This window comes from Actinophytocola glycyrrhizae (genome assembly GCF_042653545.1).
Classification (GTDB): domain Bacteria; phylum Actinomycetota; class Actinomycetes; order Mycobacteriales; family Pseudonocardiaceae; genus Actinophytocola; species Actinophytocola glycyrrhizae.
On record NZ_JBHSIS010000002.1, the window covers coordinates 855,450 to 911,365 of the forward strand.

Here is a 55,916-nt window from a genome sequence, read left to right on the forward strand (position 1 = left end):
GGCCACGGTGATCGGCACGCTGCGCATCCCGCCGGACGAGCCGAGGTGAGCACCCACCACGAACCGCTGCCCCGGGGGCGGCACGGACTGACCCGCGACCAGGTCCGCGACTCCCAGCGCGCCAGGCTGCTGCTCGGCATGGCCGAGTCGGTCGCGGAGCACGGCTATCCGCGCGCCACGGTCGCGACCGTGCTCAACCGGGTCCACGTCTCCCGCGAGACCTTCTACCAGCACTTCTCCGACAAGGAGGACTGCTTCCTCGCCGTGCTCGACGAGTCCGCGAAGCTGCTGGCCAGCGCGCTCGCCGCCGGTGCGGGCACGGCGACCGGACCGGCGCTGCCCCGGCTCGAACGCGTGCTCACCACCTACTTCACGACGTTGTCCGAGCAGGTGCCGTTCGCGCGCGTGTTCTTCGTCGAGTCGTACGCGGCGGGGATCCCCGCGCAGCGCAAACGGGTCGAGGTCCAGGAGCGTTTCGTCGACCTGATGGTCACCGCCTTCGCGGACTCGCCGGAGTGGCGCACGCTGCCCGACCCCCGGTTCGCGTGCCGCCTCGTCGTCGGCGGGATCAGCTCCCTGGTGTCGGCCGCACTGATCAAGGGCGAGGCGGCCACGCTGCCCGGCACCGCGCCGAAGGTCGTCGAGCTGGTCCGCCACCTCGTCTCCCCCGGTGCGGAATCGTCCACACGGGTTTAGGTCCGGCGGTCCCGGTGGTAAACGCCCGGCATGCACAAACCGTCCGGTGGTGAGGAGCGTGGAACATGTCGATCCAACCGCAGGACGCCACGGACGACGAGCAGCCCGGTGTGCGCACGCACAGCTGCGACCTGGAGACCACCCCGATCAGACATGTCCGCCGCCTCGTCCGCGACCTGCTCGGCGACCACCCCGGCGTCCTGCTCGACGACGCGGTCCTCGTGACGGACGAACTGGTCAGCAACGCCATTCAGCACGGACGTGGACCGAGGAGCTGCCGGCTGACGCTGATCCGCGACGGGCGGGGGTTGCGTGCCGAGGTTACCGATTCGGGTCCCGGTGAACCGCGCCCGCGCACCCCGGACGACACCGGCGGCCGGGGACTGCTGCTCGTGGCCCGGCTGGCGAACGCCTGGGGCGTGCACTGGTTCGGCGACCACAAGACGGTGTGGGCCGAGCTGGTCCCCGACACCAGGGAACACAAACGGCGCGCATCGCACCTGTCCGTCGCACCGGATGGGTCGCGTTTGGTCTGAACTCCGGTACGGTTCCCGGCTGTGACCGACCAACCAGGGCTGCGAATCGACACCCGCCGCATCGACGACGCGGTGGTCGTCGACGTCGCCGGCGAGGTGGACCTCGACACCGCGCCGAGGCTGCGGGAGGCGATCGCCGTCGCCATCGACGAGGCCGGGAGTGGCACGTGCGTCGTCGACCTCACCGACGTGCCCTACCTCGGCTCCTCGGGGCTCAGCGCACTGCTCGACGCCAACCGCGAGGCGGCGGCACGGCAGGCGCCGCTGCGCATCGTCGTGGACGCCAACCGCCCGGTGATCCGGCCCATCGAGATCACCGGGCTGGACCAGGTGCTGCACCTGTACCACTCGGTCGAGGAAGCCCTGGACGCAGCGAAGTGACCACCCCGGCCACGATCCGGGGCTGACCGACGGGACAGGCCGCCAGCACCCGGAAGCAGCGCCGCGGGCGCGGGCATCACCAGCCACTGCGTGACAGTGGCGATGCCCGCGCCCGCGAACCGGGCCGTCAGGTGCGCGACGGCTTGCGCGGCGAGGAGGAAACGGCTCAACCGCAGTGCTCGTAAGGACTGGTGTACGACCGCGACCCGATCGAACCGCCCCACCGCACGCACTTCGACGGCGCGGCACGCGACACCGGGCCCGCGTAGTAGCCGTACCTGCCCGAGTCGGTCGCCTTCGTGCCGCCCTTCACCTGCAGGTGCGCCGAGACCGCGGTCTTCCTGCCCAGCGCCGTCGACTTCAGCGTCACCACGCAGTTGCGCTTGTTCCCGGCGTTGTACAGCAGGTACACCCTGCCCGCACTGCCGAACGCGTGGGAGTCGATCACCGAGTAGCCGGAGCCGCACACCTCCCTCGGGGTGTACGGGTTGCCGCCACCGCCGCAGTTGTTCCTGCTGGTGAAGCTGGTGTGCCCGTAGTACGGCACGGCCCTGCCGTTCAGCACGACCTTGCGCGCGACACCGTTGACGAGCTGCTCGTAGTGCAGGTGCGGCCCGGTGACTCCGCCGGTGGCACCCGCCCTGCCGATCTGCTTGCCCCGCGCCACCTTCTGGCCGACCGAGACCTGCTGGACCGACAGGTGGGCGTACCGCGTGCGGTAGCCGCCGCCGTGGTTGATCTCGATCCAGCGGCCGTAGCTGGTGGCACCTTCGTTGTCCACCCTGGACACGGTGCCCGCCGCGGAGGCGAGCACCGGCATCCCGGTGATGCCCGGCTTCTGGAAGTCGACGGAGTTGGCGGGCCGGTGACCGCTGAACGTCGCGGCGGTCACCGTGGTACCGCAGGTGAACGGCACCTGGAAGTTGGGCGCGGCCGCCGCGGTCGGCGCCGCGACCACCACCAGCGCCACGGCGGGCAGCACCGCCGCGACCAGCCCGGCGGCCGTGCGTAATCGCTGTCGCATGTGGATCCTCCCTGCAGGGTCGGGGTTTCCGGCACACTGTGACGACCGGTGGGCAATCTGTCACCTGGAACGGGCGCACTTCCGGGCGGTTCACGCCGCCTCGCCCATCGTCTGCCGCCATTCGGCCCACGCCACGATGACTCCGGACGCCGGACCGGCCATCCGGGATTGATCGACATCGTGATCGGGTATTCACCCGATAGTGTTGCGTGGTCCATCGATGCCGGGTAGAAATTTCCCCACCCCGCCACCGCCCTGCCGTTCTCGCCTATCCCGCATTCGTCCGCCACCGAGGGGAGCACCAGTTGAGCCTCGCCCGGAAGCTGGCGCTCCTGGTCGCGGTCCCGCTCGTCGCGGTCGTCGGTTTCGCCGCGCTCGCGCTGGTCACCAGCGTCGGCCAGGCGGTGGACAGCGGCAGGCTGGCCGACGAGGTGGCGCTTGCCAGGACCGCGGGTGTGCTCACGCGGGACCTGCACCGGGAACGGCTCGCCTCGCTCGCGATGCTGCAGAACCCGCCCACCGACGACCAGCGGGCGGAATTCCGCCGCCTGTCGGGGGAAACGGACGCGCACGCCGCCGGGTACCGCGTGCGGCGGGCGGAACTGTCCGCCGTGCCCGCGCACTTCGCGGAGGTGCTGGCGCGGATCGACACCGCACTCGAGGACCTGCCGGGACTGCGTGAGCAGGTGCTCTCCGGCGAGCACGCGAACCTGTCCGCCATCACCTTCCGGTACCGGATCATCGCCGCCGACCTCGCGACGTTCCGCGAGCGGGTGTCGGCAGGCGCGCCTGCGGAGCTGACCGGCGACCTGCGGGCCGCGGCACAGCTGTCGCGGATCACCGAGTACATCGGGCTCCAGCAGATCGCGGTGCTGCGCGCCGCGGCCGACCCGTACCTCACCCCCGCCATGAACGACGAGGTCCAGTCCGCCCGCGCCGGGGTGGTCGACGCCGCGTACGCGTTCAGCCAGGGCGCGCCGCCCGCGTGGCGCGGCTGGTACGACCGGGCGCGGGTCGGCGAGAACGGCACGGCGGTGCAGCTGATGGACGACAGTGTCGCCCGCACCCAGCCCGGCCAGAAGGTCACGCTCGACACCGCGGCGTGGACCACCGCCATGAACGCGCACCTCGACCGGCTCGGCGCGGTCGAGCAGCGGGTGGACGACGCGGTCGTCGCCTCCGTCGAGGACTACCGGGACGCACAGCTGCTGCGCACCGTGATCCAGGCTGGCGCGGTCGTCGCGACACTCGCCGCGGCGGTCGCCATCGCGATCTGGCTCGGCGCGCCCATGATCCGCGGCCTGCGGCAGCTGCGTGGTGCCGCGCACAGCGCGGCGTACGAGAGCCTCCCCGCCGCGGTTTTCGCGCTGCGCAAGCGCAACTCCCTCGGGAAGGCCACCCCCAAGGAGTACGCCGACGCGGCGGGCGACGCGGTGGTGGTGCGCGGCACCGACGAGATCGCCCAGGTCGGCAAGGCGGTCAACGAGCTGAACCACTCGGCGATCCACCTCGCCGCGCAGCAGGCCGCCATGCGCGACCAGGTGGACTCGATGTTCGTCGCGCTCGCCAGGCGGGCGGAGCGGCTGACCTCGGCGCTCATCTCGCAGGTCGACCTGACCGAGCGCGGCGAGCAGGACCCCGACCGGCTCGCGGCGCTGTTCACACTGGACCACCTCGCGACGCGGATGCGCCGCACCAACAACAGCCTGCTCATCCTCGGCGGCGAGGGCTCGGCCCGCGTGCGCAAGGAGCCGATGAGCTGCCACGACGTGCTCAAGGCGGCGGTCTCGCAGATCGCGCGGTACCAGCAGGTCGACGTGCACAGCGAGATCGACCAGCAGAACCTCGACCTGGTGGTCGCCGCGGAGATGACCGACCACCTCGCGCACCTGTTCGCCGAGCTGATCGACAACGCCACCGCGTTCTCGGCGCCGAACGCCAGAGTGGCCGTCGTGGCCGCGCCGTCCGGCAACGGCGCGGTCGTCACCGTGACGGACAAGGGCCTCGGGCTGACGCCGGAGAAGCTCGCCGCGGCACGGGCCCGCCTGGCCGACCCCGACCAGGACTTCGGTGCGGTGCGTGCGATGGGTCTCGCCGTCGTCGGCCGCATCGCGTCCTGGTACGGCATCGACATCGAGATCGGATCGGCGCCCCGGCAGGGCACGGTGGTCAAGGTCGGCCTGCCCGCGCGGGTGTTCACCCGCCGCACGGACTTCGACTGGTTCCACGGGCAGGCCAAGGCGGCCGCGCCGAGCACCATAGCCACCGCCCCGTCCCCGTCCTCGGCCCCCTCCGCCGGTGCCGACCAGCGGGACTCGGCGAAGATCTCCGGGGTGATGACCGCGTTCGCGAGGGGCATCGGCGCCCACCGCACTGCGAACGGCAAACCGGACCGGCCGACCCCAGATCTCGTGGAGAGAAGTTGACCAGGGAACTGTCCAACATCGACTGGCTGCTGAACGACTTCGCCGAGCGGGTCACCGGTGTCACCCACGCCGTCGGCGTCTCGGCCGACGGCCTGCTGGTCGCGTCGACCCGCTCACTGGCAGGCGGCGGCGCCGAACAGCTCGCGGCGATCGCGTCCGGGCTGGTGAGCCTGCTGTCGGGGGCGTCGCGGCTGCTGTCGGCACAACCGGTGGCCAGCAACCTCACGGAGATGAACGGCGCGTTCATGTTCTCCATGGCGGTCAGCGACGGCGCGTCGCTGCTCGTGGTCGCCGACCACACGTGTGACATCGGCCAGGTGTCCTACGAGATGGCGGAGCTCATCAACAAGGTGGGCCCGGCGCTGACGCCGGCGGCCCGCGCCCGCAACATCGGCCGCGCGCCCGCGACCGAGGGGACCGCCAGGTGAGGCACCCGGTGCGGCGCGCGGTCGCCGCGTGCGCCGCGGTGACGCTGCTGGCGGCCGGGTGCTCCGGCGAGGACGACCCGCCACCCATCCGCATCGGCCTGCTCACGGCACTGTCCGGCACCCAGCAGGCCCCGGGTTCCGACATCCGCCAGGGGTTCCTGCTCTACCTGGAGACGCACGACAACGTCCTCGGTGGCCGTGAGGTGGAGCTGGTCACCGCCGACGAGGGCGAGAACGCGCAGTCCTCCACGCCCGCCGCCGAGCGGCTGGTCGAACGCGACGACGTCGACGTGCTGGCGGGCACCATCTCCAGCGGCGCGTCCGGCGGGGTCGCCGCGGTCGCGACCCGCGAGAAGATCCCGTTCGTCGGCGCGAACGGCCGCCCGAAGATCGAGGACACGACCTGGGTGTGGCACACCAGCTTCCTCACCGAGGACTTCGGCGCGTCGCTCGGCCGGTACATGGCGGAGGAGATCGACGGACCGGTGTACGTGATGGGCCAGGACTTCGTCGGCGCGTACGAGGGCATGCGCGGCTTCCTGCGTGCCTTCCGCGAGTCCGGCGGGGTGCTCGCCAACCCCAGCGGCGAGCCGACGCTCACCCCGATGGCCACGGTGGACTACCGGACGTACCTGGACGGCATCCCGGCGACCGGCGCGAAGGCCGTGTACGGGTGGTACGTCGCCAAGCAGGGCGTCGACTTCCTCAAGCAGTACCCCACCTCCGCCGCGGCGTCCCTGCCGCTGTACGGCAGCGGCGCGACGGAGGGCACGAAGGCGCTGCCCGCGATCGGGGCGGCCGCCCTCGGGGTGCGCTCGGCGTTCCACTACGCGCCCAACCTGGACAACCCGGCGAACCGCGCGTTCGTGGCGGCGTGGGACGCGAAGTACCCGGGGGTCGTGCCGTCCGGCCTCGCGGTGTCGGCCTACGACGCGGGCGCCGTGCTCGACCGCGCCATCGCGGCGGCGGGCCCGGACGCCGGACCCGCGGAGATCAACAAGGCGATCGGGGAGCTCGGCAAGATCGACAGCCCGCGCGGTGAGTGGGAGTTCGGCCCGAGGACCCACACCCCGGTCCAGAAGTGGTACCTGCGCGAGGTCCGCCGCGACGGCCGCTCCCTGTCCAACGCGGTGATCCAGGACCTGGTCACGCTGGGCAGCTGAGGCCACCGGCGCGGCTCGCCAAAAAGTTCGGACGCGTGTCGATCCCTGCCGTCGGCCGTTCGACTCAGGGGTGAGAGGGTCCACGACGGACCCGGGCGAGCAGGGAGTACGAACCGTGAAGTACATGCTGATCTGGCGGGCGACCGACGAGGCCTTCGCACAGATGGGGAACGTCGACCACGACGAGATGATCGCGACCGTCGGCAGGTACAACCAGGAGATGATCCGCGCCGGCGTGCTGGTCGCCGCCGAGGGGCTGGACTCCGCGGCGGACGGCGTGGTCGTCGACTACTCGTCCGAGCCGCCGGTGGTCACCGACGGGCCCTACGGCGAGACGAAGGAACTGTTCGGCGGGTTCCTCATCCTCAACGTGGCCTCGAAGGAGGAGGCGGTCGAGTGGGCGAAGCGGTCGCCGATCACCGGCCCAGGGTTCAAGGCCGAGATCCGGCGGGTGACCGAGATCGACGAGTTCCCGCAGGACAACGAGTGGATCCGCAAGGAGCGGGAGTGGCGGGCGGCCACCGGGCAGCTCTGACCGGACAGGACGTCGACCGCCGGGAGGCTCGCGTGTCGGACCCCACGGGCCGCAAGGCCGTCGCCGCCGTGTGGCGGATCGAGTCCGCGCGGATCGTCGGTGCGCTTTCGCGCTACACCGGCGACTTCGCGCTGGCCGAGGACCTCGCGCAGGAGGCACTGGCGGAGGCACTCGTGACGTGGCCGAGGGACGGGGTGCCCCGCAACCCCGCCGGGTGGTTGCTGACCGTGGGCAGGCGGCGGGCGATCGACGCGTTCCGCAGGCGCTCCGCCCTCGACGAGAGGTACGCCGCGCTCGCCCACGACCTGGGCGAGGGCGGCGCCTTCGCCGGGAGCGCGCCCGCACGGCACGACGAGGACGTGCCGTGGGACCCGGACCAGATCGACGACGACATCCTCGCGCTGATGTTCGTCTCCTGCCACCCCGTCCTGTCGCGGGAGGCGCGGGTTGCGCTCACGCTGCGGGTCGTCGGCGGTCTGACCAGCGACGAGATCGCCAGGGCGTTCCTCGTCCCGACCGCCACCGTGCAGGCCCGCATCACCCGCGCGAAGAAGACGCTCGGCGCCGCCCGTGTGCCGTTCGCGGTGCCGACCGGGCAGGAGCGGGCGCAACGGCTCGGCTCGGTGCTCAGCGCCATCTACGTGATCTTCACCGAGGGATCGTCCGCCAGCTCCGGCGACGACCTGATCAGGTTCGACCTCGCGGGCGAGGCGCAGCGCCTCGCCCGCGTGCTCGCCCGGCTGGTGCCGGACGAGCCCGAGGTCCACGGCCTGCTGGCGCTGCTGGAGCTGACCGCGGCCCGGTTCCCCGCCCGCACGGGACCCGACGGTGAGCCGGTGCTGCTGGAACACCAGGACCGCGGTCGCTGGGACCGGGCCGCGATCCGCCGTGGCCGCGCCGCGCTGGCCCGCGCGGAGAAGGCGGGCCGCGGTCTTGGCGCCTACGGGCTGCAGGCGGCGATCGCCGAGTGCCACTCCGTCGCGCCGTCGGTCGGGGAGACGAACTGGGAACGGGTCGTGCTCCTGTACGAGGCGCTGGGCAGGCTCGCGCCCTCGCCGGTGGTCGAACTGAACCGGGCGGTGGCGGTCTCCATGGCGCAGGGCCCGGCCGCGGCGCTGACGATCGTGGACGAGCTGGCGGCCGCGGGCACGCTCGCGAACTCGCACCTGCTGCCGACCGTGCGCGGTGAGCTGCTCGCCCGCATGGGCCGCGCCGACGAGGCACGCGGGGAGTTCGAGGCCGCCGTGAGCTTGTGCGGCAACGAACGCGAACGTGCCGTACTCGCGGACAAGCTCGCGGACCTGGGCCGGTAGGCGCACCGGACCGGGACGGTTCAGCCGGGCCCGGCCATCGCCGCGACACGGGCGGCGAGCACCCGGGCCGCCGCCAGCAGTTCCGGGGGTGAGAGCACCTCCGCCTCGAATCCCAGCCTGGCCACGTGCATGGCGAGCAGGTCAAGGTCCACCCCGCCCGCGACGAGCACGCACCAGCCCTCGCGGTCGTCGTCCTCGACGCGCCCGACCTGGGGCGGCACCAGCCGCCGCACCTGGTCCGGCTCGGCGCGCAGCCGGAACCTGGCGAGGTACGGGTACGGCGCCTCGGTCACCGACCGCCGCACGTAGTCGACCGGGTCCGGGTGCTCCCTCGGCCGGAAACGCCACGTCGTCGCCGCCACGTCCCGCATCCGGTCCAACCGGAAGGTGCGCCAGTCGTCGCGGTCGACGTCCCACGCCATCAGGTACCAGCGGCGGCCGGTGGCGACCATCCGCACCGGCTCGACCGTGCGCTCCTGTCGCGCCGCGTCCCGGCCCGCGTAGGTGAACCGGACCCGCACGGCGTCCCGGCAGGCCCGCGCGAGCGTCACCAGCAGCTCCGCGTCGATCTCGATGCCGGGCCCGACGAGGGTATCCGTGGCGCCGTGCACCGCCCGCACCTCGGCACGCAGCCGGGGCGGCATCACCTGGTCGAGCTTCGCGAGCGCACGCAGCGCCGCCTCACCGGCGCCCGCGACCGTGCCACCGGACGCGAGTCGCAGCGACACCGCCGTCGCGATCGCCTCCTCGTCGTCGAGGAGCAGCGGCGGCAGCCGGGTGCCCGCCCCGAGCTGGTAGCCACCGCCCACCCCCGGCGTCGCGTGCACGGGGTAGCCGAGTGCACGCAGCCGCTCCACGTCGCGGCGCACCGAACGGTCGGTGACGCCCAGCTCGGCGGCCAGATCGGTGGCGGTCCACGACGGCCGCCGCTGCAACAGCGCCAACAGCCGCAGCACCCGCTCGGTCGTCCCCTCGACGGTCACGCGCCGATCCTCGCACGAATCACGGACGGCAGCTGTCCGCTATCTGCGGCAGGGTGGCCACATGACCGACCAGACCTGGAACCGCCTGCTCCGCGATCAGCTGGACTGGCACTGGACCCACCAGCTGCGCGCCCGCCTCGACGGGCTGACCGACGACGAGTACTTCTGGGAGCCGGTGCCCGGCTGCTGGAACGTGCGCCCCCGAGGCACCGGCACCGCACCGGTACAGGCGGGCTCCGGCGCGATGGCCATCGACTTCGCCGTGCCGGAGCCCGACCCGCCGCCGTTCACGACGATCGCGTGGCGGCTGGGGCACGTCATCGTCGGCGTGCTCGCGATGCGCAGCGCGGCGCACTTCGGCCGCGCGGCCACCGACTACGACTCGTTCCCCTACGCCGCGACCGCCGCCGAGGCACTGGCCCAGCTCGACACGGAGTACGCCACCTGGCTCGCGGGCGTCGAGTCCCTCGGCGAGACCGGCCTGGCCCGCCCGTGCGGCGAGGCGGAGGGACCGTACGCCGAGTACCCCCTTGCCGCGCTGGTGCTGCACATCAACCGCGAGATGATCCACCACCTGTCGGAGGTCTGCGTGCTCCGCGACCTCCACCTGCGCAGGGAGACGAGCTGACATGGCCAGGAACGTGCAGATCACGTTCGACTGCGCCGACCCGGCCGCACTGTCCGCGTTCTGGGCCGAGGTGCTCGGCTACCGGTTGCCGGACCCGCCAGGGGGCTTCGAGTCGTGGGACCGGGCCCTGGACGCGATGGGCGTGCCCCCGGAGCGCCGCAACGACGCGTCGGCGGTGGTCGACCCCGAAGGCGCCGGGCCGCGGTTGTTCTTCCAGAAAGTGCCGGAGGGCAAATCGGCCAAGAACCGCGTGCACCTGGACGTGCGGGCCGCTCCCGGCCTCGACGGCGTCGCCCGGATGTCGGCACTGGAGGCGGAAGCCGGACGCCTGGTCGCCCTCGGCGCCACCAGGGTCGCGCGCCACGAGCCCGCTCCCCCGCTCGGCGCGGGACACATCGTGCTGACCGACCCGGAGGACAACGAGTTCTGCCTCGACTGACGTCGACCGCGGCCGCCTGGCCGCTGCCGTTCCCGGTCACGGCTCCAGCCAGGCGGTGGAGGCGCCGCGGGCCTCCGCGCTGCCGGTCACCGCGAAACCCAGTGCGCGCAGGTGTTCCGCGGCCGTGCGATCGGTGCCATCGTCACCCTGGTGGTGGCTCACCAGCAGCGCTCCGCCGCCCGCTCCCGCACCGACTCCATGAGCAAACCCTTGGCACAGCCCACATCCAGAAAGGTGCCGGACCGGTGGACCCCGTCGACGATCATCTCGCGGCGCTCACGCCAGCGGGCCGCGGCGCCACCGCAGCCGGAGCCCGCCTGCGGAGTGGTGCCGCGCACACGACGTTCTCGTCGCGGTGCGACACCGTGGTCGACAACGAGTGGACCGTCCTGGACGCTGCGGTCAACGTCGACGTCGGCTGCGTCAGCCACTTCAACCTGGTGTCCGACCGGGCCGTGTTCGACCGGGTCCGGCAGGCGGTGACCGGATAGCGCTACCCGACCACCGGACCCGTCGGCCGCTGGGCCAGGCACTGGCGGTACTTCGCGGTGAACCTTTTGTCCACCCGCGCACGTGCACTGGACGTGAGACCACGCATCGACCCCGATGACGTCGGTGAGGCCGCGCTGGTGGTACGCACCGACTACTCCGACGACGCGGCCTGGCTGACCGTCGTCGCGCTGCTCGAGACCGAGCACCCGCTGGGTTTCCGGCCGGACAACCACTTCGTCGACGACCCCGCCTGGGCCGGGGCGAGCGCGGAGGAGGTGCTGGCCGCGGCGCCACGGGAGAACGGGGTCGTGTTCCTCGCGGACGTCGCCACCATGGCACCGCCGCACCCGCTGCTGGCCCTGAACACGGTGACCAGGGACGAGTGCGAGGACGACTACGAGTTCGCCTACGAGATGAGCCGTGGCCGGGAGTTCCGCGTGCTGCCCGCCGGCGTCTCCGACGTGGCCATCAACCTGCTGATCGCGAACACCGACTTCCCCGACTTCGCCGCGTCCGCGCAGGACGACCCCGACGGCTGGTACCGCGGCGTGGCCGCCCACCCGAGGGGCGCGGCGGCGATGGCGGAGCTGCGGGACTTCCTGCGCGGTATCTAGATTGGTCCCGGGAGAGTGGGAAGCGCCCGTCGGGTCCCCGTGGGTGAGCCTCCGCTTCGCGGAGCCGGCGCGCGGGGCGGAGCCCGGACGGAGCGAGCCCGGGCCTTGGTGCTGTGAAAGGCGCGTTGAGGACATGGCGGGATGCCGTCAACGCGCCTTCACGGCGGCCCGGCGGGCGGGATGCCTCGCTTCGTGAAGTCAGTCGGCACAGAATCACTCGCGGGATGTGGGCGTCCTGCCGGAGCCCGTCTCCACCCGCCAGACCCACTTCACAGCCAAGTGTTCAGCAGCCGAGCACGTCCACCCAGCCGCCAGAGCGCCAGTAGAGCCCGTGCTCGCGGCTGAGCATGCCCTCGTCGACGAGGTGGCGCCGCACCGTGACGTGGTCGGTCTCGCCGCCCGCGCACCACGCGCGGAGCACGACGTCGACCTCCTTCTCCGGGAACCGCCGCCCCGGCTCGAAGGACCGCACGACCTGTTCCAGCACGACCCGTCGCCGTGACTGCCTGGCGGGCAGGCGCACCAGCCTGCCGTCGGACACGAACCCACGCAAACCATCCACCCCGGAACCATGACCTCGGGCGGGCCTGCCACGCAACCGAAATCCGGTTCTCGGCCGATCGGCCAGTCACGACGCCGCGGAATCGGCCGTTCGGCCAGCCGGCAGGGCCTTCCGGACGACCCGTCGGCCCTGGTCACGTTCCTAGCATCGGGCAGCATGACGATCTTGCTGTCGGATCCCGCCGTCCACGCGATCCGCGTGCATGACAACGGCGACCCGCTGGTGCCCCTGTCCTTCGCGCCCGGTGTGCTGGTGCGGTCCGGTCTCGCAGGCCGGCTGGTCCGCGCGCGGGCGGCCCTGCCCGACGCGGTGGACCTGCTGGTCGTCGAGGGCCACCGCAGCGTCGCCGGCCAGCGGGCCATCATCGCGGAGTACTCGGCGCGGCTGCGGGTCCTGCACCCCGACGCCGACGAGGCCGAGCTGACCCGCCTGTACAGCCGGTTCGTCGCCCCGGTCGCGGTCGCGCCACACGTGGCTGGTGCCGCGGTCGACCTCACGCTGGTCGACTCCGATGGCGCGGAGCTGTGGCTCGGCACGCCGATCGACGCCACCCCGGAGCAGAGCGGCGGCGCGTGCTTCTTCGACGCGGACGTGGACCCCACCGCGCGGCGCAACCGGACGGTCCTCGCGGCCGCGCTCACCGGGGCCGGGCTGGTCAACTACCCCACCGAGTGGTGGCACTGGTCCTACGGCGACCGGTACTGGGCGCTGCTCTCCGGCGCCGACCACGCCGTCTACGGGCCGGTCGAGTCGACGGTGCCCGCGTGAACGCCGTCGCCACCCGCGTGCAGGCGCCGACGCTGACGGTCGACCTGTCGGCCGTCGCCGCCAACACCCGCCGGTTCGTCCGGACCACGTCCGCCGCGGTGATGGCGGTGGTGAAGGCCGACGGGTTCGGGCACGGGCTCGCCGACGTGGCCAGGACCGCCGTGGACAACGGCGCGACGTGGCTCGGGGTGACGTCGATCACCGAGGGGGTCGCGGTCCGCGAGTCCGGTGTGGACGCACCGGTGCTGAGCTGGCTGAACCCGGTGGACGCCGACGTGGCGACCGCCGCGGGCCACCGCATCGACCTCGCCGTGCCGAGCGTGCGCCACCTCGACGCGGTCGCCGCGGCAGGCGCCGGGGCGCGGGTGCACCTGCAGCTCGACACGGGCATGGCCCGCGACGGTGCCGCCGAGGCCGAGTGGCGGGCGCTGATGACGGCGGCCCGGCGGGCGGAGGCCGCCGGGAGCGTGGCGGTCGCGGGTGTGATGGGGCACCTGGCGATGGCCACCGAACCAGGGCACCCGGCGAACAAGCGCGGGCTGCTGTCCCTGCTGCACGGGGTGGAGTTGGCCGAGCAGGCCGGGCTGCGCCCGTCGGTGCGGCACCTGGCGGCCACCGCTGCCACGCTGACCGAGCCCGCCACGCACCTGGACATGGTGCGGGTCGGTGCCGGGCTGGTGGGCATCGACCCGTCCGGCACCACCCGGCTGTGTCCGGCGCTGCGGCTGACCGCGCCGGTGGTGCAGGTGCGGCGGGTGGCCGCCGGAGTCGGGATCGGGTACGGGCACACCCACGTGACCGACCGCGCGACCACGCTGGCGCTCCTGCCGGTCGGGTACGCCGACGGTCTGCCCCGCACCGCGTCCGGCCGCGCGCACGTGTCGGTCGCCGGGCTGCGGCGGCCGGTGGTCGGGGTGATCTCGATGGACCAGACGGTGGTGGACCTCGGTGACCACGCGGTCGAGCCGGGCGAGGAGGCGGTGGTGTTCGGACCGGGCGACGACGGTGAACCGACCGTCGGCGACTGGGCGAGGTGGGCGGGGACCATCCCGCACGAGATCGTGACCGGCATCGGTCACCGGGTGGAACGGAGTGTTCGGTGAGCGACCGGATCAGGGTGGCCGTGGTCGGTGGCGGGCAGAACGTCGAGCACGACGTCTCCCTCTCCTCCTCGGCGGCGGCGCGCGCGGCGCTCGACCCCGCGAGGTATGAGGCTGTGGGGTTCACCATCGGCCGCGACGGCACCTGGATGGGCCCCGACGACCGGCCGCTTGGCTCGTCGCCCGCCGACAGCCTCGCGGGCGCGCTCCGCGAGCTGGCCGCGTGCGACGTGGTCCTGCCGCTCGTGCACGGGCCACACGGCGAGGACGGCGCACTCGCCGCGCTGTGCGAACTGGCAGGCCTCCCCTACGTGGGGTCGCCGCCGAGGGCCGGCGCGCTGGCGATGGACAAGTGGGCGACAAAGCTGGTGGCCGAGGCGGTCGGGGTGCGCACCGCGCCGGGCAGGCTGGTCACCAGGACGGACACGGTGGTCTTCGACGGGCCGGTGGTGGTGAAACCGGTCGCGGCGGGTTCGAGCTTCGGCGTCCGCCTCGTCGAGACCGAGGCGGAGCTGGCACCCGCGCTGCGTGCGGCGCTGGAGTTGGACGACCGGGTGCTGGTGGAGCAGGTCGTGTCCGGCAGGGAGATCGACGTGGCCGTGCTCGACGACCCGGCGGGCGGGGTGCGGATCGGGCCGCCGCTGGAGATCGTCGTCGACGACGGCCTGTTCGACACCGCGACCAAGTACGACGGCTGCGCCACGTTCGTGGTCCCGGCCCGCCTGACCGACACCGAGACCAAGGCGCTGACCGACGCGGCGCTGCGGGTGTACGAGGCGCTCGGCTGCCGTGGCGTCGCGCGCGTCGACTTCTTCCTGACCGCCGGCGGGCCGGTGCTCAACGAGGTCAACACGATGCCGGGGATGACCGCGCAGTCGCAGGTGCCCAAGATGTTCGCCGTCGACGGACTCACCTACCCGGAGCTGCTGGACCAGCTGGTCCAGTCGGGTTGGACGTGTTCGCGGCGGCTGCCTGTGGCACTACCGTGACGTGCCGCCGGTCTGCTCGTGTATCCAGGCCGCCACCACGTCGACCCGCGCTACGATCTCCATACCGGGTTGCGGGCAGGGCGGCCCGGTGTTCACGACGGCGACCAGCCTGCCAGTGCGATCGTCCTCGGAGACGAAGAACGGGGCACCCGAATCCTCCGGGCAGGGCGTGTTCTCCACGGTCCGCTCCCCGACCGACGCGGCCTCCAGCGTGACCGGCCCGACGCCGGCGACCGTGAACCGCCCGCGTTTGAGGTGATCGGACGGCCCGAAGACGGTGGCCGACAGCGACCCCCAGCCCGCGAACTGCAGCGGCTCGCCGACCACGGGCGGCGCGTCGGCCACGGTCAGCGGCTCCACACCGGTGACGGGCGCACTGAGCCTGACCACCGCCAGGTCGTTGACCGGCGACTGCCGGACGTCCACGACCTGAGCGACGTGCCCACCGGGGTCGGTGTCCTTCAGCTTCCCGACCGTCACCGTCACGGTGTACGGCGGCGGCCCGTCGATCCGCCTGTCGGCCAGGTCGTGAAAGCAGTGCCCCGCCGTCGCCACCCATTCCGGCGCGATCAGCGCGCCACTGCAGGCGCCGCTGCGCACTCCGCCATCGGGCGTTGGCACGTCGTCCGTGGTCAGCTTCGCGTTGAAGGGCAGGACCGGCGGCGGCGCTGGTGGCGGTTGCGGCGACGGCGGCGGTTGCGGCGATGGTTGCGCCGCCCTGTCCTGCGCGGTGGTAGCCGCCCGGCCAGGCTCCGGCACCCCCGCCGCCCGCAGCTCACCCCCGCCGACGTAGGCGAAGGCGACCCCGGCGCCCACGACGACGCCGACCGCCAGTGCCGTCAGCCGGCCTCCCGATCTGGTGCTCACACACTGGATCACGGATGGGAGACCTGATCGGTTGCAGATCTGCACAGTTCGGTCACGAAGAAGTGACATCGCCGGTTGCGATATACGTACGTTGCGCGATGTCTCGCGGTCCCGTCCGGCGCACTCTGGGCTCGCATGCTCGGAGGTAAGACATGGACGAGAGATCGCTCCACGCGCTGGCGCAGGTGGCGTCCGGCGACGTGGAGTTCCACACCGGCGCCTGGGGAGGCCCGGCAGGCTACCGCTGGCGCGGCGTGGCAGGCGGCGGGCCGATCCCCTGGGACAGCGTGCTCGAACGACTGGAGGCCAAACACCTGATCGCGGTCGAGCCACGGCTCGGCCCACTGGAGCGGCGCGTCCGCGTGACAGCGGACGGCATCGCGTTGCTCGCCGCCGCGAGCTAGATAGTTGATTCCGTGAAGTCGGCGTGAGTGGGCGGCCGGTCGTCGTGTGCTGGTCGCGTCGGATCGGCCCGGGTGCGTTGCCTGGTTCCGGTTCGAGTTGTGGGTTGTCCTCACCGGACAGGCAGGTCTCCGGGGTGGCGGAGGGGGAGGTCGGCTGCGGTTGGGGCGGGTCTGCCTGCCAGGTCGACGGGATGGCAGGGAGCCCCTTCTGGGTGGGCTTGCGCCACCATCGGGGTTGCGCGGGCCCGGGCGCGGAGCGCCCTGGCACGGTGTGGCAATGCCCTGAAAGGCGCGTTCAGGGCGCTGAGCGCCCTGAACGCGCCTTTCAGGGCATCGGCCCAGCCCCGTCAGGCGACCGCAGGGGTGTGGGTGTCGCGCCTGATGACGGGTCCGTACGCCAAGCCACTTCACATGATCTTCACGGAATCAATCGCCTAGGGGGACGGGAACGCCGGTGCGCGACTCGGCACACCGGCGACGTCGTCGTGTGCACACCTCGAACGCGGCGCGGTAGGCGGCAGCCACAGCGCGGCACGCGGTAGGCGGCGCGGCAGGGCAGCGCGGCGTGGCAGCGACGGGCTCGGTGGACAGCCGGGCGAGCACGCGGCGCCGCTCCTCGGTCCGGACATCGTGCGAGCCGGGCTGTGCCCTGCCCGCGTCCTGCCCGCGACGCCGGTCGCGTCGCGGGCAGGAGGGTCGGTTCAGACGCAGGCGCAGCTGCCGTCGCCGGACTCGGTGCCGTAGCCGCCGGAGTCGGTGGAGCCGCTGTAGCCCGCGTTGCCTTCCGGACCGTCGCCGACGTCGGTGCTGGAGGGGTCGGTGTCGTTCTGGTTCGGGGTGGAGTCGGAACCACTCAATCCGTCGCCGTCAGCGTCGGCACCGTAGCCGCCGGAGTCGGTCCCGGCATCGGAGCCGGAGCCAGTCCCCGTGTCCGAGCCGGAGTAACCACCGGTGTCGGTCCCGGCGTCCGCGCCGGAGAAGCCACTCGTGTCGGACCCCGTGTCCGAGCCCGAGTAGCCGCTGGAATCAGTCCCCGTGTCCGAGTATCCGCCGGAACCGGCGGCCGAGTCAGAACCGGAGCCGGAACCCGCGTCCGAACCCGCGTCGCCGTAGCCGGAGCTGTCGCCGGAGCCGCCGTAGCCTTCGCCGCCCTCGGGGCCGTCGCCCTGGTCGGTGCTCGACGGGTCGGTGTCGTTCTGGTTCGGCGTCGCGTCCGCAGAACCCGTCAGGCCGTCGCCGTCCGCATCCGCACCGCCGTGGCCACCCTCCGAAGCGTCACCCAGGTCCGTGCCCGACGAACCGAGGTCGTTCTGGTTCGACGTGCCATCCACATCGCCGTAGCCCTCGCCACCTTCCGGGCCGTCACCCAGGTCGGTGCTCGACGGATCCGCGTCGTTCTGGTTCGGCGTCGCGTCCGCAGAACCCGTCAGGCCGTCGCCGTCGAGGTCGCCGCTGAACGAACCCTGGTCCGGGGTGGTGCCGTCGTAGCCCGCGCCGCTCTCCGGGCCGTCGCCCTGGTCGCTGCTCGACGGGTCGGTGTCGTTCTGGTTCCAGGTGGCGTCCTGCCGGTCCGGGATGCCGTCCTGGTCGTAGTCGGCGTCCGGGTCGTCGCTGTCCGGTGGGCTGGTCGGGGCCGGGCTCTCGACCCGGTCGCTCGGGTAGCCCGCGCCGCCCTCCGGGCCATCACCCTGGTCGCTGCTCGACGGGTCGGTGTCGTTCTGGTTCCAGGTGGCGTCCTCCTCGTCGGGGACACCGTCGTGATCGCGGTCCGGCAGGGCTGCGCGCCTGGCCGCCTCGGCCGCGTCGGCTTGCTCCTGTGCGCGTTCCAGCCCCTCGCGGTACTGGGCCTCCGGCCGGTTCTGCGCCCGCCACGCGTCCTGCTGCTCCTTCGCGGTGCGCTGCTGCTCGGCCCAGCTCTCCTTGGCCGCCTCGATCTCCTCGGTCGTCGGCGGCGGCTGCGGGGCGGGACGGATCTCCTTGTCGATGCTGACGCCGCCGCTCCAGTCGAACCAGTCCGACCAGCTGCCGCTGGGCTGCTGCTCCTCGGTTCTCGGTGCCGGGCCCTTGATCTCGGGCTGTTTGCGCTCCTCGGTGGGGTCGGCCGGGGTGGTGGTGTCGACGGTGCCGCCGCCAGGCAGCGGTGTGGACGTGGTGTAGCCGTCGGGCAGCTCGACGCTCACGGTGCCGTCGGCTTTGCGCTCGACCGTCACCTCCGTCTCGTAGCTGCGGCCCTCCGGCGTGGTGACCGTTCCCTTCGCCTTGTAGCCGCCGGTGACCTCACCCTCCGGTGACAGGTTGAGCGAAAGCGTCGACGAGAACTCGCCGTGCTTGCCGATGTCGAGTTTCACCGTGCCGTTCGCGTTGAGGCCGTCCGGTTTCGGTGCGATACCGGTGAACTGCGGACCGCTCGGTTTTCCCGCCCGCACGCCGCCGCTGACATACCAGCTTCCGGTGTAGGAGTCGTACGCGATCGTGCCGGTCACCGACACCCCCGGCCGGACCGGGACGGCACCGGAGACGCCGATCCCGTCCGGTGCGGGCGCCGCCTCCCAGAACTGGGCGCCACGGGCCTTCATCTCGGTGACGACCTCCTGCTCCCGCAGGGAGTCCTTTCCGGCCACCCGGCCGAGTTCGGTGCCCAGCTCCTGGTCGGTCATGGTGCGGACGTCGACCGGCGGCGCCGGCCGAGCATCCTCTGTGGCCTGTGTGGTGTCCGCCTGCTGGGGGTCGGCCACCGCGACGCCCGCGGACAGTCCCATACCGACGGTCGTGATGGCCGCGCCGAACAGCATTCTGCCGGTGACGCCGAGCGGATGCCCCGATTTCTTCGCCATGGATCCCTCTCCGTTTCCCCGAAAGACGTGAGGTGAAAGTGGCGACCACGCTAGCGGTGTGCCAGAGAAATAGCGCGTCGACCAAGACCGTTCGGCGTACTCCGTTGGCCCGAACGTCTCGCACCGATCGTCGGGAATTTCGCGGAATTCACGGAAGCACACACAGGCCGCCAATACTACGTCTTTTCGCGGGAACAGCGGCCGAACCGGAACACGTCCCGCCTTCGACCGCAAGGCCGGACGGGCAGGTCTCGGGGGGTTGTTTGGTTTGCGGTCCGCCTGCCATCCCGTCGGGGGTCATCACGGACTTGCCGGGTCCCTGCCCCCGGCCGCAGGACCGGCCCCGTGCGCGGATTAGTCCCTTCGGACGTGTACGAGAGCGCTCTCATGGGTCACGGTGGAATTTCCCTGCGATTGACGAGGTGTTCCGTGCGCGCATCCTCCTGGCTCATCCCTGTCCTGGTCACGACCACGTCGCTGCTCGGCAGCCCCGCGGCGGCCGAACCCGCGACCAGCCCACCGACCCCGGCCGCGGCACCCGTTGCCGCGGCCGTGATCTGCAACCTCCACTGCGACGCCCGCGACCCGTCGGCCGCCTCGGGTGACCGGATCGCGGTGACGGCCGGGGTGTCCGGCCGGACGCTCCGGCTCCACCTCAGCGACGGCGACGCGATGGGCTGGGCCGCCATCGACCAGGTGCGGCCTGGCGACGAGGTGTGGCTCGACCGCTCGTTCGACGGCGGCGGCTCCTGGGCGGGTGGCAGCCGTCTCGGCGTGACCACCGCACCAGGTGGCGTCGGCGGGTGGCGGACCCAGATGTACAACAACGACGACTGGGCCAACCGGGGGGTCGGCGCGTTGCGTGCCTGCGGCCGCGCGACCGACACCGGCGCGATCGCGTGCACCGCGTGGGCCAGGACGAAGTGGAACGCCGCCAACCGCACCGAGGCGGCGGCGACCGCGATGATGGCGCTGTACGACAACGGCGCCGGGACGTTCCGCGGCGCGGGCTGGTGGGGCAGCGCGGTCGCCCTGTCCTCGGTGATCCGCAACGCCGAGGTCACGCACATGCCCAGCTACCGCTACGCGATCGCGACGACCTACGACCGCAACGTCGACACGGGCCGCGGCCAGTTCCGCAACGAGTTCTCCGACGACACCGGCTGGTGGGCCATGGCGTGGCTGGACGCCTACGACCTCACCGGCGACCGGCGCTACCTGGACACCGCACGGATCGCGGCCGATCACATGCACACGTTCTGGAACGGCGCGTGCGGTGGCGGCATCCGCTGGCGCGAGGGTGGCACGTACAAGGCGGCGATCTCCAACAGCCTCTACATCCAGGTCAACGCCACTCTCGCGAACCGGACCGGCAACGGGACCTACCGCACCCGCGCGACGGCGGGCTGGTCCTGGTTCGCGGCAACCGGCCTCATCGGCGGCGACGGCCTGGTGCGCGACGGACTCGACGAGGCGAACTGTGCACCGGGCGGGACCGTGTTCTCCTACAACCAGGGTGTGCTGATGTCCGGCCTCACCGAGCTGTCCGCCCTCACCGGCGACCCGGCCCCGCGCGCCCGCGCCCGGCAGGTCGCCGACGCGACGACCCGGCCCGGCTCCGCGCTCACCGACAGCAGCGGCATCCTGCACGACCCACCCGAGGGCTGGGACGGCTGCGGCAATGACGGCGCATACTTCAAGGCCGGTCTCGCCCGCGGGCTCGCCGAACTGGACGCCGCGCTGCCGGACCACCCGTACGGGGGCTACCTCGACCGGCAGGGCAACTCCGCGTTCTCCCGTTCCCGCAACGCTTTCGACCAGTACTCGCTGTCCTGGTCGGCGTGGACGAAACCGACGGGACCGGGTTGCCAGGCAAGCGCGCTCGCATTGATGAACGCCACGCACTGACCGCGCCAGCCGGTGCCCCGAAAGACGCTTTCGGGACGTTGAACATCCCGAAAGCGTCTTCGGGGCAGGCATGCTCACCGCACCGTGATGTTCGAACTGCCGCTGCTCTGGTACCCCTCCGTCGCGAGCACCATGTAGTAGTTGAAGCTGCCGAGCCGCATGCCCGCCCGCGACCACGCGTCGAAGTGGTTGCCGGTGGTGATGTTGCCACCAGTGCGCTTCTGCTGCCGGACACTCCAGAACTGCGGGAAGGTCTTCGTGCCTTCGACGGACGGGGCGTTGTACCGCATCGTCTGGTAGATGTCGTACGTGCCGCCGTCGGTGGTGACGGTGCCCTTGTAGTCGCCGGTCGGCCGGTAGGTGCCCCAGTTGTCGACGACGTAGTACTCGACGAGCGGGTTGGACGTCCACCCGTACAGCGTCAGGTAGCCGTTGCCGGAGGGGTTGAAGCTGCCGGAGTAGCTCACCGTCCTGCGGGAGCCGTTGCTCCATCCCTTGCCACCGACGAAGTTCCCGGTGTTGCTCCACCGCATGCTGTAGTTGCCGCCGCTGCCCATCTCCATGCAGGCCGAGCCGCCGCCGTCGGTCCAGAACGTGTAGTAGTAACCGTTGTTGTTGCCGGTCTGGCTGGAGCACAGGGCGTTGACGCCGACCTCGGTGGCCGCGGTGGCGCCGGTCGTGCCTGGCAGGACGGTCATGGCCAGCGCGACGCACGCACTGCCCGCGAGCACCCTGATCCGCCCGCGCCTGCGACTCCCCGACTGAACGAAACGCATTCTTCCTCCTCGTCGTTGAGGGCTGTCCAGGGCAGGGCACGACACCACGCGCCGACGAAAGCACAACAGCGGGATTGACCGGCCGTTCACGACCGGAGAGCAGGTCTCCCGACCCCGGGTCGACAGCGGATGAGCCCTGTCGACACGAGCAGTGTTGGCCCGACTCCGCCGCGTTGTCAACAAGTTTCGTCAATGTTTCGGAACACCTCCGCGATCGACAGAACGGATTGGCCGGATTTCTCCAGTTCAGTGAGCTGGAGCTGTTCACACCCTGACAACGGGCGTCGAAAGTTGCGGGATCGACAGAAATGGGGCAATGCATCAGTGCCGAAACTTCCACAAAACTTTCGGTCCGAGCCGGGCGGCGCCGAACTTCATCGCGAGCCCAGCACGCGCCGGTACCGTTGCGCTGTGAACGCTCGGGAACGCATCCAGGAACTCGCCGACCAGATCACCTCGCTGCGGGACGCGTACTACCGCGGCTCGCCGTTGGTGGCGGACGCCGAGTACGACGCCATCGAGGACGAACTGCGGGGACTGATCGAGGCGAACCCGGAGCTGGCGCCCGACCCGAACCCCCTCGAACAGGTCGGTGCGCCGACGGTGCTGCACGCACCCGTCCGGCACTCGCGGCCGATGCTGTCGCTGGAGAAGGCCACCAGACCAGAACAGGTCGAGGCGTTCTTCGACCGCTTCCCCGGCCAGGCGGTGGTGGTCATGCCGAAGCTGGACGGGCTGTCGCTGGCACTCGTGTACGAGGACGGCAGGCTGGCGCGCGCGGTCACCCGGGGCGACGGGGCCACCGGTGACGACGTGACCTTCCTGGTGCGGGCACTGATCGACGGGGTGCCGGAGCGGGTGAGCGCGCTGGGCCGGGTCGAGGTGCGCGGCGAGGCGGTGATGCTGCGCTCCACGTTCGCCGCCTACAATGTCGCGCACCCGGACCGCCCTCTGATCAACCCCCGCGGGGCGGCGGCTGGCACGCTGCGGGCGAAGGACCCGGCCACGGTCGCCGAGCGGCGCCTGCGGTTCTTCGCGTTCGACCTGGACACCGACGCGCGGGCAGAGGAGTCCGCCGAGTCCGACGTGGAGTCGGGGCTGCGGACGTTCGGGTTCACCGTCGCCGACATGCGGCACTGCGCGGACCCGGCCGCTGCCCAGGAGGTCATCGCGGCCATCGAGGCGGGACGCAACGACCTCGACTACGACCTGGACGGCGCGGTGCTGCGGCTGGCCGACCGCGACGCGTTCGCGGCCGCGGGCACCCGGTCGAACTCGCCGCGTGGCGCGCTCGCGTACAAGTTCGCCGCCGAGGAGAAGACGACGGTGCTGGCGGACGTGGTCTGGGACGTCGGCAAGACCGGCAAGATCGCCCCGGTGGCGCACCTCGAGCCGGTGTTCGTCGGCGGGACGACGGTCACGAAGGCGACGCTCGCCAACCAGGAGGTGATCCGCGCCCGCGGCATCCGGATCGGTGACACGGTGCTGGTGCGCCGCGCGGGGGACGTGATCCCGTTCGTCGCGGGCGTGCTCGACGAGACCAGGCGCACCGGCGCGGAACGGGAGATCGTGCCGCCGTCGGTGTGCCCGTCGTGCGGGCAGGCGCTGGTCGAGCAGGGCAACAGCCGGGAGCTGTTCTGCACCAACGTCTCCTGTCCCGCGCAGACCGTGCGGCGGCTGTCGCACTGGGCGTCGCGCGCGGCGGCGGACATCGAGGCCGTCGGTCCGGTGTGGATCGAACGGCTCGCCGAGGCCGGGATCCTCGAGCAACCGTCGGACTTCTACGCGATGACCAAAGAACAGCTGCTGGAGTTCGACCGCATCGGCGAGGTCTCCGCGACCAGGATGATCGATTCGATCGACGCGAGCCGCCGGGTCGGACTGCGCAGGGCACTGATCGGGCTCGCGATCCCCATGGCGTCGGAGGGCACCGCCGCCCGCCTGTGCCGCGCGGGTTTCGGCTCGCTCGAGGAGGTCGCCGACGCGGGCGAGGAGCGGCTCGTCGCCGTCGAGGACATCGGCCCGCGGGTCGCCGCCTCCCTCGTCGAGCACCTCACCCGGCTGCGCCCGGAGCTGGCGCGCCTGCGCGAGCTCGGCGTGTCACTCGATGTCCGCGAAGAGGACCTCCCGCCGGTCGTGGCGTCCGACGCGCCGCTGGCGGGCAGGACCGTGGTCGTCACCGGCTCGATCAGCGACCCCCGCTCCGGCGAGAAGGTCCCCCGTCCCACGTTCCAGCGCCTGTGCGAGAAGGCGGGCGCGACACCGGCGTCGTCGGTCTCGGCGAGCACCGACTTCCTCATCACCGGCGCCGACGTCGGCGCGAGCAAGCTCACGAAGGCCGAGAAGCTCGGGGTCGAGGTCGTCGACCAGGGCGAGATCTGGCGCCTGCTCATCGCGGCGGGCCTCGCGTGACGCCCGGCACCGGGTTGTCCTGAGTGGACAATCGGAACGGCCCGTCATCCCTCGCCGGTGGCGGGCCGTTCCGCGTGCGGTGCGGTCACTTCGGCAGCGCGAACGCCACCGTCTCCACCCTGCCCGCGGTGCCGGGGCGGTGCGCCGCCCCGAAGACGACGAACAGGCCGTCCCGCCACAGCGCCTTGTGGTTGTCCCCGCCGAAGTTGAAGGCGTGGAGGCTCCTGCCGAGCCTCTCGTCCGCGTGGGCGTCCGGCCCGATCGGCAGCAGTGGTGCGAGCTTCCCGGTCGCCGGGTCGACGGAGAACAGGATCGCGTTGGTGCCGTTGGGGTTCGCGGGCTGGTAGGCCACCACCTCGCCCGCCGCGGGCACGAGGCTCAGCGCGCGGCCGGCCACCCTGCCGGTGCGCCAGGACTCCTCGCCGGTGTTCAGGTCGAACGCCACCAGCTCGTTGCGGAACTCGGTGTTCCGCATGCCGGGCGACGCCTCCGGATCGCTGGGATTGACCTGTGCGGGCGAGGTCATCAGGAGCACCTTGCCGTCCACGACGGTCGCCGAGTCGCAGCGGCCGAGCACGTACCCGTCGCACGCCGCCATGAACTCGCCCCGACCCCCTGCGTACTCCTTGACCTGCACGGCCTTGCCGGCCGGCACGTCCACCCGCAGCAGTTGGGCCGAATGTCCGGAGTGGCCAACCTCCACCACGAGCGGGTCGAGCGACAGCACCCCGAGCACAGGTGCCGGTTCCCCGTCCTCGCCGGGCGGCGGCGTCCACTCCCACAGGAGCCGCAGGCCCGCGTCGAACGCCCGCAGCCGGGTGACGTCCTTCGTCCTGCCGCGCTCCCCCACCGTGCACTCCGAGTCGGCGAGCAGCACCGCACCGAACAGCGCGGCCTTGCGCACCTCGCACTCGCCCTCGGCGAGCGGGGTCGTCAGGCCCGCGCCGGAGTTGATGTCGTAGACGCGTTCCGAGGAGACCACCACGCGTTCCCCGAACACCACGGGCACGACGGCGACATCCGACGCGCGGCTCTCGTCCGATGGCAGGTCGATGGTGAACACCTCCTTGCCCGCGGCGATGTCGATCACGGTGAGTCTGGTGCACGAGAACGAGTCGGTGCCATCGACGTCCCGCAGCAGCGCGACGCGGTTCGCCGAGTGCTCCTGTGAGGACTGGCAGCGGTCCACCGCCACCCCGTCGAGCGGCAGCTCCCACGCCGTCTCGCCGGTCTTCAGGTCGTACGCGACGACCCGGCCGGGCAGCCTGCGCACCAGGTGTTTCTCCGTAACCCAGTGATCCTCGACGGGGATCGCCTCCGGCGACGGGCCCTGCTCGACCTGCCACGCCACCTGCGCGGCCCCGACCGCACGCACCCCGGCGTCGTAGTCCCTCGCCGCCTCGGTGTCCGGCCCACCACCGGAACCGCCCCTGACGAAGAACCACCACGCCCCGCCCGCCGCTGCCACCAGCGCGACGACGAGCACCACGACGACGCCGCGCCGCCGTTTCCTCTGCGGGCCCTGCGGCGGCGGCCCCGGCCAGTGCCCGTGCTGCTGCCGCGGATGTCCCTGCGGTCCGTACCGCTGGGCCGGCTGGGCCGGTCGCGGCGGTTGACCGGCCCAGCCGGGCGGTGCGCCGCTCCCCTGCGGCGACCCGTGTGGCCCAACCGGACGCGGCGGTGGTGACGGTGGTGGCCCCGGCCGGTACGCACCGGCTCCGGGAAAGTGGTCGCCGGGTCCGCCGGTCATCGCGTCCACCCCGGTGCGGTGTAGGCGGTCGGACGAGGCGGCCCCTCCTGCTGCCCGCCGACCGCGGCCTTGAGCTTGCCGGTGCCGTAGAGCAGGTAGCCGACGGCGACCACCCCCGCCAGCAGCCCGCCGATCATGCCCGCGAACTCGTCGCGGTCCGGGTCGAGGAACGGGTAGAGGTACCGGTGGACCTCGGCGGACAGGAAGTACACGAGGTAGGCCAACGGGAACGCGATCCACGTCAGCGGGTGCCACCACCGGCACGCCCCCTGCGCGCGGCCGACGAACAGCCAGTCGGCGAGCACCAGCAGCGGCGTGTACACGTGCTCGAAGGGCAGGTAGTCGAAGTCGCCGCCCATGATGCCGAAGAACGTCCCCGCCACCAGCAGCAACAGGACGGTCGTCGCACCGCGCAGCCACGGCGAGGCGGGCTCGTGCCGGGTGCCGCCGGTGAACACCGGGTACAGCAGCAGTCCGGTGTAGACGATGGCGGTGACGAGGCTGGCCTGCTGGCTGAGCCCCTCGAAGTTCGCCGACCAGCCGGTGGCGTCGCTGAAGCCGTACAACGCGCAGGCCACGATGGCGAGCCGCCACAGGCTGACACCGGTCAGCACGGCGGCGCTCACCCTCGGCCTCGGGTACGGCGGATACCGGAAGTTCGGCGGATATGGCGCGTAGCCATCTGCGGTCATGTGGTTCCTCGGTTCGAACGTCGTGGCGGGACCGTGCTGACCCCTCGACAGCACGCGCACCGCCGGTCACGCCAGGCGCGCCGGGCACACCGCCATGTCAGGCGAACGCCTGACAACCCGGGCGGCATGCCGTCCGGGAGGCTGTGTCACGGGAGTCAGGATGACGGGCGTGGCTTTCAGAGGGCTTTCACGCCGGGGAAAGTGGGGGGTGCCGGGTGGAGTTCCGGGTGCTGGGGCCGGTCGCGGTCCGGCTCGGCGAGCAGGTCCAGGTGGTGACCGGGAGGCTGCAACGGACGTTGCTCGGTGTGCTGCTGTCGCGGGTGAACCAGCCGGTGCCGGTTGACGCGCTGACCGACGCGCTGTGGGGCGGCAACCCGGACCCGCGTGCCGCGCAGAAACTCCAGCTGCACGTCCACCGCGTGCGCGCGCTGCTCGACGACCCGGACCGCCTGTCGTTCGGCAACTCCGGTTACCGGCTGCGGGCCGCACCGGAGGAGATCGACGCGGAGCGGTTCCGCGTGCTCGCCGACGAGGCCGCGAACCTGGAGCCCCATCGGGCGGTCAAGGCGTTGCGGGCCGCGCTGGGGCTGTGGCAGGGCGTCCCGTTCGCGGGCGTCGACGTGCCCGCGCTGAACGACTGGGCGCGGCAGCTCACCGAGCGCCGCCTCACCGCCTGCGAGGCGCTGTACCAGGCCGAGCTGGCGTGCGGCCTGCACGAGGCGGTCATCGACGAGCTCACCGAGCTGACGGCGGAGCACCCGCTGCGGGAACGGCTGCACGGACTGCTGATGACCGCCCTGTACCGGGCGGGCCGCCAGTCCGACGCGCTGGCGGTCTACCGGCGGGCACGGGACATCATGGTCGCCGAGCTCGGCCTGGAACCGGGCCCGGAGCTGCGAGAGCTGCACCAGCGCGTCCTCGGCGGCGACCTCCGGGAGCCCGTCGCGGCGGTGCACGGGGACCTGCCCGCCCAGCTCCCCGCCGACGTGCGCGGGTTCACCGGCCGCGACGCCGAGCTGTCCGAACTGGACGGCATGCTGGCCACCGAGCCGCCGATGGTGATCGCGGCGGTCGCCGGCACCCCCGGGGTCGGCAAGACGGCGCTCGCCGTGCACTGGGCGCACCGGGTGCGCGACCGGTTCCCCGACGGGCAGCTGTACGTCGACCTGCGTGGCTACGGCCCGGACGAGCCGCTGTCGGCCGCCGACGCGCTGGCCGGGTTCCTGCGCGCGCTCGGGCTGGACGGCGCCGCGATCCCCGACGACCTCGCCGAGCGCGCGGCACGGTTCCGTTCACTGGTCGACCAGCGCCGGCTGCTGGTGCTGCTGGACAACGCCCGTTCCGTCGACCAGGTCCGGCCGCTGCTGCCGGGCAGCGCGACCGGTTTCACGCTCGTGACCAGCCGCGACTCGCTCGCCGGGCTGGTCGCGCGGGAGGGCGCGCACCGCATCGGGCTGAACCGGCTGCCCATCGCCGACGCGGTCCGCCTGCTGCACGGACTGCTCGGTGCGCGCGCGGAGGCCGAACCGGCGGCCGTCGGCACGCTGGTGGAGCGGTGCGCGCGGCTGCCGCTGACGTTGCGGATCGCGGCCGAGCTGGTCCGCTCCCGGCCGGGCCGCGCCATCGGCGAGCTGGCCGGTGAGCTCGCGAGCCAGCAGGACACGCTGGACCTGCTGGACATCGACGGCGATCCGTACACGGCGGTGCGTGCGGTGTTCTCCTGGTCCTACCGACGGCTCGACCCGGCCGCGGCACGGGTCTTCCGGCTGCTCGGCGTGCACCCCGGCCACGACGTGGACGTGACCGCGGTGGCCGCGATGACCGGCACCGGGCGGCAGGAGACCCGGCGGGCACTCGCCGCGCTGGTGCGTGCCCACCTCGTCGACCAGGCACCCGGCGGCCGGTACCGGCCGCACGACCTGCTGCGGGTCTACGCCGCGGAGCTGGCCGAGGCCGACGACACGGCCGCGCCGCTGACCCGCCTGCTCGACCACTACCTCGCCACCGCCTGCGCCGCGATGGACGTCATCGCCCCGCACGAGCGGGCCCGGCGGCCGGTGGTCACCGCGGCGGCCACCCGCACGTTCGACGACTACCAGGCGGCGTTCGGCTGGCTGGACACCGAACGCGCCAACCTGTTCGCCGCGACGCTGCACGCCGCACCCGCCTACGTCGTCGGGATGTCGGACGCCCTGTGGCGGTACCTCCACCTCGGCGGCTACGACGACGACGCACTCACGCTGCACACCCGCGCGCTGGTCGCCGCCGAGTCGCTCGGTGACGCGGCCATGGAGGCCAACGCGCGACGCACCCTCGCCAACGCGACGTTCCGGGCAGGTCACGTGCCACCGGCCCTCGCGCACCTCCAGCGGGCGCGGGAGCTGTACCAGCAGGTCGGCGACCGGTCGCTGGAGGCGGCGGCGTGGAACAACATCGGCATCATGCACTGGCGGCAGGGGGACCTCGCCAAGGCGATCGGCTGCTTCCGCCACACCGAGCGCCTCTACACCGAGATCGGCGGAACCGGCCTGCGGGCGCCCGCCATGAACAACCTCGCACGCCTGCTGTGCATGCTCGGCCAGTACGACGAGGCGTACGAGCAGTTCGAACGCGGCCTCGAGAACGCGCGGGCCAGCGGCAACCGGGCCAGCGTGACGAGCGCGTTGTGCGGTCTGGCCAGGGTCCACCTCGCGACGGCGAACCACAGCGAGGCGCTGGGCCGCGCCACCACCGCGCTGACCACCGCGCAGGACACCGGGTACCGCGTACTCGCGGGCACCGCCACGCGCCTGATCGGTGCCGCGCACCGAGGGCTCGGCGAGCACGAGACCGCCGTGCGCCACCTCGACGCGGCGATCCGGATCGCCCGCATGGTCGGCGAGCCCGACGACCTGATGGCGGCGCTGAACGAGCGGGCCGCGGCACACGTGGACGCGGGCGAATGGGACGCGGCGCTCGGTCTCCACCGCGAGGTGCTCGCCACCGAGGACGGCAACCGGGACGAGCTCGCGCACGCGCTCGCCGGCATCGGTGACGTGCACGCGGCGCTCGGCGACGACGACGCGGCCCGTGAGCGCTGGCGGCGCGCGGCGGCGATCTACCGGGAGATGGGCATGCCGCAGGCAGACGACATGGCGGTGCGGCTGCTCACGACGCGGCCTCGCCCAGCTCGGTCAGTGTGATGACACCGTCGTCGAGGGCCCTGGTGACGAGCTCGCTCTTGGTGCGGGCGGCACGGCCTGCGTTCGCGTACTTCACCCGCACCCTGGCGATGTGCGTGTCGACGGTCTTCACGGTGATGTGGAGCTTCGCCGCGACGAGTTCCTTGGACGACGCGGCGAACCAGGCCCGCAGCACCTCGGTCTCGCGCGGTGAGAGGCGGGGCCTGCCGGGGGTGTCGTCGGCGACGAGCGCGCCGGAGAGCGACGGCGCGGTGTACGCGAAGCCCGTCGCGGCCGCCCTGATGGCAGGCACGAGGTGCGTCTGCCCTTCGCGTTTGGTCAGGTACGCGAGCGCGCCGAGGTCGATGCACTTGATCGCGGTGGCGTTGTCGGTGTGCTGGGAGTACACGACTACGCGGCGGCCGCTGTCGACGAGCCGCCGCAGCTCGCCGAAGTCCGGGTTCCTCGGCACCAGCTCCAGGTCGAAGATCACCACGTCGGCGTCCGCGCCCGGCCCGGTCCACACGTCCGCGAGCCGGTCGCCCGCGTCGATGAGGCCGATCGGCGGATCGGCCTGCTCGCACCAGTACCGCACGCCTGCCGCGATCGCCGCGTGGTCGTCCACGATCACGGCGGTGATCAGCTCGCCACTGGCTGCCATTGGGCCTCCATCCAGACCGTCCCGTCACTGCCGAAGGTCTCGACCCGCACTTCCCGGGTCGCGGGCGGTGGCACGGTGAACTCGCCGCAGTCCGCGACCACGCTCACCGAGACCAGGTCGGTGCTGCCGACCACGGTGACCCGCGCCCACGACTTCGCCGTCGCGAGCGCGGTGAGCGCGGCGTCGGTGAGGTCGCGCCGCACCGCGACGGGCGGCACGGGCCAGTGACCGCGCGCGTCCAGCTCGACCTCCACGCCCTTGCGGTCGGCGACGTCCGCGCAGTGCCGCAATTCGTGCAACAGCGGGTTCGCCACGGTGTCCGTCTCCGCGAACAGCCGCCGCATCCTGGCCGCCTCGATGGCACACTCCAGCCGCACCGCCGGGTCGTCGGGGGTGAGCGAACCGTCGGCGAGCCCTTCCAGCAGGGGCACGGTCGTGCCCGTGAGCTCGGAGAACCGCCGTGCGCGGCGACGGTGCGCGGCGACCGCGACGGCCTCCTCGGTGCGCACCCGTTCCAGCTCCCTCGTGGCTCGCGCCGCCTCCGTGCCGATCCGCCCCAGGATCGCGGCGACCACGGCGACGCACAGCGGCAGCCCGAACACCGTCATCGAGCCGGTGGCGAACCGGGCCAGCGACGAGCGGGTGACGTCGTGGAACAGCAGCAGGTTCAGCAGCGCGATCAGCTCGTGGGTGACGAGGAACGCCATCAGTGTCCGGAAGGGACGGTCGAGGAGGACGACGACACCGACCCAGTTCGCGGCGCCGAACAGCCAGTCCACCGTGGTCGACGTCTTGCCTTCCGGCAGGGTCAGGTACGACAGCGCGGACGCGGCCAGCACCAGCGCGATCGCGGGCCCGCGCAGCGCACCCCACTGCCGCCGCCGCACGAACAACACCGCCTCGGTGACCAGCACCGCGGTCAGCGCTGCGTAGGCGCCGTACTGGGCGGCGGGAAAGTCGTAGGACCCGGTGTGCCGCACCAGGTTGATCAGCCCGAGCACGTCCACCGTCAGCGTGGCGAGGAGCAGCACGGCCAGCCGCAGACCGCGCTGCAGCTGCGCCCTGGTCTGCCGGTCCAGCTCGTCGTCGCTCATGACGCCGCCCGCCAGGTCAGCCGCACGACCGTGCCCGCGCCCTCGGCGGAGGTGATCGTGGCCGTGCCGCCGACCCGGGTCATCCTGCCGTGCACCGACTCCCGCAGCCCGCGCCCGGCGCCAACGGCGCTGCCCTCGGCGAATCCCCTTCCCTCGTCGGCGATCTCGACCCGCAGCGCCCGCTCGTCACCGTCCAGCCGGACCGCGGCCCGGTCCGTCCCGGCGTGGCGGCGCACGTTGTTGAGTGCCTCCCGCACCGCACCCGCTATCGCGCCGGCCACCCCGGAGGGCAGCGTCAGCCGCTGCGGCGCGTCGAGGTCGACGGTCAGGTGTCCGGCGTCGAGGTCGGCACGCAGCAGGTCGACCAGATCCGCCTGCGCGGCGGCCGGCGCGTCGTCGGACCGCAGCCGTGCCAGGTCGCGGCGGGCCTGCGGGGCCAGCCAGCCGGCGCCCGGCGGCACCTGCCCGGTGCCGACCATGAGCAGCGTCGTCGCCGCGGTGTCGTGCAGGGAGTTCGCGAGCTCCCGCTCCTCGGCCCGCTCGGCCGCGGCCACCGCCGCCGCCCGCCGTGCGCCCTCCGCGACGGCGGCCATCCGGTCGGCCCGCTGCGCGGCCCGCGTGACGAGCACCCACGCCGCCCGCGACATGGCTGCCATCACCAGCATCCACGCCTGCACCGGGGCAACGGGCAGCCCGGCCACGACGAAGATGGCGATCATGCCCGCACTGGCCACCACCGCCGCGACGGCGCCGGTCAGCAGCGTGGTGTGCCACTGCCACGTCACGCACGCGAAGGTCACCAGTAGCCGGAGCCACCCGGAGTTGGTCATCGCCACCGCGTCGGTCCAGAACACGCTCAGGCACAGTGCCAGCAGCACCGCCACGTCCAGGACGATCGGCACGGTGCGGCCGCGGTACCACCACCACCCCTGCCAGCAGGTCCAGACCACCGCGGCGACGACCACCAGTGCCGTGCTCACGAACCCCTCGGCCGACGACCTGAGCAGTGCGATCGCCGCGATGGGCGGCAGGATCGCCATCCGCACGGCGACCGCATAACGGCGACCGAAGCCGCCGAGCAGCCGAACGGCTTCCCCAGCCACCCGTCACCTCGCCGCCGTGAACCACCCAGACCTGGCTGCGATGACCGTACCGGTCACCGTGCCAGCGAGATCGGGCACGTGGCCATTGTCGCCCCGGCGGGGACCTCCGGCGTGCGCCCGGTCAGGGCTCCACGAGACCGGCCCGGATCGCGCAGCGGGCCAGTGCGAGGCGGTCGCGCATGCCGAGTGAGGCCAGGATGTCCTGCGGCCGCCGCGACGATGCCGCTGCCCCGAACGGGCGGCGGCCGAACGTCCGATGTGCGCGTTCCGTTGTCTGTATACGTTGGTGGCACACAACCTCGAACGCGGGAGTCGGGCCCATGGCGAGCGGCGGGATCAGCAGGCGGACGTTGTTGCACGGAACCGTGGCGACCGGTGTCGTGACCGCGGTCGGTGCCGGAGCGGGTCACGCGCACGCCGCCGTGCCGGGGTTCCACAACCCCTTCACCGGCTATCCGCTCACCGGGACGTGGCAGGACCACATCGACCGCGGCTCGCTCGGCGGCATCGACTACGGCATGGGCGTCGGCACGCGACTGCCCGCCGCCGGCGGCGGTGTGGTGACCAACATCCCCTACAACGGCACGGGCGGCCACACCGTCACCATCCAGCACGACAACGGTTACCGCACCCAGTACATGCACCTGTCGCAGTTCCTGCTGGCAAGCGGCACCAGGGTCGGCATGGGCGGTGTCGTCGGACTTTCCGGCGGCGCGGCGGGTGCGCCGGGCTCCGGCAACTCGACCGGCCCGCACCTGCACTGGCACATGATCAACCCGGGCGGCACCCGCATCAACCCGCTGACCTACCTCGGCGGGGGTGGCGGGCTGCCGAAGACCACCACGGCACAGGACGGCGTTCCCGGCCCGATCATGTGGAAGCGCGCGCAGAACTGGCTGCGCATCGAACACGGCTACACCGGACCCATCGACGGCGCGCCCGGCGTCAACACCTACGCCGCACTGCAGCGCGCCATGCGGGGCCACGGCTACACCGGACCCGTCGACGGCGTACCCGGCACCAACACCTGGGCGGCCGTGCAACGGCTCGCGGCACAGTGGGGCTACACCGGACCCGTCGACGGTGTCATGGGCCCGAACTCCTGGCGCGGCTTCGCCCGGTTCCTCAACCAGGACAGGTACGACTGAGCCGGCGCGAACGGTCAGGAACCGACCGACCAGCCCTACGGCATCCGCGACCGCGCCTTCCGCGTTCCGGCCGGCGACCTGCTGCGCATCCGGGAGGTGCGCTGAACCCTCGTTCCCACCGCGTACCGCCCGGTGCCCGTGACGCGCACCCGGTTGACCAGCACGACGACGACGGCGAGGTGACCTGCCGGTGGGGTTGGTCACAAGCTGCTGTCGGCGGTTCCCGGCCGGGTGCAGGGTGGTGGGGAACGCGTGTTCCGGGGTCGGTGGAACTCCGAGCCGGCGGTACAGCCCGCGACCCGTCCGCACCCGCGGCGGTTGACCCGGTGGGATTCCGGGGCCGACGGTCACAGTCCGGATGGGAGGGACACGCGGGCCGAGAGGTTTCTCATGCACGTGTTGCTGGACAACGGAATTCCGTTCCTGGGCCAGACCATGTCCTACGCCGAGGTCATCGGCCAGGTGTTCGCGATCGCGGTGGTGTTCCTCGCCAGCGCCCGCACGTTGTGGACGTGGCCGGTGCAGCTGGTGTCGGTGGCGCTGCTGTTCGGGGTCTACACGTCCGCGCAGCTCGGCGGGCTCGCCGTGCGGCAGGTGATCGTCGGCCTCATCGCGGTCTACGGGTGGTGGGCGTGGGCACGCAGGCGCGACCCGGTGCTCGGGGTGCCAGTGCGGACCGCCACCACCCGCGAGCGGATCGCCGCCGCGGCCGCGTTCGTGGTGGGCACCGCGGTGTTCGCGCTCACGCTGGACGCGTTCGACGCCTCGTGGGCGCCGTGGCCGGACGCCGCGATCTTCGTCGGCACCGCGCTCGCGTTCCTGCTGCAGAGCATGGGCCTCGTCGAGTTCTGGGTCGTGTGGCTGGTCGTGGACGCGATCGGCGTGCCGCTGCAGATCTCGTCGCACCTGTACTTCAGCGCACTGGTCTACCTGGTGTTCGGCGCGCTCGTGGTCAACGGGCTGTGGACCTGGCACCGGGCCGCCCGGCGCGAGCGGGCACCGGTCGCGGCGGCGACCTGACGGGGCTTCAGTCCGACGCCGGTGCCCTGGTGTGATCGGTGCACATCCCGGGTGGCAGCAGCTCGCGCAGGGCGGCCACCTGGGCGGGCGTCACCCGCAGTTCCTCCGGGTACTCGGTCGGCTTGCCCGTGCCCGGCCCGCGCACGGTGATCATCACCGAGGCCGGGTCCGCGGTGCCGAGCACCCGGATGAAGTGGACCTGTTCGAGCGCGTCCCACGGCAGGGCCTGGCTCACGGGGTGTTTGTCCGACGAGGTGCCGGACAGCCACAGGTACGGTTCGCGGCCGCCTGCCGCGAACACCACGCCGCTCGGGGTCGCCACGTCGTTCCCGGTGCGGGCGCGCGCGGCGAAGCCGGACAGGACCAGGGTGGTGACCGCGACGAACACCAGGTGCCCGACCGCGGTGCCCGACCGCCACGGCCCGGTCGCCGGAAGACCGTCCAGCACCATCAGCGCCACGACGATCACGAGGTCGGCCAGTCCGGCGAACGCCACCGCCTTCAGCACCGCCCGCGCGGGCCCACTGAGCTCCTGCTCGGCCGGTCCCGGCCTCGGCTTGCCGACCGCCACCTGACTTCCGGCGCGCGGCGGGTTCCCGGCCGGGGCGCGCCGCCTCGTCGACCTCATGACGAGGCACCCGAGCACGAACGCACCACCGGCGAACGCGAGCTGGAAGTGCGGCTCGGTGGCGAGGACCGACAGCGGACCGGGATCGGCCGCCCACGCGACGTCTCCCGTGAGGTGTGTGAAGCCGCGGACCAGGCCGACCGCCGCCAGGTACAACCCGGTGACGACGAGCCCGATCCCCACGATCCCGCCCACCACAGCGGCGGACCGCAGCGGGGTGGTGTCCCGGTGCCGCATCTGGAACCTGAGCCGGGTCCGCCACCACGCCAGCGCGGCCGCGGCGGCAGGCCACAGCAGCAGGTGGGCGATCTGTGTGCCGGACGGCTGGGCAGGGGCGGCGGTGGTGTCGATGTTCGGCTCGGTCTCGTTGTCCGGCTCGGTGCCGGGGTTCAGCTCCACCTTGCCTGGCACGTCGAGCCCGGCCGACCCGCCATCGGCCGGGTCGGTCAGCCCGAGGGCGCCGTCGGTCTGTGCCTGGGTCAGGTCCGCACCGGTGACGTCGGCGCCGCGCAGGTCGGCACCGGTCAGGTCGGCCTGCCCCAGGCGCATGCCGCGCAGGTCGGCGCCGCGCAGGTCGGCGCCGGCCAGGAACACCTGGATTCCCCTGGCCTCGGTGAGCACGGCGCCACGCAGGTCGGCGTTCGTGAGATCGGTCTGGGTGACCTCGGCACCCGTCAGGTTCGCGCCCTGGAGGTTCGCCCCGGCGAGGTCGGCCTGCCCAAGCAGCGCACCGGTCAGGTCGGCACCACGCAGGTCGGCACTGGTCAGGTCGGCCTGCCGGAGGGACACCCCCGCGAGGTTCGAGCCGTGCAGGTCGGCTCCCGGCAGCTGCTCCTGGAGCAGGTCGAGCCCGCGCAGGTCGGTGCAGGCCAGCTGACCGGGTGGGGGCAGCTCGCCAGCGACGGGCGGCGGCGTGACCACCGCGCAGTCGACCGCCGCCACCGCCGGGGACACCGGCACGAGGAGCCCGACACCCACCACGAGCGCACCGAGCACGCTACGAGTCGAGCGCACCGACCTCACCCCAGTCCACGACCTTGATCCCGTCCTGCGCCAGCAACTCGCCCAGCGTCACGGCCACGTCCGCCGCGAACGCGGTGCTCGACTCGATCCGCACCGAGCGCCCGCCGCTCAGGAGCACCTCCATGCCGTCCCGGTGCGGCGCGACCGAACGGCGGGCGCCGCCGCCGCAGTCGCACCAGACCTGCACGGCGACGACCTCGGACGCGTCGTGCAGGCGGGTGGCCCACGGTCCGCGCAGGTACAGCCCCCGGGCGGGGGCCACGGCCAGCCTCACCACACCGACCGACCGCAGGTCGTCGCGCAGGCCCGCGATGAACGCCGCCACCAGCACCGTCGAGCACAGGGCCGCCAGCCAGGGCCAGGTCATCCCCCACGGCATCAGCACGGCGGCGAACCCGCCGACCGCCGCGGTCCCGTACCCGGCGGTGAGCAACCGCTTGACGAGCCGAGCCCCACGGGCTCCCGCCGTACCGACGACGACCGGCACCTGGACCGACGGACTGAGCTCAGGTCTGGTCACGGCAGAGAACCCCACATCGCCACAGGCACCCCCAGCCAGGCGAGTCTAACGAAGAAGATCACCAGGCCGGTACGTCCGCGCCGAGCTCAGGCGCCTGCGCGCACCGAAATTAGCGAACGCACCGGCGCCGGTGCGCGGGCGGCCCTGTCAGCCCTTGCCGTTCCCCTTGCCCTTGCCGTTGTTCTCGCCGTTGGACCCGTTGCCCCTGTTCTCGCCGGGACCGACGGGAGGTGCTGCCTGGCCGGCCGGCGCCGCGGTCTGCGCGGGTGGCGCGGTCTGCCTTGGCGGCGCGGTCTGCTCGGGCGGCGGGACCCGCACGTCCGTCCGCAGTTCCCCCGTGTCCTCGACGGGCACGACGGGGGCAGCGGGCACGGTCGTCCGCGAGGTCTCCGGGACCGGTGCCGGTTGCTGGCTGGTGGGGTGGCCGGGGATCGCGTTCGGGCTGGTCGTCGCGACGGCCGCGACCGCCGCGAGGGCCAGCGCCGCGAGCCCGGCGTGCACCGGCCGCAGCCGGGCCTGCTGGTCGTGGCGCCCCACCGGCCTCGGCAGCGGTATCGCCGGTTCCGCCCGGCCTTCGCCGAGCGCGGCCAGCCACTCCGCGCAGCGGGTCGCGGTCGGCCGCTCCGCCGGGTTCTGTGCGGTCATGGCCGCGAGCACGGTCCGCCACGACGGCGGAAGGCTCTCGGGCATTCGGGGTGGCCGGGAGAGCCTGGCCAGCGCCGTCTCCGCGGCACTGCCGCTGTACTCGGGGTGCCCGGTGAGGCATTCGAGCAGCACCAGCCCCAGCGCGTAGATGTCGGCGGGCGGGCCGACATCGGCGTCCGTGATCTGCTCGGGGGCGAGGTAGGCCGCTGTGCCGACGTACTCGCCCGTCCTGGTCAGGTGCGCTCCGCTGAGGACCCTGGCCAGCCCGAAATCGCTGAGGAGCGGCTCGCCGGAGGGAGCGACGAGGATGTTGGACGGCTTGACGTCGCGGTGCACCACGTCCCTGGAATGGACGTAGGCAAGCGCCTCCGCGAGTGCCGTCCCGAGCCGGGCCACCACGTCGTAGCCGAACGGGCCGGGGTTCATCAGGTCGCGCAGCGTCGGCCCGTCGACGAGTTCGAGGACGAGGAACGGCTGGTCGCCGTCGAGACAGACGTCGTACACGGTCACCAGACGGGGATGGGAGAGACTGGCGAGCAACCGCGCCTCGGACCCGAACCGGTACCGGCCGACCGGGTCCGCCGCCCGGTACAGCTTGACCGCCACCCGTCGGCCGAGCACGGTGTCCACCGCCTCGTGCACGACGGCGGCGCCGCCCTTCCCGATCAGGCCACCGAGCCGGTACCGGCCGTCGAGCAGGCAACCGTCGGGCAGGTCACCGTCAGGTAACGACTGGTGTCCGTCGTCAGCTTGCATCCAGCAGCTCCCATCCGTCCGGTAGTCCGTACCCCGGCGGCCACAAGATCAAACCGGCGGTGCGAAAGATTTCCAGAAGGAGCGAGGGCACTCGCCCCGGTGCCTGCCCGGCCCCGGGTCAGCCGGTGCCGTGCCCGCGGCACTCGTCGGCCTCGATCAGGTCCTGTCTGCCCCTGGCCACCCGTGAGCGGATCGTGCCGACCGGCACGCCGCAGATGTCGGCCGCCTCCCCGTAGGACATGCCGAGCACCTGCGTGAGCACCAGCGCCTCCCTGCGTTCCGGCATCAGCCCGTCGAGCAGGACGTTGACCTCGACGATGTCCTCGAACCCGGCCACGGTGTCGTGTGCGCCGGCCTGCCCGCGGTCGGCGGCCTGGGTCCAGTCGACCGCACCGGTCGTCCTCGGCCGGGACGTGACCGTCCTGATGTGGTCCACCACGACCCGTCTCGCGATCGACATCAGCCAGGTCCTGGCGGAGGACCGGCCCGCGAACGACCGCAGGCTGGGCAGTGCGCGCAGATACGTCTCCTGCGTGAGGTCGTCGGCGAGCCCGGCACCCGCGAGGTGCGCGACGAGCCGCCACACGTCCCGCTGCGAGAGCCGGACGAACCGCTCCAGCGCGCCCCGGTCGCCTTGGCCCGCGGCGAGTGCCAACCCGGTCAGTTCGTCGGCACCGCGCGGATTCCCCACGGCTCGGAGCGTAACCGACCTGTGGCCGGGAACCACAGAGCCGTTCGGGACGACAATGAGAACGTGGACTGTGTGACCGCACGTGAGTCCCTGTCGGCCAGGCTCGACGGGGAAGCCGGGCCCGCGCCAGTCGAGTTGCTCGACGCGCACCTGGCGGGGTGCGGCGCCTGCCGGGACTGGCAGCACCGCGTCGAGGAGCTGAACCGGCTGCTGCGCGTGCGGCCCGCCGCGCCCGGGCCCGATCTCAGCGCGACGATCGTCGCCGACGTCCCGGTCATCGAACCCGCGCAGGGCTGGGGGGTCCGGGGCGCGCTCGTGTGCGTCGCCGTCGCACAGGTCGCGCTCGGGCTGAGCCAGCTCGTCGGGATGGGCACCACCGCGACGCACATCGGACACGGTGGCGGGCCCGCCGTCGCCGGGCACCTGTTCAACGAGAGCACCGCGTGGAACCTCGCACTGGGCATCGGCATGTTCTGGGCCGCGTTCCGGCCGAGGGCGACGAGCGGGCTCGTGCCCGTGCTCGCCGGGTTCGTGGTGGTCCTGTTCGCGTACTCAACACACGACCTGATCACCGGTGCGGCGCCGGTTTCCCGGGTGCTCGGCCACGGCCTGCTCGTCATCGGACTGGTCCTGATGATCGTCGTCAACCGGCGGCACCGCCCGCTGGCACCGGAAGGCGCGAGAGCGTCCGGTGTTTCCGGGTCCGCGCACGGCACGGCGGAGAACGTCACCGATCCGGGCGGCCCGGGCACCGCCACCCCGCCCGGGCGGCCGCACCTGCGGCCGGCGGGCCGCCACCACGCGGCGTGACCCCGGCGGGCCGGTCCCGGCGACACCGGCCCGCCACCCGCGCCGCCTACCGCTGCCGGAGCAGACGGCGGACGACGTGGCGGGCGTCGCGGCCGACACCGCGCAGGGTCGCCGAGGCGAAGCTGCGTTGCCATTCGAGGCCGACGTAGCCGAGTCCGGAGTGGACGGTGGAGATTCCCTTGCGGTGGCCGCGTTCCGCCGGTGCCAGGTAAGACAGTTCGGGGCGGTAGCCGGTGGCGAGCAGGATCGTGTCGAGGTGTTCGCGGGTGCCGTCGGGCCACGTGACGGTGTCGCCGTCGATCGCGGTGAACACGCCGCGCCGGCCGGGGTTGCCCACCGCGAGTGCACGGCGGTAGCGGCCGTCGTCGTTGACCGGCATGTGCGGTGCGGACCGCAGCAGGTGCCCGATGGGCAGGTGGTCGAACCCGCTTGCCACGGACCAGAAGTGGACGTCGCGGCCGAGTGGGCGTTGCGGTGCGAACGTCACCGGCCTGCGGGTGGCGAGGGTGACGGTGGCGACCTGCGCCAGCTCGTAGCCGACCTGCACGGCCGTGTTCGCGCCGCCGACCACGATCACCCGCTGCCCGGCGAACGGGCCGGGCTCGCGGTAGTCCGCGGCATGCAGCACCGTGCCGGTGAAGGAGTCCAGCCCCGGCAGCGCGGGCCGGTGCGGCTGCCCGAACGCACCGGACGCGGCGACCACGAGCGGAGTGGTCAGCTCGGTGCCGTCCTCGACGTGGACGGTGAACCGGTCGCCGTGGCCGTGGACCGCGCTGACGCGGTGCCCGGTGCGAAGGTCGGCGTCGAGGTGTTTCGCGTAGCGGCGCAGGTAGTCCACGACCTCGTCGCGGTGCGGGTAGTGGTCCGGGTCGCCGGGAAAGGGCATGCCCGGCAGTGAGCTGTACCGCGCCGGGGAGAAGAGCCGCAGGCTCTCGTAGTAGGACGGCCAGGAGCCCACCGGTTCCTGACCTGCTTCGAGCACCACCGGCAGACGGCCGGCCGTGCGCAGTGCGTGTGCGGCGGCCAGGCCGGACTGCCCGGCGCCGATGACGACAGCGTCGATCATGGGGAGTTCTGCCTCTGCTGGGGTTTCGGGATGGTGCGGAACGACAGCGCGGTCGCGACGGCGGCGATGCCGCCGAGCACCAGGAACGTGGTGGCGTAGCTGCCGAGCAGCCCGGCGAGCGCGGCGCCGGTGAACGGGGCGAGAGCCATGGTGACGGTCATCGGGGCGGACAACAGGCCGGTCAGGTGGCCGTAGTAGCGGCGGCCCCACCGGTCGGTGATCGCGGTGGCCTGGACGAGGGTGAACACCCCGCGTGCCATGCCCGCGACGATCGCACCGATGACCAGCGCGACGGCCGTGGTCAGGACGCCGAGCAGTGCGGTCGTGGCCGCCAGCGCGAACAGGATCGCCACGGTGCGGGTCAGGACGCTGGTGTGGCGCACGATCGCGGCGTACCCGATGCGGCCCACGACCTGGCCCGCACCGCCGAGCCCGAGCGCGACCGCCGCGAGCTGGGTGGATGTGCCGCGTTCTTCGAGCAGCGGCACGAGGTTGATGATCGCGGCGTAGGTGGCGAGCGCGGCCAGGCTGAGCGCGGCGGCCAGCAGGACGAACGACCGGCTGCGTGCGACGTGCCTGGGATGGACGTCGACCTGCCCCAGCTCGACCGGCGGTCGTGGTGGCCACGGCGACCGCAGCCCGAACCAGTGCGCGGGAACCGTGACGACCGCGAAGATCCCGGCGAGCACCAGATAGGTCTGCCGCCAGTCGAGACCCACCGCGAGGGTGGCCGTGAGTGGCGCGAACACCGTGCTCGCCAGCCCGCCCGCGAGCGTCACGATCGTCAGCGCGCGGACCGCGTCGGGCCCGTGGTAACGGGTCAGGGCGGCGAACGCAGGCGGGTACAGCACCGCGCCCATCGCCGCCCCGGCCAGCACCCAGCCCGCGAAGAACCACGGCAGGTTCCGTGCGGTGGCGACCACGACGACGGCGGGGACGCCGAGCAGCGAACCGGCCGTCATGACCACGCGCGGCCCGTGCCCGTCGATCCACCTGCCGACCGGGATGCCCACCACCGCCGCGACCAGCTGGCTGACCGTCAACGCGGCGGTGATGGCCGGGGTGGACCACCCCGTTGCGGCGGTGATGTCCCCGGCCAGCACCGGAAACGCGTAGTACAGCACGCCCCAGCTGGTGATCTGCGTCGCGCACAGCGCGGCGAGCACCACGCGGCGTTCCTTCACGGCGGTGGCCGTCACCGGCCCTGCGGCACCGACAACGTCAGCACCTGCGGCTCAGCCTGCGCGCCACAGCAGCCACCGCCCTGGTCCTGTGCGGGTTCGTCGAACACCCCGGCGCCACCGCAGACCCCGGTCTCCGGCAGGACCAGCTCGACGCGTTCCGCCGACGCGCGGTCCCCGGCGAGCGCGGCCGCGATGGAGCGGACCTGTTCGTAGCCGGTCATCGCGAGGAACGTCGGCGCGCGGCCGTAACTCTTCATCCCGGCGAGGTAGACGTCCGACTCTGGGTGCGACAGCTCCTTGACGCCGTGCGGGTAGACGGTGCCGCACGAGTGGACGTTCGGGTCGATCAGCGGCGCGAGCGCGACCGGTGCCTGCAGTGTCGCGTCCAGGTCGAGGCGCAGCTCCGACAGCCACGACAGGTCCGGCCGGAACCCGGTCAGCACCACCACCTCGTCCACGCCGGACACCCGCTGTCCGTGGTCGGACACCAGGTCCCGCCCCTCGACCCGTTCCGTGCGGAACCCGGTCACCACCGCGATCCGCCCTGCCTCGACCGCGGCCCTGGCACGCAGACCGAGCGCGCCACGCGCGGGCAGCTGGTCGGCGTCGCCGCCACCGAACGTGGACCCGACCGCACCGCGCCGCAGCAGCCAGGTGATCCGGGTCGTGGGCGCCCGCTCCGCCAGGTCGGCGAACGCGACGAGCGCGGTCAGCGCCGAGTGCCCGCTGCCGGCGACGACCACGTGCCTGCCCGCGTACCGCGCCCGCACGGCTTCGTCGGTGAGGTCCGGTACGCGGTAGGAGATCCGGTCGGCCGCTGCCCGCTCGCCGACCGCGGGCAGACCGTCGCCACCCAGGGGGTTCGGCACCTCCCAGGTGCCGGACGCGTCGATCACCGCACGGGCGGTGATCCGCTCCTCGCCACCGTCGGCGAGCCGGACGTGCACGGTCAACGGCTCGGTGTCGCGCCCGGCGTCGACCACCCGGTCCCGGCCGCGGCGCGCGACGCCGATGACCTCGGCGCCGAAGCGGACCCGGTCGCCGAGCGCGGCGGCCAGCGGCCGCAGGTAGGCGGCCGCCCACTCCGCACCGGTCGGGTACTCCGCGTCGGCGGGCCGCTGCCAGTCCGTGCCCGCCAGGAGGCGACCGGCGGCGGGATCGACCAGCTCCGACCACTGGGAGAACAGCCGGACGTGGTGCCACTGGACGACCGCCGCGCCGGCCCGGTCCGCCTTCTCCAGCACCAACGGCCGCTGACCACGTTCGACCAGCTCGGCCGCGGCCGCGAGGCCCACCGGACCGGCGCCGACGACCACCACGGGCAGATCCGACATCTTCGACTCCATTCATCGACAACACTCGATTGACTGCGCTGACAGTATCGACCAGGTTCGATGAATGCAACCATCGATTTCGATCGATACTCGCCTGGCGGACCGAGCGGCACGGACAGCCGCCTCGGGCACTCCCGCCGCGCCCGGCGGTGGACCCCGCGTCGACCGCCCACCGCCCTGGCCTTGGCGACGGTCCGCCGCCTCGTTTGACGCATCATCGATCGACGTCGATACTCGGCGACATGACCGCCACCGTCCCAGCCGCCCCGGTCCTCCCGGACCAGGAAGCCGCCACCTACGCCGAATGGTTCGCGAGCCTCGCAGAACCGACCCGCGTCCGGCTGCTGCACACCGTGGCCACCACCCCCGGCGGGCTCACGGTCGGCCGGCTCACCGAACTGCTGGGCATCAGCCAGTCCACCTGCTCCCACCACATCCGCAAGCTCGCCGACGTCGGCTTCCTCAAGCTGCACAAGGAAGGCACCAGCACCCGCGTCGTCGTCAACGAGGCTTGCTGTGTGGGCCTCCCCCACGCCGCCGACGCCGTCATGGGCCTGCTCGCACCCCGCCCCTGCTGCCCACCCGACGTCGGCACCGGCATCACCGTCCGCGCACTCGAACCCGGCGACTGGGCCGCGGTCCGCCGCATCTACGGCGAGGGCATCGACACCGGGGTCGCCACGTTCGAGACCACCGTCCCCTCCCGCGCGTCGCTCGACGCGAGGTGGCTCCCCGGCCACCGCTGGGTCGCCGAACTGGACGGCGAGGTCGTCGGCTGGACCGCCCTGTCCCCCGCGTCGACCCGCGACTGCTACGCGGGCGTGGCCGAAAGCTCGATCTACGTCGCCGACGGCCACCGCGGCAGGGGGATCGGCAAAGCCCTGCTCCGCCAACAGGTCGTCGCCGCGGACCAGGCCGGTCTGTGGACCCTGCAGACGACGATCTTCACGGAGAACCGCGCCAGCATCGCCCTGCACCACCAGGCCGGCTACCGGACCGTCGGCATCCGGGAACGCATCGCCGAACTGAACGGCACCTGGCACGACACGATCCTCATCGAACGCCGCGCCGACTCCGTCGAACGCCCCGCCTGCTGACGGCGAGCGCGGTGGCGCCGGTTCGAAGCGGTACCCGGCACCGATTGACGGCGATGATCGCTTCTGCTTGTGTGAACCGGTGCGCCTCATCGCCCGGCTCGTCACCGTCCTGTCGCTGGCACTGCTCGGCATCGCGGTCGTCCCGCCCGCGTCGGCGGCCACCACGGTGAAGGTGTTGCAGCTCAACATCTGCCACAGCGGGGCGGCGGGCTGTTTCTCCGGCGAGGCGGTGATGACCAAGGCGGTGTCGGTGATCTCGTCGACGAAGCCGCACGTCCTGTCGGTCAACGAGGCCTGCTCCGGCGACGTCGCCCGGCTGCGCGCGGCGATGGGCGCGGCACAGGCCAGGTTCGTCGCGGCGCAGCGCCCCGACGGCTCACCGGTGACGTGCCGGAACGGCCAGCAGTACGGCAACGTCGTCATGGTCGTGGACGCGCTGGCGGGCGACACCGGCGTGAGCGGCCGCCACACCGCGCAGGACGGCAGCAACGAACTGCGGGTGTGGGCGTGCCTGCCCGCCGGTGAACTGAGCGCGTGCACGACGCACCTTTCGGCGCGCAGCGGCACCACGGCGCTGGCGCAGTGCCGGGAGCTGATGGCACGTGCCGCCGGGTACACCGCGACGGGCCCGGTCGTCGTCGCGGGCGACCTCAACCTGCGCTACCAGGGCACCCCGGACGCGCAGGACTGCAACCGGTCCGGCTTCTACCGCAAGGGCGACGGCAGCGTGCAGCACGTCTTCGCCACGAAGGACCTGACCTTCGTGAGCGGCAAGAAGATCGACATGGCGGGCACCACCGACCACCCGGGCTGGCTGGTCACCGTCACCATGCCCTGACCGCCGCCGCGAAGTTCGCCCGGACGCCGCGGTGTCACCCGTGCCACCACTGGTTGTTCCTGAACTTCTTCCGCAGGATGGCCGCGACCGCCGGGCTGACCGCGTTCGCGACCTCGCGCCGCGCGTGCGTCGCCGCCAGCTCGTTCAGGTTCCCGGGTTCCTCCACCGTGTAGTAGTGCGTGGACAGTGCCTGGCCGTCCGCCGAGTTCGCGTCGACCGAGGCGATCAGCGCGAACAGCGAGGTCTCGTCCGGCCCCTGAGCCTGCGGTGCGACCCGCTGCCGCAGGAAGTCCAGGAAGCCACCCCACACGTAGTCGGCCATCGAGTCGATCCACGCGACCAGGGTGCCCGCCTCGATCCCGTCGACCAGCTCGGTCAGGAAGCGGGCGTCCCACACGCCGGGGTAGGTGTCCCGCAACAAGTCGAGCTGGTTCCTGGCGGTCTGCCCGGTGAACTTCTGCGCTTCCCGGAAGAACGCCTCCGCGGTGGACGTGTGCACACCGGGGTCACCGCCCGCGATGTTGATCTGCACACCGCACGTCGGACAGTTCAGCGTGTCGCAACCGTCGATGATCGACACCGCGCTGCCGCAACCTGGTGAGTGCGTGTAGGCGCCGAACTGCCAGGCGTTCGTCCGCAGCGTGGCGTCGTCGACGGTGACCACGTTGGCGGCCGGCGCAGCCGCGGCGAGCGCCGCGAGCGCTGCCACCATGGCCGCTTTGGTGTCGGCGGGCACGATGGCGTCGTAGTCGTCGGGGTCGGTCACCTCGGCCAGGCACAGGCTGCAGACGTAACGGCTGTTCTGGTACCGCACCACCGCCTCGGGGCTCGCGGCGACGCACTCGGCACATACCTCCGTGCGGCAGCACGGCGGGACCCTCTTCTCACTGTCGTCCTTGTCGTCGGTGCAGATGGCGCAGGAGAACATGATGGCGGCAACTCCTCTTGACGGCTCTCCGCACCCAACCACGAACCGCCGCACGGGAAGCTGCCCGAACAGGCACTTCTCGGTGCGCCCCTCGCTGTCCGGACACGCACCCGCCGGTCCGAAACCTTCACCTCCGTCGCGGGTCAGGCGGCCGGATAGGTCCATTCCCAGCCGCGCTGTCCGTCCTCCTCGAAGCCCATCAGCTGGAGGGCGATGACCCCGGACGCGTCGGTCACCTCCAGGTCCATCACACCCTGGTACTGCTGGTTGAGGCCGTAGGTGTCCGGCAACTGACCGGTGGACGGGTCCGCGCACATGCCGAAGCTGGTGTCGCGGGTGACGCCGTCCTTGCCGATCTCCACGAACGAGAAGGGGTTGATGATCCCGCCGACACGGTCGACCACGTTCGCGTCGCCGCCGGTAGCGACGCGAAAGTGAAGCAGCAGCGTGTGCCCGCCGTCAGGGTGGGAACCGAACTCCGCGCACGGCGGGTCCACCTCGACCTTGTCGATGGCGAACGACACGCCACCCTCGCAGTCCTTGCCTGCCCCGCCGAAGCAAGCCAGCTCGCCGAGCTGCTTGACGATGAACCCGCGCTCGTTGGTCTCCGGCTGCCGGGCCGCCGCCGGGTCGGCGGCCTCGTCGCCCTCGGCGGCAGGCAGCTTCGGCGCGTTCTCACCACCGCCGCTGCCGGTGGTGCCCGCACACCCGGCGAGGCCAACGACGACGCATCCGGCGAGCGCGAGGCGCTTCACGACGTTCTTCATTGAAACCCTGGTCCTGTCTCATGTGAGTGATTCCCCGACTTGCGGGTCGGTGCGGCACGGCAAGTGGTTACAGGGGTCACCCGTGTGAGGGAGGAACGTCAGCGGCCGGTGGCGCCGTCGACGAGTTCGCGCAGGATGTCGGCGTGCCCGGCGTGGCGCCCGGTCTCCTCGATCATGTGGGTGAGGGTCCAGCGCAGGGACGGCGCCGGGCCACGGCGTCCGCCAGGGCGCGGTCCGGGCGCGGTGAGGTCGGGGCAGGCGGCGATCACCTCGTTCGCGCGGGCGGCGGTTTCCCGGTAGGCGAGGAGAAGGTCGTCGACGCTCTCACCCGGTTCCGGGTGGAAGGTGGCCGCCCAGTCGGTTACCGGCTGGCCGAGCAGCCAGTGCCGCTCGACGTGGGTGAGGTGCTTGACGAGACCGAGCAGGTTCGTTCCCGACGTCACGCCGGGGGTGCGGACCTGCGGTTCCGGGACGCCGTGCGCCTTGGCGAGCACCGAGGCACGCAGGTAGTCGAGGAAACCGAGCAGCACCTCCTTCTCCCCCGGGCCGGTCCTCGGCGGGCCCACGTCACGGCGGCGGTTGGCGGAGCGCATGGTCGTCCTCCCTGGTCAGGCGGTTGTGCGGCGGATGACCAGCACGTTGTCGGTGACGGTCGCGGTCTGGCCGCCCGGCCCACGCGCGTCCCGCCGTGGCATGTCGGCACGCTCGACCAGCCACCGGCCCGGGTCGAGTGCCAGTTCGGCGGCCACCTCGTTCGGCGTGGGGTAACGGACCTCGGGGTCCTGGTTCCAGGACCAGGGTGCGGTGGAACCGTGGTCGACGACCACGAGCCGCCCGCCGGGCAGCAGGGCGTGCGCGGCGGTGCGCAGCACCTCGGCCCGTGGCAACTCGAACGGGGTGTGGAAGTACTGGGCGGACACCAGGTCGAAGCCGCCGTCGGGGAAGTCCTCCGCGAGGTCGACACGGGCCGTGGTCAGCACCGTGTGCACACCGCGCGCACGGGCGTTCTCGGCGAGGCGCCGGACCGCGTTGGCCGAGATGTCGACCGCGGTGACCCGCCAGCCGCGGCCGGCGAGCCAGAGCGCGTCACCGCCTGCCCCGCAGCCCAGGTCCAGCGCGGTGCCTGGCGTGAGTTCGCCGACGATCTCGGCGAGCACGGGGTTCACCCCGCCGGTCCGGGGAACGCGGTACTGCTCGTCCCAGAACTGGGCGCTTCGTGTCGTTCTCATCGTCGGTTCCTCTCGTGCCGTCGTCGGGTACGGCACCCACTCTTGCCCGGGACCGCCACGAACCGCACGAGATCTTGCCGATTCGGCAAGACTGGGAGCATGAGCGAGCAGATCAAGGACGTACTGGACGCGGTCGGCCCGAGGCTGCGCGCACTGCGCAGGCAACGCGCCATCACCCTGGCCGATCTGTCGGCGACCACCGGCATCTCGGAGAGCACGCTGTCCCGCCTGGAAAGCGGCGGGCGGCGGCCGAACCTGGAACTGCTGTTGCCGCTGGCACACGCGTACGACGTTCCGCTGGACGACCTCGTCGGCGCACCGCGCACCGGTGACCCTCGGGTCCACCTGCACCCGATTCACCGCCACGGCATGACGTTCATCCCGCTCTCCCGCAGGCCCGGTGGCGTGCAGGCGTACAAGATGCTCATCCCGAGCCGCGGGGAACCGGCCGAACCCACCCCGCAGACCCACAGCGGCCACGAGTGGCTGTACGTCCTCAATGGACGGTTGCGGCTGGTGCTCGGCGATCGCGACCTGACCCTCCCACCTGGCGAAGCCGCGGAGTTCGACACCGCACAACCCCACTGGCTGGGCACCGCGGACGGAAAGGCGGTCGAACTGCTCATCCTGTTCGGCCTGCAGGGAGAACGCGTCCACGTCCAGCCCCGCACCACGTAGGCGTCGTCATGGGTGCCGACGGTCGCACGTGACACCGGACGTCAGCGCGCGGCGGTGATCTGTTTATACGGACAGCGTCGACCAGGGTGACCGCACGGCCGGGCTCGTGGGGACGCGGTAGTCGCGTTGCTCACCACGGCAGGCGGCTTCAGCGGCGACCAGGGCGTAGCGCAGGATGGCGGGCTCGTTGAGCGGGATGGACTCGGCGACCTGCCCACGCCGAGGCAGCGCGCCGCGGAGTTAGAACCTCTCACCTTTCCTGTTGCCCTTCAGCGCCGTGTCGTTATATCTTCTAACTATCGAAACAAGCAGTTAGCGGCAGTGCGACCAAGGAGAAGACGATGGCCATCACCACCTCGCGAAGCCGCGTCGTCGGCCGTACCTCGATGACCGTTCTCGTCGCGGCCTGGACCGTGCCGGTCCTCGTCGCCGCGCAGTTCGCCCTGATCGCCGGCATTCCCATCGCCATCGCGCTGGCCGGGAGCCTGCGCGACCCCCGGCTGCGCGCGGCCCGCTGGTGGAGTGGCGCCATCGCTGCGGTCTACGCCGCCGCGCTGGCGTCCTGGGCGGTCGGGCCGGGCAACGCGCCGAGCCTGTCGAAGTCCATGAGCCCGGTCGCCACCGCGCTCTTCGCCGCGGCCGGTGTCGCCGTCGCCGTCGCGCACCAGGTCGTGCGTCGCCGCTCGTCCGTTGCCGAGTGAGAACCCGCGGCTTCCGGTCGGGCAGGCCACCGTGGCACCCGACGTACGACGACGACCCGAGCACCGCTACCTGACATAGCATTGCGCGGTGATCACTGGGTGCGAGCGCACGTGACCGCGGCGGGGTTCGGCGAGCTGCTTCGAGCCCACCGCCGTCGCGCCGGTATGACGCAGCGGGAGCTGGCCGACCGCGCGGGCGTCAGCGCGGGCGCGATCCGCGACCTGGAACAGGGCAGGACGCGAAGCCCGAAGAGACGGTCGGTCCAGGCGATCGCGTCCGCACTCGGACTGAGCCGCCAGGACGCCGAACAGCTGCAGGCCGCCGTCGAGGCCGACGACGACGGCCCCCGCGCGGGCACCGGTGCTGGTGGCCCGCTGCGCATCCGCGTGCTCGGTCCGGTCGAGGTCTGGCACGGCGACGTGCGGGCCGCCCTCGGTTCCGGCCTGCAGCGCACGCTGCTCGCGCGGCTCGCGCTCGGCGCGGGCGCCGCGGTCGGCCAGGACGAGCTCATCGGGTTGCTGTGGCCGCACGGCGAGCCCCAGAACGCGGCCGGTCTGCTGCACACGCAGATCACCAGGTTGCGTCGGCTGCTGGACACCGGTGCGCGCACGGGCAACGTGCTCGTCGGCGGCCAGTCCGGGTACCGGCTCGCGGTCGGCGCCGACCATCTCGACCTGCTGGCGTTCCGCGACCTCGTCACGCGAGCCGCCCACGACGTGCCGGAAGAGGCGTTGCTGCGGCTCGCGGGCGCCGTCGCGCTGTGGCGCGGGGAACTGGACGCGGAGCGGGTGGCGTCGAGTCCGCTCTACGCCGCGGTGACCGCCGAGTACGCCGCCGCGGTCCAGACGTTCGCCGCGCTGGCCCGCAACCTCGGCAGGCCGGAACAGGCGCTGACCCCGCTGCGGGACCTCACGGGTCACCACGAGCTGGACGAACCGCTGCACGTCGAGCTGATCCTGACGCTGGCCGCCAGTGGCAGGCAGGCGGAGGCCCTCGCGGCCTACGAACGGATCCGGTCCGCGCTCGCGAGCCAGCTCGGCATCGACCCCGGCGAGCTGCTGCGGTCCGCGCAGCTAGCGGTGCTCCGCCAGCGGGACCGGCACGAGCACAGCGCAACGGGGCGGGCCGCGATCCAGCAGGCCCCCGCCCCGCCGCCGGACTTCGTCGGCAGGACGGCGGAGCTGGCCAGGATCGAGGCGGCACTCGCGCGGGACCACGACGGGTCCGGGCAGGCCACGGCCAGGACCGTCCTGATCGACGGCATCGCGGGGGTCGGCAAGACCGCGCTCGCCCTCACCGCCGCGCATCGGTTGCGCACGCGCTACCCCGACGGCCAGCTCTACGCCGACCTGCGCGGCGCCACCGCGACCGCCCCGGACCCGATGCGGGTGCTCGGCCGGTTCCTGCGCGCACTCGGCGTGCCGGGCAGGCGGATCGGGACCGACGTGGCGGAGGCGGCCGCACTGTTCCGCAGTGAGCTCGCCGACCGGCGGATGCTGGTGCTGCTGGACAACGCCAGGGACGCCGACCAGATCCGGCCGCTGCTGCCCGGTGCGGGCGGCAGCGACGTGATCGTGACGAGCAGGCGCCGGATGCCCGGCCTCGGCGGGGTGAGCGTCGTCGATCTCGAACCGCTCACCCTCGCCGAGTCGGTCGCGTTGATCGCCGCGACCGCCGGACCGCGCCGGACCGAGGCCGATCCCGGCGCGGCGGGTGCGCTCGCCGAGGCGTGTGCACGGCTGCCGCTCGCGCTGCGCATCGCGAGCGCGCGGCTGGCCACCAGGCAGGCGTGGCGCGTCGCTGACATGACCGCTCGCCTGCACGACGACGGTCACCGGCTCGCCGAGCTGGCCACCGGCGAGTCGAGCGTGCTCAGCAGTTTCCAGCTCGGCTATGCCGACCTCAGTGCCGAGGCCCAGCGCGCGTTCCGGCTGTGCGGCGCGCACCCCGGCGACGACTTCGGCGCCGACAGCACCGGTGTCCTGCTGGGGATGCCGACGGCAGCGGCGGACCGCGGCCTCGAGGACCTGCTCGAGGCGAACATGCTGATGCAGTACGCGGCGGACCGCTACCGGTACCACGACCTGCTCGGCCTGTACGCCCGCAGGCTGCTCGCCGAGGACCCCGAGAGCGAGACCGCGCGCTCCCGGCTGCACGCCTGGTACGCCGACGCGGTGACCGCCGCGATGGAGTGGGTGTACCCGCAACTCGTGCGGCTCGGCACGCACCCGGAACGGGACGCGTTCTTCAGCACCGACGTCGAGGCGCTCACCTGGCTGGACGTCGAGCTGCCCGCGTTGCTCGCCGTCGTCGCGCACGCGGCCGGGGCCGCCGACCCCGCCCTGGCCTGGCGGATCACCGACCAGCTCCGCGGCTACTTCCTGGTGCGCAGGCACGTCGACGGCTGGCTGACCGCGGCGGAGACGGGCCTGGCCGCCGCGGTCAGGGCCGGCGACGACCTGGCGCGGACCGCGATGCTGATCAGCCGCGGCCAGGCGCTGTGGGCGCTCGGCAGGGACGAGGAGGCGCTGTCGGACTGCCTCGCGGGCGAGGAGCTCGCGGTCGTCTCCGGCTGGACGACGGCCGCCGCTTACCTGTCCCACCACGTCGCGTGGCTCCACCTGGAACAGGGCAGGCTCGCCGACGCGGAGGAGCGCCTGCACCGCGCGATCGAGCTGACCGAGGACGACCGGTTCGGCCACGTGCGGGCGGTCGCGTTCAACGGGCTCGGGGTGCTGCGGCTGCACCAGGGCGCGTTGCGGGAAGCCGAGGACCTGCTCGGCACCGCGCTGGCGATCAACGAGGCGACCGACCGGGAGACCTCGGCGCTGGCCAACCGGGGCAACCTGGCGAGCGCGCTGCGTCAGCTCGGCGCGGAGACGGCGGCCGCCGAGCTGCTCACCGACGTGCTCGCGGCGTACCAGAAAGCCAGGAACCTGCGCGGCGAACTGTCCACACTGGACGAATGGAGCGAGTTGCACCGCCAGCGCGGCGACGCCGTCACCGCGCTGGCCGTGGCGCGGCAGGCACACGAGATGGCGATCACCGTCCGTGACCGGAAGGCCATGGCCCAGACCGCGGCCACCCTCGCACAGGCCCACCTCGCGCTCGGTGACGCGACGACCGCCATCCGGTGGTTCGAGAACTGCCTGACGATCGCACACGACACCTACCCGTTCATCGAGGCACGTGCCCTCGCCGGTCTCGCCACCGCCAAGCTCGCCGTCGGCGACCGGGACTCGGCGAACCACACCGCGAAACGAGCCATCGCGATCGCCGCCTCCTGCGGTTTCCGCCTCATCGAGGAGCAGGTGTCCGCCGAACTGCACGCGTCGGCTCGATAGCGCGCGCTGCTGTGCGGGCTCATGCCGACCGGGCCACCACGGGGCTCCGGGTGTGCAGGGCCGCGAAGGCGGCGGCGAGCACGATCACCGCGGGGATCAGCGTGCTCATGGTGCCCTCCGGAACCGCCACCAGCACGGTAGCCACCACGCCGGCCACGACCACGAGCAATCTGCTGCGTTCGTACCGGGCCATGGCGAGCAGACCCGCGGCGATGAGCACCGGCTCGGGACGGGACCGGTCGCCGAACTCGGCGCACCAGGCAGGTGGGTTACCCTGAGCTGACACCTTGCCGAACCTCGTCGACCTCAACCTCATGTCCGGCAGACCGTGAGGCCACCGAGCGACACCCCCGAGGACGGACAGGTCATGAACGTGACGGCACCAAGTTCCACCACTGCGGAAGTGGCCGCCGAACGGCTCTGTGCCGCGTGCCAGCATCTGTGGACCACGCACGACGACATCTCGGCCCGCTTCTGCGCCGCGACCATCGTCAACACCTACAGCCGCGGCTGCGTCTGCGTCCCCGGCGCGACGACCGGCACCACCGACGCGGCGAACTGAGACAAGCCCTCCTCCCCACCTCCGTGACGTCTCGGCCGAAGTCGGTCGAAAACTTCGCGGTGGGATGTCGAGAACCCGGACACGGCTCCGTCCCTGGAGCGGAACACGGCCACAATGGGCCGTACCGCACCAGGGAGAAACACACGATGACCAAGTACCTGCTGCTCAAGCACTACCGCGGCGCACCGGCACCGGTCAACGACGTGCCGATGGACCAGTGGACGCCGGAGGAAGTCTCGGCGCACGTGCAGTACATGGGGGACTTCGCCGCGCGGCTCGAGGAGACCGGCGAGTTCGTCGACGGCCAGGCGCTCTCCCCGGAGGGCATGTTCGTCCGCTACGACGGCGAGGGGCGGCCGCCGGTCACCGACGGCCCGTTCGCGGAGACCAAGGACCTGATCGCGGGCTGGATGGTGATCGACGTCGAGAGCCACGAGCGAGCGCTCGAACTGGCCGGTGAGCTGTCCGCGGCGCCGGGCGCCGGTGGGAAGCCGATCCACGAGTGGCTCGAGGTGCGCCCGTTCCTGACCGCACCGCCCACCATCACGGAGTGACACTCGTGGACGAGGCCCTTCTGCGGACCCTCACCCCCACTGTGATCGGTGTCCTCGTCCGCCGCGGAGCAGACTTCGCGGCGGCCGAGGACGCCGTGCAGGACGCACTGGTCGAGGCCGTGCGCGCGTGGCGGGAGGACCCGCCGAGAGACCCCCAGGGCTGGCTGGTCACCGTGGCGTGGCGCAAGTTCCTCGACGCCACCCGCGCCGAGACCTCCCGGCGGCACCGCGAGGTCCGCGTCGACAGCGAGCCCGCGCCGGGACCCGGCGAGGTCGTGGACGACACGCTCCGGCTGTACTTCCTGTGTGCGCACCCGTCACTGACCCCGGCCTCGGCCGTCGCGCTCACGTTGCGCGCGGTCGGCGGCCTGACGACACGGCAGATCGCGCAGGCCTACCTCGTGCCGGAGGCGACGATGGCCCAGCGGATCAGCAGGGCCAAGCGGACCGTCTCGGGTGTCCGGTTCACCCAGCCCGGGGACGTGGGCACCGTGCTGCGCGTGCTCTACCTGGTCTTCAACGAGGGCTACTCCGGCGACGTCGACCTGGCCGCCGAAGCGATCCGGCTCACCCGTGGGCTGGCCGCGGGCACCGACCACGAGGAGGTCGCCGGACTGCTCGCGCTCATGCTGCTGCACCACGCTCGACGCCCGGCACGGACCGGCCCCGACGGCAGGCTCGTGCCGCTCGCCGAGCAGGACCGCGGCCGGTGGCACACCGGTCTGATCGCCGAGGGCGTCGCCGTGCTCCAGAACGCCCTCGCCCGCGACCGCCTCGGCGAGTACCAGGCCCAGGCCGCCATCGCCGCGCTCCACGCCGACGCGCGGACGGCCGAGGAGACCGACTGGGTGCAGATCGTCGAGTGGTACGACGAACTGGTCCAGCTCACCGACAGCCCGGTCGCCCGCCTCAACCGCGCCGTCGCGGTCGGCGAGGCCGACGGCCCACGGGCAGGCCTCGCCGCCCTGGCGGACCTCGACCCCGCCATCCCCCGCCACACCGCCGCCGCCGCGTACCTGCACGAACGCGACGGCGACCCGGCCACCGCGGCACGCCTCTACGCCGAGGCCGCGCGAGCGGCACCGAACCTCCCCGAGCGCGACCACCTCACCCGACAGGCCGCACGGCTCAACGCGCACCTACGCGGCTGACCGCTGCCTTCCTGGATCCGCCGGTGGTCCGTTCGTGACTTGTTCACCGTGTCGCCCAATGCAGCGGAACACGCGAGGTCGTCCTGGCACCGACCCGTGCGCCGGGCCAAGCTGTGCGTGCCGTCGCCGAAGGTCAGCTCGTCGAGTGCGGTCCCAGCTCCAGCAACACCGCCGTCCAGGTCATGCCGACGCCGATGCCCAGCAGCAGCACGTGGTCGCCGACGGTAGCGGCGCCGGTCCGCAGCAGGTGGTCCAGCGCCACGATCTGGTCGCTCGCGCCCAGGTGCCCCACCCGGAGCCCCAGCTCGGTCATCGTCCGGTCCTCCGCGATGCCGAGCGGGCGCAGGATCTGGGTCTCGACCAGGCGGCGGCCGTAGTGGGGCGCGCAGATCCTCGCCAGGTCCGGCAGATCGAGGCCCGCGTCGGAGAGCACGGTCTTGACCACCGCCGCCACGGCCTCCCCGTTGCGGACGTCGACCTCGGTCGCGCTGTGGCCTGCCAG

56 protein-coding genes and 1 riboswitch (2 of these 57 cut by a window edge) are annotated in these 55,916 nt (G+C 72.5%); of the genes, 31 read left to right on the forward strand and 25 right to left on the reverse strand.

What is annotated here, in order from left to right; genetic code table 11:
* The 4 genes from ACFPCV_RS03825 to ACFPCV_RS03840 form a co-directional block, all read left to right on the forward strand.
* On the forward strand, positions 1 to 49 hold the 3' portion of the coding sequence (locus ACFPCV_RS03825) for a carboxymuconolactone decarboxylase family protein (RefSeq protein WP_378054496.1). 485 nt of this gene lie to the left of the window's left edge; only the last 49 of its 534 coding nucleotides appear in the window; the start codon falls outside the window, past its left edge; its stop codon occupies positions 47 to 49.
* Positions 46 to 696 carry a TetR/AcrR family transcriptional regulator gene (locus ACFPCV_RS03830; RefSeq protein ID WP_378054498.1) on the forward strand — a complete coding sequence of 217 codons (651 nt, stop codon included), beginning with the start codon at positions 46 to 48 and terminating at the stop codon, positions 694 to 696. The genes ACFPCV_RS03825 and ACFPCV_RS03830 overlap by 4 nt, the downstream gene beginning before the upstream one ends.
* Positions 697 to 761: 65 nt before the next feature.
* On the forward strand, positions 762 to 1,232 hold the full coding sequence (locus ACFPCV_RS03835; RefSeq protein ID WP_378054500.1) for an ATP-binding protein: 471 nt from the start codon (positions 762 to 764) through the stop codon (positions 1,230 to 1,232).
* 21 nt (positions 1,233 to 1,253) lie between these two features.
* Complete coding sequence (locus ACFPCV_RS03840) at positions 1,254 to 1,613, forward strand: STAS domain-containing protein (RefSeq protein ID WP_378054502.1); 360 nt, start codon at positions 1,254 to 1,256, stop codon at positions 1,611 to 1,613.
* 166 nt (positions 1,614 to 1,779) lie between these two features.
* Here ACFPCV_RS03840 and ACFPCV_RS03845 read toward each other — a convergent pair whose 3' ends face one another.
* A complete protein-coding gene (locus tag ACFPCV_RS03845) occupies positions 1,780 to 2,637 on the reverse strand; it encodes a M23 family metallopeptidase (RefSeq protein WP_378054504.1) in 858 nt (285 codons plus the stop codon).
* Between the two features lie 305 nt (positions 2,638 to 2,942).
* Here ACFPCV_RS03845 and ACFPCV_RS03850 point away from each other — a divergent pair, with 305 nt between their 5' ends.
* From ACFPCV_RS03850 to ACFPCV_RS03870, 5 genes are all read left to right on the forward strand, one after another.
* Positions 2,943 to 5,063 (forward strand): sensor histidine kinase, encoded by a 2,121-nt coding sequence (locus tag ACFPCV_RS03850; RefSeq protein WP_378054506.1) that lies wholly within the window; start codon positions 2,943 to 2,945, stop codon positions 5,061 to 5,063.
* A complete protein-coding gene (locus ACFPCV_RS03855) occupies positions 5,060 to 5,491 on the forward strand; it encodes a roadblock/LC7 domain-containing protein (protein ID WP_378054507.1) in 432 nt (143 codons plus the stop codon). Before ACFPCV_RS03850 ends, ACFPCV_RS03855 begins: the two co-directional genes overlap by 4 nt.
* Positions 5,488 to 6,654, forward strand: a complete 1,167-nt coding sequence (locus ACFPCV_RS03860) for an ABC transporter substrate-binding protein (RefSeq protein ID WP_378054509.1) — start codon at positions 5,488 to 5,490, stop codon at positions 6,652 to 6,654. Before ACFPCV_RS03855 ends, ACFPCV_RS03860 begins: the two co-directional genes overlap by 4 nt.
* Positions 6,655 to 6,769: 115 nt before the next feature.
* Positions 6,770 to 7,189 carry a YciI family protein gene (locus ACFPCV_RS03865; RefSeq protein ID WP_378054511.1) on the forward strand — a complete coding sequence of 140 codons (420 nt, stop codon included), beginning with the start codon at positions 6,770 to 6,772 and terminating at the stop codon, positions 7,187 to 7,189.
* Between the two features lie 32 nt (positions 7,190 to 7,221).
* Positions 7,222 to 8,502, forward strand: coding sequence for an RNA polymerase sigma factor (locus ACFPCV_RS03870; RefSeq protein ID WP_378054512.1), 1,281 nt, complete (start codon positions 7,222 to 7,224; stop codon positions 8,500 to 8,502).
* A gap of 20 nt (positions 8,503 to 8,522) precedes the next feature.
* On the opposite strand, the gene ACFPCV_RS03875 is transcribed toward ACFPCV_RS03870, so the two are convergent.
* Positions 8,523 to 9,485 carry a helix-turn-helix transcriptional regulator gene (locus ACFPCV_RS03875; RefSeq protein ID WP_378054513.1) on the reverse strand — a complete coding sequence of 321 codons (963 nt, stop codon included), beginning with the start codon at positions 9,483 to 9,485 and terminating at the stop codon, positions 8,523 to 8,525.
* 61 nt (positions 9,486 to 9,546) lie between these two features.
* Between ACFPCV_RS03875 and ACFPCV_RS03880 the strand changes: the two genes are divergently transcribed.
* Positions 9,547 to 10,113: a DinB family protein gene (locus ACFPCV_RS03880; protein WP_378054514.1), complete on the forward strand. Its 567-nt coding sequence runs from the start codon at positions 9,547 to 9,549 to the stop codon at positions 10,111 to 10,113.
* A gap of 1 nt (position 10,114) precedes the next feature.
* Positions 10,115 to 10,552 (forward strand): VOC family protein, encoded by a 438-nt coding sequence (locus tag ACFPCV_RS03885; protein WP_378054516.1) that lies wholly within the window; start codon positions 10,115 to 10,117, stop codon positions 10,550 to 10,552.
* Positions 10,553 to 10,588: 36 nt separating this feature from the next.
* On the opposite strand, the gene ACFPCV_RS03890 is transcribed toward ACFPCV_RS03885, so the two are convergent.
* Entirely contained in the window at positions 10,589 to 10,714 is a 126-nt protein-coding gene (locus ACFPCV_RS03890) for a hypothetical protein (protein WP_378054518.1), read from the reverse strand.
* A gap of 83 nt (positions 10,715 to 10,797) precedes the next feature.
* Between ACFPCV_RS03890 and ACFPCV_RS03895 the strand changes: the two genes are divergently transcribed.
* Entirely contained in the window at positions 10,798 to 11,043 is a 246-nt protein-coding gene (locus ACFPCV_RS03895) for a hypothetical protein (RefSeq protein ID WP_378054520.1), read from the forward strand.
* A 93-nt stretch (positions 11,044 to 11,136) separates the two neighbouring features.
* Complete coding sequence (locus tag ACFPCV_RS03900; protein WP_378054522.1) at positions 11,137 to 11,658, forward strand: DUF6924 domain-containing protein; 522 nt, start codon at positions 11,137 to 11,139, stop codon at positions 11,656 to 11,658.
* Positions 11,659 to 11,941: 283 nt separating this feature from the next.
* Here the strand turns inward: ACFPCV_RS03900 and ACFPCV_RS03905 are convergent, their stop codons facing one another.
* Positions 11,942 to 12,220 (reverse strand): DUF2087 domain-containing protein, encoded by a 279-nt coding sequence (locus ACFPCV_RS03905; protein WP_378054524.1) that lies wholly within the window; start codon positions 12,218 to 12,220, stop codon positions 11,942 to 11,944.
* Positions 12,221 to 12,376: 156 nt separating this feature from the next.
* Between ACFPCV_RS03905 and ACFPCV_RS03910 the strand changes: the two genes are divergently transcribed.
* From ACFPCV_RS03910 to ACFPCV_RS03920, 3 genes are read left to right on the forward strand one after another with little or no spacing between them, the layout of a single operon-like run.
* Positions 12,377 to 12,988 (forward strand): M15 family metallopeptidase, encoded by a 612-nt coding sequence (locus ACFPCV_RS03910; RefSeq protein ID WP_378054526.1) that lies wholly within the window; start codon positions 12,377 to 12,379, stop codon positions 12,986 to 12,988.
* Positions 12,985 to 14,091 carry an alanine racemase gene (gene alr, locus ACFPCV_RS03915; protein WP_378054528.1) on the forward strand — a complete coding sequence of 369 codons (1,107 nt, stop codon included), beginning with the start codon at positions 12,985 to 12,987 and terminating at the stop codon, positions 14,089 to 14,091. Before ACFPCV_RS03910 ends, alr begins: the two co-directional genes overlap by 4 nt.
* Positions 14,088 to 15,077: a D-alanine--D-alanine ligase family protein gene (locus tag ACFPCV_RS03920; protein ID WP_378054530.1), complete on the forward strand. Its 990-nt coding sequence runs from the start codon at positions 14,088 to 14,090 to the stop codon at positions 15,075 to 15,077. Before alr ends, ACFPCV_RS03920 begins: the two co-directional genes overlap by 4 nt.
* Here ACFPCV_RS03920 and ACFPCV_RS03925 read toward each other — a convergent pair.
* A complete protein-coding gene (locus ACFPCV_RS03925) occupies positions 15,069 to 15,944 on the reverse strand; it encodes a S1 family peptidase (RefSeq protein ID WP_378054532.1) in 876 nt (291 codons plus the stop codon). The genes ACFPCV_RS03920 and ACFPCV_RS03925 overlap by 9 nt on opposite strands.
* A gap of 152 nt (positions 15,945 to 16,096) precedes the next feature.
* Here ACFPCV_RS03925 and ACFPCV_RS03930 point away from each other — a divergent pair, with 152 nt between their 5' ends.
* Positions 16,097 to 16,348 (forward strand): hypothetical protein, encoded by a 252-nt coding sequence (locus ACFPCV_RS03930; RefSeq protein ID WP_378054534.1) that lies wholly within the window; start codon positions 16,097 to 16,099, stop codon positions 16,346 to 16,348.
* A gap of 701 nt (positions 16,349 to 17,049) precedes the next feature.
* Here the strand turns inward: ACFPCV_RS03930 and ACFPCV_RS03935 are convergent.
* On the reverse strand, positions 17,050 to 19,182 hold the full coding sequence (locus ACFPCV_RS03935; RefSeq protein WP_378054536.1) for a hypothetical protein: 2,133 nt from the start codon (positions 19,180 to 19,182) through the stop codon (positions 17,050 to 17,052).
* 429 nt (positions 19,183 to 19,611) lie between these two features.
* Here ACFPCV_RS03935 and ACFPCV_RS03940 point away from each other — a divergent pair, with 429 nt between their 5' ends.
* Positions 19,612 to 21,090 (forward strand): glycoside hydrolase family 76 protein, encoded by a 1,479-nt coding sequence (locus ACFPCV_RS03940; protein WP_378054538.1) that lies wholly within the window; start codon positions 19,612 to 19,614, stop codon positions 21,088 to 21,090.
* 74 nt (positions 21,091 to 21,164) lie between these two features.
* On the opposite strand, the gene ACFPCV_RS03945 is transcribed toward ACFPCV_RS03940, so the two are convergent.
* Positions 21,165 to 21,866, reverse strand: coding sequence for a glycoside hydrolase family 11 protein (locus ACFPCV_RS03945; protein ID WP_378054540.1), 702 nt, complete (start codon positions 21,864 to 21,866; stop codon positions 21,165 to 21,167).
* 411 nt (positions 21,867 to 22,277) lie between these two features.
* On the opposite strand from ACFPCV_RS03945, the gene ligA reads away from it, so the two are divergent.
* Entirely contained in the window at positions 22,278 to 24,278 is a 2,001-nt protein-coding gene (gene ligA / locus ACFPCV_RS03950; RefSeq protein ID WP_378054542.1) for an NAD-dependent DNA ligase LigA, read from the forward strand.
* Positions 24,279 to 24,363: 85 nt separating this feature from the next.
* Here ligA and ACFPCV_RS03955 read toward each other — a convergent pair whose 3' ends face one another.
* Together ACFPCV_RS03955 and ACFPCV_RS03960 are read right to left on the reverse strand one after the other, a co-directional pair.
* Positions 24,364 to 25,767, reverse strand: coding sequence for a PQQ-binding-like beta-propeller repeat protein (locus ACFPCV_RS03955; protein ID WP_378054544.1), 1,404 nt, complete (start codon positions 25,765 to 25,767; stop codon positions 24,364 to 24,366).
* A gap of 257 nt (positions 25,768 to 26,024) precedes the next feature.
* Positions 26,025 to 26,720, reverse strand: a complete 696-nt coding sequence (locus ACFPCV_RS03960; protein WP_378054546.1) for a Pr6Pr family membrane protein — start codon at positions 26,718 to 26,720, stop codon at positions 26,025 to 26,027.
* Positions 26,721 to 26,935: 215 nt separating this feature from the next.
* On the opposite strand from ACFPCV_RS03960, the gene ACFPCV_RS03965 reads away from it, so the two are divergent.
* Positions 26,936 to 29,902 carry an AfsR/SARP family transcriptional regulator gene (locus ACFPCV_RS03965; protein ID WP_378054548.1) on the forward strand — a complete coding sequence of 989 codons (2,967 nt, stop codon included), beginning with the start codon at positions 26,936 to 26,938 and terminating at the stop codon, positions 29,900 to 29,902.
* On the opposite strand, the gene ACFPCV_RS03970 is transcribed toward ACFPCV_RS03965, so the two are convergent.
* From ACFPCV_RS03970 to ACFPCV_RS03980, 3 genes are read right to left on the reverse strand one after another with little or no spacing between them, the layout of a single operon-like run.
* The gene (locus tag ACFPCV_RS03970) at positions 29,868 to 30,542 is read right to left on the reverse strand and encodes a response regulator (RefSeq protein WP_378054550.1); all 675 of its coding nucleotides are present in this window, start codon (positions 30,540 to 30,542) and stop codon (positions 29,868 to 29,870) included. The two genes, ACFPCV_RS03965 and ACFPCV_RS03970, sit on opposite strands and share 35 nt — an antisense overlap.
* Positions 30,521 to 31,636, reverse strand: a complete 1,116-nt coding sequence (locus ACFPCV_RS03975; protein ID WP_378054552.1) for a hypothetical protein — start codon at positions 31,634 to 31,636, stop codon at positions 30,521 to 30,523. The genes ACFPCV_RS03970 and ACFPCV_RS03975 overlap by 22 nt, the downstream gene beginning before the upstream one ends.
* Entirely contained in the window at positions 31,633 to 32,739 is a 1,107-nt protein-coding gene (locus ACFPCV_RS03980) for a sensor histidine kinase (RefSeq protein WP_378054554.1), read from the reverse strand. The genes ACFPCV_RS03975 and ACFPCV_RS03980 overlap by 4 nt, the downstream gene beginning before the upstream one ends.
* Before the next feature lie 320 nt (positions 32,740 to 33,059).
* Here ACFPCV_RS03980 and ACFPCV_RS03985 point away from each other — a divergent pair, with 320 nt between their 5' ends.
* Positions 33,060 to 33,887: a peptidoglycan DD-metalloendopeptidase family protein gene (locus ACFPCV_RS03985; RefSeq protein ID WP_378054555.1), complete on the forward strand. Its 828-nt coding sequence runs from the start codon at positions 33,060 to 33,062 to the stop codon at positions 33,885 to 33,887.
* A gap of 249 nt (positions 33,888 to 34,136) precedes the next feature.
* Positions 34,137 to 34,261: riboswitch (FMN riboswitch) on the forward strand.
* 16 nt (positions 34,262 to 34,277) lie between these two features.
* The gene (pnuC, locus tag ACFPCV_RS03990) at positions 34,278 to 34,907 is read left to right on the forward strand and encodes a nicotinamide riboside transporter PnuC (protein ID WP_378054557.1); all 630 of its coding nucleotides are present in this window, start codon (positions 34,278 to 34,280) and stop codon (positions 34,905 to 34,907) included.
* Between the two features lie 7 nt (positions 34,908 to 34,914).
* On the opposite strand, the gene ACFPCV_RS03995 is transcribed toward pnuC, so the two are convergent.
* The 4 genes from ACFPCV_RS03995 to ACFPCV_RS04010 form a co-directional block, all read right to left on the reverse strand.
* Positions 34,915 to 36,549, reverse strand: coding sequence for a pentapeptide repeat-containing protein (locus ACFPCV_RS03995; RefSeq protein ID WP_378054559.1), 1,635 nt, complete (start codon positions 36,547 to 36,549; stop codon positions 34,915 to 34,917).
* Positions 36,533 to 37,078 carry a hypothetical protein gene (locus ACFPCV_RS04000; RefSeq protein WP_378054561.1) on the reverse strand — a complete coding sequence of 182 codons (546 nt, stop codon included), beginning with the start codon at positions 37,076 to 37,078 and terminating at the stop codon, positions 36,533 to 36,535. The genes ACFPCV_RS03995 and ACFPCV_RS04000 overlap by 17 nt, the downstream gene beginning before the upstream one ends.
* 147 nt (positions 37,079 to 37,225) lie before the next feature.
* The gene (locus ACFPCV_RS04005) at positions 37,226 to 38,479 is read right to left on the reverse strand and encodes a serine/threonine-protein kinase (protein WP_378054563.1); all 1,254 of its coding nucleotides are present in this window, start codon (positions 38,477 to 38,479) and stop codon (positions 37,226 to 37,228) included.
* A gap of 118 nt (positions 38,480 to 38,597) precedes the next feature.
* Complete coding sequence (locus ACFPCV_RS04010; RefSeq protein ID WP_378054565.1) at positions 38,598 to 39,170, reverse strand: sigma-70 family RNA polymerase sigma factor; 573 nt, start codon at positions 39,168 to 39,170, stop codon at positions 38,598 to 38,600.
* A gap of 72 nt (positions 39,171 to 39,242) precedes the next feature.
* Between ACFPCV_RS04010 and ACFPCV_RS04015 the strand changes: the two genes are divergently transcribed.
* Positions 39,243 to 39,980, forward strand: coding sequence for a zf-HC2 domain-containing protein (locus ACFPCV_RS04015; RefSeq protein ID WP_378054567.1), 738 nt, complete (start codon positions 39,243 to 39,245; stop codon positions 39,978 to 39,980).
* Between the two features lie 46 nt (positions 39,981 to 40,026).
* Here the strand turns inward: ACFPCV_RS04015 and ACFPCV_RS04020 are convergent, their stop codons facing one another.
* The 3 genes from ACFPCV_RS04020 to ACFPCV_RS04030 are packed head-to-tail and all read right to left on the reverse strand — an operon-like array spanning position 40,027 to position 43,564.
* Complete coding sequence (locus ACFPCV_RS04020) at positions 40,027 to 41,046, reverse strand: flavin-containing monooxygenase (protein WP_378054569.1); 1,020 nt, start codon at positions 41,044 to 41,046, stop codon at positions 40,027 to 40,029.
* Positions 41,043 to 42,245, reverse strand: a complete 1,203-nt coding sequence (locus ACFPCV_RS04025) for an MFS transporter (RefSeq protein ID WP_378054571.1) — start codon at positions 42,243 to 42,245, stop codon at positions 41,043 to 41,045. The genes ACFPCV_RS04020 and ACFPCV_RS04025 overlap by 4 nt, the downstream gene beginning before the upstream one ends.
* Positions 42,242 to 43,564: an NAD(P)-binding domain-containing protein gene (locus ACFPCV_RS04030; RefSeq protein WP_378054573.1), complete on the reverse strand. Its 1,323-nt coding sequence runs from the start codon at positions 43,562 to 43,564 to the stop codon at positions 42,242 to 42,244. Before ACFPCV_RS04030 ends, ACFPCV_RS04025 begins: the two co-directional genes overlap by 4 nt.
* 242 nt (positions 43,565 to 43,806) lie before the next feature.
* Here ACFPCV_RS04030 and ACFPCV_RS04035 point away from each other — a divergent pair, with 242 nt between their 5' ends.
* Together ACFPCV_RS04035 and ACFPCV_RS04040 are read left to right on the forward strand one after the other, a co-directional pair.
* A complete protein-coding gene (locus ACFPCV_RS04035; protein ID WP_378054575.1) occupies positions 43,807 to 44,661 on the forward strand; it encodes a helix-turn-helix domain-containing GNAT family N-acetyltransferase in 855 nt (284 codons plus the stop codon).
* Positions 44,662 to 44,740: 79 nt separating this feature from the next.
* Entirely contained in the window at positions 44,741 to 45,499 is a 759-nt protein-coding gene (locus tag ACFPCV_RS04040; protein ID WP_378054577.1) for an endonuclease/exonuclease/phosphatase family protein, read from the forward strand.
* Between the two features lie 34 nt (positions 45,500 to 45,533).
* Here the strand turns inward: ACFPCV_RS04040 and ACFPCV_RS04045 are convergent, their stop codons facing one another.
* The 4 genes from ACFPCV_RS04045 to ACFPCV_RS04060 form a co-directional block, all read right to left on the reverse strand.
* The gene (locus ACFPCV_RS04045; protein WP_378054579.1) at positions 45,534 to 46,427 is read right to left on the reverse strand and encodes a hypothetical protein; all 894 of its coding nucleotides are present in this window, start codon (positions 46,425 to 46,427) and stop codon (positions 45,534 to 45,536) included.
* A gap of 143 nt (positions 46,428 to 46,570) precedes the next feature.
* Positions 46,571 to 47,194 carry a hypothetical protein gene (locus tag ACFPCV_RS04050; protein WP_378054581.1) on the reverse strand — a complete coding sequence of 208 codons (624 nt, stop codon included), beginning with the start codon at positions 47,192 to 47,194 and terminating at the stop codon, positions 46,571 to 46,573.
* A 98-nt stretch (positions 47,195 to 47,292) separates the two neighbouring features.
* Positions 47,293 to 47,787, reverse strand: coding sequence for a DinB family protein (locus ACFPCV_RS04055; protein WP_378054582.1), 495 nt, complete (start codon positions 47,785 to 47,787; stop codon positions 47,293 to 47,295).
* Between the two features lie 15 nt (positions 47,788 to 47,802).
* Complete coding sequence (locus ACFPCV_RS04060) at positions 47,803 to 48,423, reverse strand: class I SAM-dependent methyltransferase (RefSeq protein WP_378054584.1); 621 nt, start codon at positions 48,421 to 48,423, stop codon at positions 47,803 to 47,805.
* Positions 48,424 to 48,522: 99 nt separating this feature from the next.
* On the opposite strand from ACFPCV_RS04060, the gene ACFPCV_RS04065 reads away from it, so the two are divergent.
* The 3 genes from ACFPCV_RS04065 (at position 48,523) to ACFPCV_RS04075 (ending at position 53,147) form a co-directional block, all read left to right on the forward strand.
* A complete protein-coding gene (locus ACFPCV_RS04065; RefSeq protein ID WP_378054586.1) occupies positions 48,523 to 49,101 on the forward strand; it encodes a helix-turn-helix domain-containing protein in 579 nt (192 codons plus the stop codon).
* A gap of 341 nt (positions 49,102 to 49,442) precedes the next feature.
* Positions 49,443 to 49,802, forward strand: a complete 360-nt coding sequence (locus ACFPCV_RS04070) for a hypothetical protein (RefSeq protein ID WP_378054588.1) — start codon at positions 49,443 to 49,445, stop codon at positions 49,800 to 49,802.
* A 99-nt stretch (positions 49,803 to 49,901) separates the two neighbouring features.
* Positions 49,902 to 53,147 carry a BTAD domain-containing putative transcriptional regulator gene (locus ACFPCV_RS04075; RefSeq protein WP_378054590.1) on the forward strand — a complete coding sequence of 1,082 codons (3,246 nt, stop codon included), beginning with the start codon at positions 49,902 to 49,904 and terminating at the stop codon, positions 53,145 to 53,147.
* Between the two features lie 19 nt (positions 53,148 to 53,166).
* Here the strand turns inward: ACFPCV_RS04075 and ACFPCV_RS04080 are convergent, their stop codons facing one another.
* Positions 53,167 to 53,433 (reverse strand): hypothetical protein, encoded by a 267-nt coding sequence (locus ACFPCV_RS04080; protein WP_378054592.1) that lies wholly within the window; start codon positions 53,431 to 53,433, stop codon positions 53,167 to 53,169.
* Between the two features lie 87 nt (positions 53,434 to 53,520).
* Between ACFPCV_RS04080 and ACFPCV_RS04085 the strand changes: the two genes are divergently transcribed.
* The 3 genes from ACFPCV_RS04085 (at position 53,521) to ACFPCV_RS04095 (ending at position 55,414) form a co-directional block, all read left to right on the forward strand.
* Positions 53,521 to 53,709 carry an RGCVC family protein gene (locus ACFPCV_RS04085; RefSeq protein ID WP_378054594.1) on the forward strand — a complete coding sequence of 63 codons (189 nt, stop codon included), beginning with the start codon at positions 53,521 to 53,523 and terminating at the stop codon, positions 53,707 to 53,709.
* A 146-nt stretch (positions 53,710 to 53,855) separates the two neighbouring features.
* Positions 53,856 to 54,263 (forward strand): YciI family protein, encoded by a 408-nt coding sequence (locus ACFPCV_RS04090; protein ID WP_378054596.1) that lies wholly within the window; start codon positions 53,856 to 53,858, stop codon positions 54,261 to 54,263.
* Between the two features lie 5 nt (positions 54,264 to 54,268).
* On the forward strand, positions 54,269 to 55,414 hold the full coding sequence (locus ACFPCV_RS04095) for an RNA polymerase sigma factor (protein ID WP_378055022.1): 1,146 nt from the start codon (positions 54,269 to 54,271) through the stop codon (positions 55,412 to 55,414).
* A 133-nt stretch (positions 55,415 to 55,547) separates the two neighbouring features.
* Here the strand turns inward: ACFPCV_RS04095 and ACFPCV_RS04100 are convergent, their stop codons facing one another.
* Positions 55,548 to 55,916: the end of a ketoacyl-ACP synthase III family protein gene (locus ACFPCV_RS04100; protein ID WP_378054598.1), read on the reverse strand. The gene runs 669 nt beyond the window's last position; the window shows 369 of its 1,038 coding nt (coding positions 670-1,038); the start codon falls outside the window, past its right edge; its stop codon occupies positions 55,548 to 55,550.

What these genes read in the sequence shown, in the direction of transcription:
- ACFPCV_RS03835 (WP_378054500.1), top strand. Translation starts at nt 762, where the DNA reads ATGTCGATCCAACCGCAGGACGCCACGGACGACGAGCAGCCCGGTGTG.
- ACFPCV_RS03845 (WP_378054504.1), bottom strand. Translation starts at nt 2,637, where the DNA reads ATGCGACAGCGATTACGCACGGCCGCCGGGCTGGTCGCGGCGGTGCTG.
- ACFPCV_RS03880 (WP_378054514.1), top strand. Translation starts at nt 9,547, where the DNA reads ATGACCGACCAGACCTGGAACCGCCTGCTCCGCGATCAGCTGGACTGG.
- ACFPCV_RS03885 (WP_378054516.1), top strand. Translation starts at nt 10,115, where the DNA reads ATGGCCAGGAACGTGCAGATCACGTTCGACTGCGCCGACCCGGCCGCA.
- ACFPCV_RS03910 (WP_378054526.1), top strand. Translation starts at nt 12,377, where the DNA reads ATGACGATCTTGCTGTCGGATCCCGCCGTCCACGCGATCCGCGTGCAT.
- ACFPCV_RS03930 (WP_378054534.1), top strand. Translation starts at nt 16,097, where the DNA reads ATGGACGAGAGATCGCTCCACGCGCTGGCGCAGGTGGCGTCCGGCGAC.
- ACFPCV_RS03935 (WP_378054536.1), bottom strand. Translation starts at nt 19,182, where the DNA reads ATGGCGAAGAAATCGGGGCATCCGCTCGGCGTCACCGGCAGAATGCTG.
- ACFPCV_RS03945 (WP_378054540.1), bottom strand. Translation starts at nt 21,866, where the DNA reads ATGCGTTTCGTTCAGTCGGGGAGTCGCAGGCGCGGGCGGATCAGGGTG.
- ACFPCV_RS03960 (WP_378054546.1), bottom strand. Translation starts at nt 26,720, where the DNA reads ATGACCGCAGATGGCTACGCGCCATATCCGCCGAACTTCCGGTATCCG.
- ACFPCV_RS03970 (WP_378054550.1), bottom strand. Translation starts at nt 30,542, where the DNA reads ATGGCAGCCAGTGGCGAGCTGATCACCGCCGTGATCGTGGACGACCAC.
- ACFPCV_RS03975 (WP_378054552.1), bottom strand. Translation starts at nt 31,636, where the DNA reads ATGAGCGACGACGAGCTGGACCGGCAGACCAGGGCGCAGCTGCAGCGC.
- ACFPCV_RS03985 (WP_378054555.1), top strand. Translation starts at nt 33,060, where the DNA reads ATGGCGAGCGGCGGGATCAGCAGGCGGACGTTGTTGCACGGAACCGTG.
- pnuC (WP_378054557.1), top strand. Translation starts at nt 34,278, where the DNA reads ATGCACGTGTTGCTGGACAACGGAATTCCGTTCCTGGGCCAGACCATG.
- ACFPCV_RS04005 (WP_378054563.1), bottom strand. Translation starts at nt 38,479, where the DNA reads ATGCAAGCTGACGACGGACACCAGTCGTTACCTGACGGTGACCTGCCC.
- ACFPCV_RS04020 (WP_378054569.1), bottom strand. Translation starts at nt 41,046, where the DNA reads ATGATCGACGCTGTCGTCATCGGCGCCGGGCAGTCCGGCCTGGCCGCC.
- ACFPCV_RS04030 (WP_378054573.1), bottom strand. Translation starts at nt 43,564, where the DNA reads ATGTCGGATCTGCCCGTGGTGGTCGTCGGCGCCGGTCCGGTGGGCCTC.
- ACFPCV_RS04035 (WP_378054575.1), top strand. Translation starts at nt 43,807, where the DNA reads ATGACCGCCACCGTCCCAGCCGCCCCGGTCCTCCCGGACCAGGAAGCC.
- ACFPCV_RS04045 (WP_378054579.1), bottom strand. Translation starts at nt 46,427, where the DNA reads ATGTTCTCCTGCGCCATCTGCACCGACGACAAGGACGACAGTGAGAAG.
- ACFPCV_RS04050 (WP_378054581.1), bottom strand. Translation starts at nt 47,194, where the DNA reads ATGAAGAACGTCGTGAAGCGCCTCGCGCTCGCCGGATGCGTCGTCGTT.
- ACFPCV_RS04055 (WP_378054582.1), bottom strand. Translation starts at nt 47,787, where the DNA reads ATGCGCTCCGCCAACCGCCGCCGTGACGTGGGCCCGCCGAGGACCGGC.
- ACFPCV_RS04060 (WP_378054584.1), bottom strand. Translation starts at nt 48,423, where the DNA reads ATGAGAACGACACGAAGCGCCCAGTTCTGGGACGAGCAGTACCGCGTT.
- ACFPCV_RS04065 (WP_378054586.1), top strand. Translation starts at nt 48,523, where the DNA reads ATGAGCGAGCAGATCAAGGACGTACTGGACGCGGTCGGCCCGAGGCTG.
- ACFPCV_RS04070 (WP_378054588.1), top strand. Translation starts at nt 49,443, where the DNA reads ATGGCCATCACCACCTCGCGAAGCCGCGTCGTCGGCCGTACCTCGATG.
- ACFPCV_RS04090 (WP_378054596.1), top strand. Translation starts at nt 53,856, where the DNA reads ATGACCAAGTACCTGCTGCTCAAGCACTACCGCGGCGCACCGGCACCG.